The sequence below is a fragment of the Ferruginibacter profundus genome (assembly GCF_054783275.1).
The window spans coordinates 346,029-403,699 of sequence record NZ_BAAGQW010000001.1 but is presented as its reverse complement, the minus strand read 5'-3'; the positions used below and the strand labels follow the sequence as shown (position 1 = coordinate 403,699).

Here is a 57,671-nt window from a genome sequence, read left to right as displayed (position 1 = left end):
TGATATCTGCGCCCTGCGCTGCATGGTTATCGATCATGGCACCAAAATCCATCTGGTATAACTGGTCGCCACTTAAAATAAGCACATATTCAAAATCGTTATTGCCAATATGTTTTAAGGATTGACGCACGGCATCGGCAGTGCCCTGGAACCAGCCTAAACTATCCGGCGTTTGTTCAGCAGCCAGTATATCCACAAAGCCTTTACTAAAAGCACTGAACTGGTAGGTGTTTTTTATATGCTTGTTCAGTGAAGCAGAATTGTATTGCGTTAATACAAACATCCTGTTGATGCTGGAATTAATACAATTGGAAATGGGAATATCCACCAAACGGTATTTACCTGCAATAGGCACAGCAGGTTTACTACGGGTAGAGGTTAAAGGGTAAAGGCGGGAGCCGGCACCACCTCCAAGAATAACTGCGACTACAGATTTAGCGTCCATAATTATTTGTAATTAGTAATTAAATGTATTGATATTTTTTAAACAATCGTTATAAGCAGGCAAAGAAAATTTTAATTTATATAAGCACTAACACTATCACAAAATTGATTGATACAACTGAATATACCGTCCTGCACTAACTTCCCATCCATTATCTATCTGCATCATTTTTTTTCTTAATGCGGTCATTTTCTTTTTATCACCATACAATTCCGTTGCCCTGTAGATAGAGTAAGTAATATCGCCAACAGTTGCATCATTAAATCGTATACCAAATCCACCGGGATCACCAAAATCTATTACGGTATCTTTTAAGCCTCCCGTACTTCTTACCACCGGCATGGTACCATAACGCAATGCATACATCTGGTTAAGTCCGCATGGTTCTACCCTGCTGGGCATTAATAAAAAATCGGCCCCGGCATACATTTGGTGCGCCAGCTTTTCGTTATACCCTATCTGGGAGTTGTAAAAACCCATCAGGCTGCTGCGCATGTTTTCCAAATGGTATTCCACCACCGGATCACCACTGCCCAGTATTAGAAAATTCATCCTGCCATTGATATGATACACCGAATCATTAATGGCTTGCGGCAATAGCTCTGCTGCTTTTTCTCCCACCAATCTTCCAATAAAAATAAACAACGGCTTCTCTATATCCAATCCAAAATCATCGCATAATTTTTTCTTGTTGAGTTTTTTTCCGGCTTCCACATCTTTAACCGAAAAATTATCCAGTATATACGTATCTGTTGCCGGGTCCCAAACGGCATTGTCGATTCCGTTTAATATGCCTATACATTTTCCCTTCTCGTACTCAAACAAACTTTCCAGGCCATTGGCATTAAACTTCAATTCTTCCATATAACTCGGGCTAACCGTTGTTACCCTCATGGCACATTTAATGCCCGATGCCAGCGGGTTGATCGCATCATTCCAATCCAGCTTGCCCCATTGAAAACTATCATAAGCCGGTAAGTAGTTGTACTTGTCCCAACCCATCCAGCCCTGGTATTGTGCATTATGAATGGTAAGCACCGTTGGTATTGTGGCCAGGTGACGGTAAGCAAAACAATTTTGCATCATAAAAGGAATAAGCCCCGTATGATGATCATGTACATGCACCACATCAGGCTTGTGCTGCCACCTGCTCACCCAATCCACTACAGCAATCTGGAAAGCAGTGTATCTTTCGGAATCGTCATCATAACCATAAATTTTTTCCCGGTTAAAAATGCCGAATATATCCACACAATACAGATCAAAGCCCAGTTTGTTTGTTCTTTCTTTAATAATAGTATAATCAAAGTAATACTGCCCCATTACAAAAGATCCTTTATGTACTGTATCCCATTCGTTCTCCAGTAAGAATTTGGTACGGTGCATCGGCATTACCACTTTGGCAATATGTCCCAGGTCGTTCTGATATTTAGGTAATGCACCGGCCACATCTGCAAGGCCGCCGGCTTTGGCGTAAGGGTAACATTCTGCTGTTACGTGAAGTATTTCCATCATTAGCAATTGAATAATCTTATTACAATTTAGGAACTTTTGATTGATTTATCCAAATAATAAAAATAATAATCTACTATTTGATTGCGGCTAATTTATCCAGATAGATTACACAAAATGTAAAGTATGTATTTATAACACAATGAAAATTTTTCTCCGTCACCAAATTATTCTATTTTCAACCACTCAAAACAAAACGATATGCCAACTGAACAAAAAGATTTGATTACACCTGCAGCAATTACAGATACCAGCAAAACAAGATGGAGCCAGTTTGGTACCCTTGTAAGCGTATTTTTCTTCTGGGGATTTGTAGCTGCCAGCAATGACGTACTGATTCCTGTATTTAAAGAAAAATTACACCTTACGCAGGTGCAGGCGCAAATGGTATCTTTTGCCTTTTATGTGGCCTACTCTGTTGGCTCCCTTATTTATTTTGGTATCAGCAAAATGTTAAATCAGGACCTGCTGAATAAGATCGGTTATAAAAATGGTATCAGCATCGGGTTGATCATTTCTGCCATTGGTACACTATTATTCATCCCTGCAGCAAGTGCCGAATCTTTTCCTTTATTTATTTCGGGATTATTTATTATTGGCTTAGGATTTTCTTTACAACAAACTGCGGCCAACCCGTTAGCTATTAATATGGGTAGTGCCAGTACCGGTTCGCAACGCTTAAGCATGGCCGGTGGCGTAAATAATTTTGGTACCACTATTGGCCCGCTGATTGTTAAACTGGCCATTTTTGGAACCGTTTCAACTGTAATGGTAAGTTCTTTAAGTTCTGTAAAAACACCTTATTTAATTTTAGGTGCAGCATTTTTAGTAGTAGCTGCAATATTTTATTTTTCAGCAGTACCCAATCAATTAGTAAGCAATACCGAAGAATTAGCGGAATCAAAATCAACATGGATTGACAGAGGATCACCGTTTAAATATCCTCAATTAGTATTGGGCATGTTAGCCATTTTTGTATATGTAGGTGTGGAAGTAAGTACTGCTGCTAACCTGCCGGAATTCATGAAACAAAAATTAGGCACGCCAACCAGTGGCACGGCACCTTACATTTCTTTGTTTTGGGCAAGTTTAATGATTGGCCGCTGGACCTCATCTGCAGGTGCATTTGGTTTTTCTGAAGGCACAAAAAAAGTATTGCAATTCCTAATGCCTTACCTGGCTTTTGGAGTGTATATATTAGTAAATGCCATTGCTAAAACCGATATGCAACCTTTTTATGTGTATGCATTGGTAATTATTGCATTGATTGCGGCTAACCTGTTAAGCATGGGTAATCCTGCAAGGCAATTATTGATTTTCAGTATTTGCGGTATCCTGGCATTATTGGTAGCTATTTTTTCTCCTGATTACAATATCAGTGTCTGGGCCATTTGCAGTGTAGGTTTATTTTGTTCTACCCTATGGCCTTGTATTTTTACTTTAGCAATTTCAGGTTTGGGAAAACATACCAGTGAAGGTTCTAACTTTTTAATTTTTATGATCTGTGGTGGTGGCGTAATCAGTGTGCTGCAGGGTTATCTGTCGGCAGATCATATTTTGGGAATCAGCTTTTCGTATTTTGTAGGTATAGCCTGCTTTGCATACTTAGCTTACTATGCTATCAAATCTAAAAGCGATCTTAAAGGCCAGGGTATCGACCTTGATGAGCTGAGCAAAGTAAAAGGTGGCGGTCACTAAAATTCTTATAATTATGCACCGTGTATAAAGAAGTCAAGTCTTAAAGACTTGACTTCTTTTGGTAAGCCGGTTTAATTAACACAGACCTCTAAACGATTCTGAAAGTAAGATCATTGATTAATTCATAACTTTACCAGTCCCCGGCTATTGGGGAACTGATTTTTAAATTTGCTATATGGCTACAGCATTAGAACAATTAGTAATAGGCATTGATATTGGTGGTACAGGCACCAAGTTTGGAATTGTTGACCGTGATGGAAATGTTTTATTCAGCAGTGAAATATCTACCAAGAAACATGCAACAGTGGAGAGTTTTATTGATGAATTATATATTGCTCTGTCGGAATTGATTGAACGCTCCGGTGGCAGGGGACGCATTAAAGGCATTGGCGTTGGCGCACCCAATGGCAACTTTTATACCGGTACCATTGAATACGCCCCAAATCTTCCCTGGAAAGGTATTATTCCCCTGGCTGAATTATTAGAAACAAAATTTAAATTACCGGTTACCTTAACCAATGATGCCAATGCGGCCGCAATTGGCGAAATGATGTATGGCGCTGCAAAAGGGATGAAGGATTTTATCATGATCACTTTAGGCACCGGTGTAGGCAGTGGCATTGTTGCCAACGGGCAATTAATTTATGGCCACGATGGCTTTGCCGGGGAATTAGGCCATACTATTGTTATACCCGACGGACGTTATCATAAAGGCACCGGAAAAAAAGGCCCGCTGGAAGCTTATGCATCGGCAACGGGTGTACGATTAACGGCTATTGAATTACTGCAAAAATCAACCGAACCCAGTTTATTAAGAGATGTTCCCGAAGACCAGCTGGATTCTAAAGCAGTATATGAAGCCGCTATACAAGGTGATAAGATAGCACTGGAAATTTTTGAATTTACCGGCAAGATATTAGGGCTTTCCTTAGCTAATGCCATCATGTTCAGCAGCCCCGAAGCCATTGTATTATTTGGTGGCTTAACCAAGGCCGGCGACCTGATTTTAAAACCTACCAAACAACATATGGAAGAGAACCTGATACAGGTGTTCCAGAACAAAGTAAAAATATTGGTGAGCCATTTAAAAGAATCTGATGCGGCAATATTAGGGGCCAGTGCATTGGCCTGGGAGAAGTAGCACATCCGGGTAATTAATTGAATAAAACTATAAAAGCAACCTTACGGGTTGCTTTTATAGTTTTATATAGTGCTTGTTCTCTTATTTTACTTTTAATACCGGCTTCAGCATATAATTGCCGGCACCTGTTCTGAAGATGGAAAGGGCGGCATCAAAATCGATGATCAAACTATCGAGGCCTGCGGCTAATTTTTTGCTCACTTTTATTTTTAATCCTGATTCACCACCACTGGGTATTGTTAAAGGATACACCACACCCAAAGTATCTTTGATACTGTTGTTGGGGCCTAACACAAAACGGATTTCTTTTACGGTATTCTGGGGTACTGTTAATGAAGCCAGTAACGTATCTACCCCATTTTGTAAGCCCAGTAAATTATACACCCCCGCATTGGTTTGCATAGATACCCAGCCATTGGTGCTGCTGGTATCATCATTGAATTTTATATTTACTTCCCTGATATCCACATTTACTTCGGCCAGGTTAGTGGGGCCATCAGTTAAACGTACGTTCAATGTGGAATTGCCACCATCGCTGTTGTCTTTAGAACAAGAACTCATTATAGTTAAGCTGATAACTGCCACCGCTGCCAATGACAAGAAAATGTTTTTTTTCATAGTAATTTATTTTTTCTCTTACCTAAGAATAAAAACCATGCCAAAAGCAGCTATAGTGCTGATTTTTACACACCTGTTACTTAATTATAAACACTGCCGGTACCGGCCGCTCTCCTACTTTGTCGCTGGGTGTTATTGTTTCCTTACCATTAATAAGCATACAACTGCTGCCTCCTCCATCTAAATTTAATGCTTCCACACAGCCCAGGTCTTTTAATAGTTGTGCTTCCTGCGTAAGTGTGGCACCTTCTGCAATACCGGGAAACCTGCCTTGTATCACCATCACAATTAACCGGCCATCGCTGGTATAGCCCATACAGGTCCGGGGATGTTTATCTTCAATGGCTTTGCCGGTGAATTTTAGTTCCTCGTTATTGGTGATTTTTATTTCACCGTTTTGTAACAGCACGGGACCGCCACCAACAGCAGTTTTCATTTTCCATTTTTCTAAATGTAGATTATAATTATCCCCATGCCTGGCCGCTACTTCAGCTGGTACAGCAATCATATTTTTTGAAATATTGTAAGAGGGAAATGATAACGAAGAATCTTTGTAAGACGGCACTACCCATTGCCGTGCATAAGCAACCGGTTTCAGAGAATCGGTGTACAACCACGCCACATCAGCATTTCTTTTTTTATCAATTCCAATAGCACTCCCCAAAGGATGTTTATATTGAAAGGTATCTTTTCCTTTCATTGGAATAGTATGCGTATTAAACGCCACTGTTCTGCCATTTTTAATTACCACATTCAAACTCCGGTTGGTTTCATAACTAAAGAAAGTACAATTAACAACCAATAATGGTTGCCTGTTCTTAAAATAAAATTGCCTTGGCGTAATCCTCCTGTCACGTGTGGTATCTGCGGTAAAATTTAAATCTTTGTCTTTCAGCCTTGCTTCTGCATAATAGGCTATGAACGGCTTGCCGTCTAAACTATCGGTGGAACTGTACACATGAAAATTAGCGGGCAATGGCTGAAATGCACTGTCCGCATTCACCCATTTTCGTTGAGCCAATAAAGTATTTGCATGAATAGATAATAATAATAGTCCAACAAGAACCTTTTTCATTTTATAGATAGATTTAAGAATATTCCAATTCACTCCTCCTTTTCTCCAGCTCACTCCTTTTTGGTATGCCTGCCTCAATTACCACTGTACACTTGCACTATAAAAATACCATTTAACCAACTTATCCAACAATTAAAATTAAAAGTCATGAAACTTAAAACAACTTTTATCATAGCTGCTATTGGCCTTTTTGTTGCCACCGCAACTGCACAAACCAATGCCCCCGAAGGTTTCACCAGGGCAAGTATCACTTTAGCCAATGGTACTGTTCAATCAGGATTTATAAAAGACAATATCAAAAAATCGGCTTCTGTAATTTTTACAGATGAAAGCGGCAACAATAAAAAAGTATACGAAGGCAGTGATATCAATGGCGTAACCATCGCTGCAGTAAATTTTGTTTGCATCAATGGCGATTTTTTTAAGACCATTTGTAGCGGCAAACTTTGTTTTTTACAAAAAGCCAGTAATGCGGCCGGTAAAGCTTCTTATAACGGAACAGAAGCTGTATTTAGTAATGGCACTGAAGGAAAAATTGGCGACTACTTTATTTATGCCGGTAAAAAATTAAAACTGATCAATAAGAAAACAGTTGACACGTTCATCAGCAACGATCTTACCGGCTGTACTGCGGCCATTGAAAAAGCCAAAACCATCAATGGCGATATTTCCAGGCTTCAGGAAGCCGTTGATATCTATAACAGCTATTCTGCAAAGTAATTTTAAACTACACTTATGAAGAAACTATTTTTTTCAGGCATGCTCTTTTTTTCTTTTCTCATCTCCCATGCACAAAATGTAATTTTTACACAAGTGATAAAAGGTGTGGTGCTGGATGAGCAATCGGGCAATGTGTTACAAAACATAACTGTTGCCATTGAATCGCTGCGGGTAAATGTTATTACTGATGCAAATGGAAATTTTAAATTGTACAATGTACCGGTAGGCAGGCAAAATATTAAAGTAAGTGCCGTTGGTTATGAAGAGGCGTTAATACCCAACATAGAAGTAACCTCATCCAAAGAAGTGGTGTTAGAAATAAAGTTGAAAGAGAAAGTAAAAAAATTAGATGAGGTAAAAATACTATCGGGTAAATCAAAATTAAAAGCATTAAATGAAGCAGCAATTGTGAGTGCCCGGCAATTAAGTACAGATGAAGCATTTCGCTATTCCGGCACACGTAATGACCCCAGCCGCATGGCGCAAAACTTTGCCGGTGTAAGTGGCGGCAACGATGCCAGGAACGATATCATCATACGCGGCAACTCCCCTGCCGGTGTGTTGTGGCGAATGGATGGTATTGACATACCCAACCCTAATCACTTCAGTACATTGGGCTCTACAGGAGGGCCTGTAAGTATTTTAAATATCAATACGTTAAAGAACTCCGATTTTTTAACCAGTGCTTTCCCATCGCAATATGGCAATGCATTGGCGGGGGTGTTTGATTTAAAAATGCGAAATGGCAATAATGAAAAAAATGAATTCCTCGGGCAAATGGGGTTTAATGGTTTTGAATTGGGTGCGGAAGGGCCATTAAATAAAAAAACAAAAGCATCTTACTTAGCAGATTACCGTTATTCAATGGTGGCTACATTGCAGGACCTGGGTCTGAATTTCGGCACCGGCTCTGCCACACCTTATTACCAGGATGGCACTTTTAAAATCAACCTGCCTTCAAAAAAAATGGGCACGTTCAGTTTGTTTGGCTTGGGTGGCGAAAGCCATATTCATTTTTCGCCTGAAAGCCAGGGCAAGGATAATTTGTATTCTTCCAATGATGGCAGTATAAGAGACCGGGACTTTAAATCATTAACAGGCGTATTAGGTTTATCCAACACTTACTTTTTTAACAGCACAGCATCTGGCAAAACCACCATTGCGGTATCAGGATTATCATCAAAATATTCCGAAACTATTGTTGATGGCAGCAAACCCAATACACTAGCCTATTACAAAAAGAATGAGCAACTGAAATATGCTGCCGGTTATACTTTCAATAAAAAATTCAATTCCCGTAACCAGTTAACAACAGGTTTTACAGCAGATATTAACCAGCTGCAATTAAGGCAGGATTATATTAAAGACGGCGACTCTGTATTGATCACATTGGTAAAGACCAACGAAACAGCAACGCTGTTAAAAACCTTTATCAACTACGGCCATCGTTTTACAGATAAACTATCCACTAATCTTGGAATGTATTACCAGCAGTTTACTTTTAACAATACACAAAGCATTGAACCAAGATGGAATATCAGATACCAGTTTAAACAAAACCAGTCGGTTTCATTTGGTGCAGGATTGCACAGCCAGACACAGCCGCTGGAAGTATATTTCTATCAATCAAAAAATAACCTGGGGCAAACTGAATTCACGAATAAAAACCTGGATTTTGTTAAGAGCGCACATGGAGTATTGGGCTATGATATCAGTTTTTCAAAACAGTTCCGCTTAAAATCCGAAATATACGGGCAATACATTTATAATGCAGCAGTAGAAAAAACAGCAAGCAGTTTTAGTATGTTAAACTCCGGTGCCGACTTTGCCTTTCCTGATAAAACCAATTTAGTAAATAACGGTAAAGGTTATAATTATGGTATCGAATTAACAATGGAACATTTTTTACATGAAGGTTTTTACTGGTTATTTACTGCCTCTGTTTTTCAATCGCAATATAAAGGCAGTGATAATGTATGGCGCAATACAGCCTTCAATAGTAATTTTGTGATCAATGCTTTGGGTGGAAAGGAATTTAAGCTCAATAGCAAAACCACTTTTGGCATCGATAGTAAAATAACCGTTACCGGCGGGCAACGTTACACACCATTCAATATTGCCGCTTCGCAAAATGCCGGTTACGTTATTTATAAAGAAGATGCAGCCTATAGCGAACAATTGAATACTTATTTTCGCTGGGACCTGAAGTTCTCCTACATCCGCAACCTTAAAAAAGTTACACAAAAATGGTATGTGGATCTGCAAAATTTAACAGGCAGGGAAAATATTTATATCCGTACCTTAAACCCTAAAACGGGGGCAGTAAACCAGATCAACCAGATAGGATTTTTTCCCAACATAAATTACCAGATCACCTTTTGATTTGATTAACTTTACAACATGCGTAAACACAATTGCAGGATTGGATTTAACGACGGCATGCTGATGGCTATCGGCATTCCGTTGTTGAGTTTTATTATCCCCATTGTATTTATGAATTGCCGTTTCTCCCGGCCACCTTACCTCACATGGGATAAATACCTGGCCACATTGCTGATCACGTCTATAATATGGGTTGGCAACAGGTACATTATGATCTACAGCCGCAAAAGGTATGCTTTGTTCCGGGAGGTAAGAAAGCGTTTATATTTTCAATCGGTATTGATGTTTGTTTTTACTGTAACCTTTACTTCAATACTCCACCAGTTTACCAAGGAGATTTTTAAAATAGAAGGCGTATCTGCGTCAGATGCAGATATGCTGATACACTCTAATTCTGCCGCACTTTTCTGCACCATTATGATCATCGCTATTTATGAGAGCATCTATTTTATGCATGAATTGCGCCATTCGGTAGAAGAAACAGAAAATCTCAAAAGAGAAAACCTTGCCGCACAACTGAATGCATTACGTACACAGGTAAATCCACATTTTTTGTTTAATAATCTGAATACCCTTAGCTCTTTAATTCCTGAAAACCCGGATCATGCCGTTGATTTTGTACAACAATTATCAAAAGTGTACCGGCATATACTAGAAGTAAAAGACGAAAAAAGTATTTCACTTAAGGATGAACTGGAAGTATTGAATGCCTACACTTTTTTATTAAAAACAAGATTTGATAAAAACCTGCAGGTAAACATCAGCATACCTACCGAAAAATTGCAAAAGAAAATTGTGCCGCTTTCGCTGCAGATATTAATGGAGAATGCAATCAAGCACAATATTGTTTCATCAGATAAACCGTTGCATATAGATGTGTTTACCGAGAATGGCAGCCTGGTGATCAGCAATAACCTGCAAATGAAAAACCAGGTAAATGAATCTACCGGCATTGGTTTAGATAATATCCGCAACCGCTATAAACTATTAAGTGATGCGCCGGTAAAAGTAACTGAGAACGAAACCAATTTCACCGTTTCCATTCCACTGATCGATAATTAATTTATGAAAGTTGTAATTATTGAAGACGAAATTCCTGCAGCCAACCGGCTGTCAAAATTATTGCTGAATTTCAGTGATCAAGTGGAGATCATGCATAAAGCAGATAGTATCGAATCCAGTGTGCGTTATTTATCTGCCATGCAAAATATCGACCTGATATTTATGGACATTCAATTAGCCGATGGGTTAAGCTTTGATATTTTTGAAAAAGTAAAAGTTACCACCCCTGTTATCTTCACCACTGCATTTGATCAATACACATTAAAGGCATTTAAAGTAAACAGCATCGATTATTTATTAAAACCCATTGATGAAAATGAGTTGTTTCAATCATTAGAAAAATACCGGCAACTCTATCCCAAAGCGGCAACCGATTTTTCGGATAAAATCTTAAAGCTGATGCAGGATATGAATGCTGTAAAATATAAAGAACGCTTACTGATAAAAAGAGGACAACAACTGAGCTATTTAAAAACCGAAAGCACGGCATATTGTTTTGCCGATGGCAAATTATGTTATGCTGTGGATTTTAATGGCACTAAATTTTTATTAGAAAGCAACCTGTCGCAATTGGAAGAACAATTGCAGCCCGATAATTTCTACCGCATCAATCGCCATTTGCTGGTAAATATTGAAGCCGTAAAAAAAGTACATACCTGGTTAGGCGGAAGATTGAAATTAGAGATATGCCCTTCAACAACCGCAGAAACTATTGTAAGCAGGGAAAGAGTGAACGGGTTTAAGGAATGGCTCGGCAGGTAATTAATAATTTTTTAATGGGCAATGGATAATTTTTTCGTTGTATACAGTCCGTTTTTTCCTCAGGTATTTTAAAGTTTAAGACATTATCAATTGTCCTTTATTTTATCATCCATTATTCTTTTCTTCCTCCCATTTATTCCTTCCCCAACCTTTTATCACATGTTTTTCGCTATGGTAAGAAGAACGCACCAACGGGCCGCTTTCTACATAATCAAATCCTAAATTATAGCCTATCTCCCTGTATGCTGCAAATTCATCAGGATGCACAAAACGGGCAACAGGCAGATGTTTTTTTGTAGGTTGTAAATATTGGCCGATCGTTACCACATCAACATGGCTGGCATACAGGTCTTTTAAAGTTTGTATCACTTCTTCTTTCTCCTCTCCTAATCCTAACATGATACCGCTTTTGGTGCGCATGCCTCCTTCCTTAAGTATCTTTAAAGTTTCCATACTCTGCCAGTACTTGGCCTGTATACGAACCTGTTTGGTTAAGCGTTCGGTTGTTTCAATATTATGGCTCACCACTTCCGGTGCTGCATCAATTATGCGTTGTATATTTTCTTTCTCAGCCTTAAAATCGGGTATCAGGGTTTCTAAAGTAGTTTGAGGATTTAAAGCTTTCACTGCTTTAATGGTATTGAACCAGATGATGCTGCCGCCATCTTTTAATTCATCCCTGTCAACCGAAGTAATTACAGCATGTTTTACTTTCATCAGGTTAATGGCCTCTGCCACACGTTGTGGTTCGTCCCAATCCACCTCTAACGGCCTGCCGGTAGCCACATTGCAAAAACCGCAGCTCCTTGTGCAGATATTACCCAATATCATAAATGTAGCCGTTCCTTCGCCCCAGCACTCGCCCATATTAGGGCAATTGCCGCTTTCGCAAATGGTATGCAGTTTATGTTTATCTACTAAATTCCTGACGTGTTTGTATTCTTCTCCAATAGGTAATTTAACCCTTAACCAGTTTGGTTTTTTAGGTTGCTGCTCTACTGTTCCATCTATTACCGGTAATTCAATCATTTGATTTATGATTTATGATGTCAGATCCGGGATCTATCATTTGCCTGCTCCTTTACAGAATGCGGCCAATCCCGTGACCCTGAAAAATTTACTAATGAAGCACAAAGGTAAGAAGTAAAGAATTAAAATAATGCTGTACTGTGGGCTGGTAAATATAGTCAAATGCCATAAGGCAATATATTACCGGTGCTACTTAAATCCCTGCTAAACTTTCCTTCCGGGTGGGGCTGGGAGATTTTATTTCCTCCTGCCAAACATTAATGCAAAATAGGCCGAAAAGAAAAATTGCTTTTCCTTGGTGTATAACATCTGGGGAATCTTCTTGGAATAGAACTCTGCACTTACACCTACTTCAATGGCGCTTACCAGTTCGTTTAATTTGCCGTAGTCAAAACGAACGGCTGGCTTTACATACACACCCGGTGTTAATTTTAAATGATTCCAGCCGGTACCAAAGTTGGGGCCGGAAGCTGAGATATCGTTATAGGCTCCCACAAAAAGTAAACTATCGGGAGAATCATATTTAACAAAAGTTCTTGTGCCATTCTTGTCTACTTCCACTTCATAAGGCCTCAAAAAACCAAGTGTTAATCCCCCGCCGAGATTACCCGTTACACTTACACCATTTTTATTGCTCTTATTTCCTAATAATATTTGTTGTTGAACACCTAGTTTAACGGGATAAAAAAAGTTGAGTTTACCATAAATAAAAGGGGCTGAAAAATTGGCCAGGCTCGTAAGCTTTTCTTCTTTCTGGTGTTTGCGCTCACTTATTTCAAACTGGAACAACAGGGATTTTTTTATTGATTTGGCCCTGCCGATTTCAAAAAAAGCACCATAGCCATCACTGGTTAGCTTTACGCCATAGGCAGTTTGCTTTTTATAAGCAATCACACCTTCTTCTTCCTGTTTGATCAGGGCATCAATACGTTTACGTTTTTCTTCCTTTTTAGCTTTTTTGGTATTTTCTTTTTCCTGTGCAAAAAGGCCGGTTGAAAAGGATAATGCTGCCAGTATGAATAGTAATTTTTTCATGTGCATGGTTTACTTACGTAAATTTATGTAAAAATAGGTTGTAGTTGGTAAAGATGATACTTTTGACAAAATAACCGCTGCATTTAACAAAATTTAAAACACAAAATTATGACGGCCACAGTTTTATATAAAGGAGACCTCCGCTGCGAATGTACCCACCTGCAAAGCGGCACCGTTATTGAAACCGACGCCCCCACAGATAACAGAGGCAAAGGGGAAAGGTTTTCACCCACAGACACCGTTTGCGTTGCGCTTGCCACCTGCATCATTACTACCATGGGCATAAAGGCCAATGATATGCATATCGACCTGGCCGGCACCAACATACATGTAACCAAGCATATGATTGCTGACCCGAGACGGATCGGAAGGATTGACGTGATACTTAATTTTCCGGCAACCTTACAGTTGGACGAAAAGGACAGAACAGTTTTACAAAAAGTGGGTGATAATTGCCCTGTGGCTAAAAGCCTGCATCCTGACCTTGCAGTGAATATTGAATACCACTGGTAGTAATCATTGGTGCCCGGTGGAGGACTTCAATATATTTAAATCGACGCTCCTTTAAATTAATAGTAGTTATGAGGATTTGTTTTTTACCAATAAGCGTACAATTGTATAAAGAATGAATAGTACCTGGATTACCAGGAATACAACAAACATTGCAGCAAACCACAAACTTATTACATTGTATTGCCTGAATGCATCCCAGCTTGTGTAATCATAATACCGTTTTGGTTTCATCGGTGAGGCATTCCATAAGGGCACCAGGAAGTCACAAATAAAGAAAAATACCAGTAATAAAACAGTACTTATTACGTGAGCTCTCAATATTTTTTTGCTCCCGCTTTTTCTTGCCCTTAATGAGAAATGACAGAGATACAATATCCAGCAAAACAACAATATTGCTATCCCGAAATAAAAACCGGCAATTACAAAGTAGGTATCATGTAAGTGAAAATCAACTGTAGCATCAGTAAAATAAATTTTTTGAACCAGCAATAAAATAATGGGCACTATCAGCAACCAGTTCTCTATCTTTAAAAAACTTTTCATACCTGATCATAAATTACTGGTTACTTTTCACCTCCTCCACCTGTAGTTCCTCCCATGGTGTAGTATCATCTTTTTCTCTCTTAAAAATGAGGTCATTGCCCGACAAAATGACAATTTCGGCCGTGGTATAAATTTTGCAATCATCCATCAAATGACCACCAATGGTTTTACCTGTACTGTCGCTGATGCTGATGTGAATATGTGAACCATTAACAGAAACTGTTCCCGTTAAACTTACAATTTCAAAATGGCCGCTATCGCTGCTGCCATTGGGCTGGTTGGCAAAACGGATATTGTAATTGGTCAGGCTGCCAACGCAGGTGCTGATCCATCCGGCTTTAATTTGCTTTTCGGTAACCAGTTTTTGTATTTCCTGTTTAAGGTCCTGCCCGGGTTTTAAGCGAAAGGCATAAGCTTTTACTGATTGCATTGGTGGTTGGTTTTTATGCTGGCATGAAGATACAGCAAAGAGCAAAAAGCTTAAAGCTAAAAGCTGATTAAAAATCCGCTGTTGAGAAGTGCGCCAACGAAGCCTGGTTTTACAAAATAATGCTACCATAAAAGTATAATTTCGGTTTGTTAAACTTATCTAAACTAAAATCGTTTTGCAAACTAACTAAAATACCTTTGCGTATATTAAATAAACAAAAAATGATGTTCAGGTCAATATTTCTTTCGTTCCTCGTTTTTACAGGATTATACTCCTGTGCACAAAAAGATAATAATACAACAACAAAAAAGGAGAATAAAAAAATGACAACAACCAACAACCCGGCTACCATAGACACTGCAACATTTGGTACAGGGTGCTTCTGGTGTACAGAAGCTATTTTTCAGCAACTGGAAGGTGTGGTAAGCGTAACCAGCGGCTACAGTGGCGGTACTGTGGTAAACCCCACTTACGAAGAAGTATGCAGCAAAACCACAGGCCATGCAGAATGCCTGAATGTGGTGTATGATTCTTCAAAAATAACTTATGATGAGTTACTCGAAATTTTCTGGCAGGTACATGACCCTACTACTTTAAACAGGCAGGGCGCCGATGTAGGACCGCAATACCGCAGTGCGATTTTTTATCATAACGAAGAACAAAAAGCTAAAGCAGAAAAATATAAAGCTGCATTAGATAAAAGCGGCGCATGGGATAAGCCAATTGTTACAACATTGGAAAAATTTGAAGTGTTTTATCCTGCAGAAGCTTACCACCAGAATTATTACAACAATAACAGCAACCAGGGCTATTGCCAGTTTGTAATAAGGCCCAAGCTGGAAAAATTTGAGAAAGTGTTTAAGAATAAGCTGAAGAAGCATTAAAGAAAATGCTCAATGTTCAATGTTCAACGCTCGATATTCAGCTTTGAAGATTGAACATTTTTATTTAAATACTTTTTGTTATTCAATAATTCACTCTATCCTGGTTCTCCTTAGTTCCAGTAAATTCAAACTATTGGGCGGAAAATTTTTTATGTTGGTATGCACTAAATGAATCGCCATATCGTACCACAAGGGTACTACCGGCGCATCTTCAATAATTAATCTATCCATTTGCTGATAGAGTGTATACCGCAGGCTGTCGTTTTTTTCTGATAAAGCTTTTTCGTACAACAGATCGTAAGCAGGATTTTTATACCGGGTGTAATTGGGTGGCGCAGGATTTTTACTGTAGAAAACACTTAAATAATTTTCTGCATCAGGATAATCCGCTATCCAGCTGCCACGGAAAAATAAGGCCTGCGATTTTGAAGTTTGTTCCAGCAATAAACTTTTCTGTACCACTTCCACTTCAATATTAATTCCTATCTGCCGTAATTCATTGGCGATATAACTTCCCAGGTCACCATAAATGGGAATGGTAAGTAATTTGATTGCAGGCAGATTTTTACCCTCCGCATAACCGGCCTCTGCTAATAATTGTTTTGCTTTGGCCACATTGTATTGGTAACCTTTTACGTTTACCGAATCAAAAGAAGGTAGACCGCAGGGCACAAAACCACTCTCTGCTGCAATGCCAATGGAATTACGCAAATACAACATCATCTTTCTCCTGTCGAAACCGTAATTGATAGCCTGCCTTATTTTTTGCAAACGCAAAGGAGAATTTTTCACCAATGGATTTTGTTCATCTGTCAAAATACCTAAATACTCTATGTTCAGATAAGGTTGCTTCTGCAATTCAATCTTGCCTTCCCATATTTTTTTCAGGTTGCCGGTTTTAGTCAGCACTTCATCTTTAAAAGAAGGATCGATATCGTCTATAAAATCCAAACGGCCCTGTTGAAATTCTAAAAACTCAGTGGCCTTGCTATCGTAAAAAGAAACTTTAATACCATCGATATGTGGCAACCTTGTTCCGTCAGCGTCTTTTTCAAAATAATCGGGATTTCTCTTCAACACCAATGCCTGGCCTTCTTCCCAGGCAACAAAACTAAATGGCCCGCTGCCCACAGGATGGCGGCGAAAATCGTTACCATATTTTAATACCGCTTCTTTCGGCACAACAGAACAATACTGCATGCTTAAAATACCCAGTATAGATTGAAAAGGCCTGATCAGTTTTAATTGAAACGTAGTATCATCAATGGCTTTAAATCCCTCAACAGAATCAACCCTGTTATTGAATATCCATGCTCCCGGGCTTGCCGTATTCTTATCTACAATTCTTTTAAAACTGTATTCCACATCATGTGCAGTTAATTTTCTGCCTTTGTTATTTGTAAAACAGGCGTCGTCTGTAAAAAACACATCATCCCTTAAATAAAAAGTAAAAATTAAATTATCAGGAGAGATGGTCCAGCTTTTTGCCAGTGATGGGGCCAGCTGCATCGTGCTATCGATCTCCACCAAAGTATTGTACAACTGGTGTACACTCCACATTACCTGTTTGTTTTTTGCAAACGCCGGATCAAGCGAAGCAAGGCCACTGCTTTCGTTATAGTGAAATATTTTTTTACCCGCATGCTCATGTGAATTACAGGAGAATGCAAAAATGGATAAGAAAATAATGAATAAGGAGACAATAGATAATGAATAATTTATTATAGCAGATGCAGTATATTTTTTTAGCAATTGAATTAATGATGAGTGGTGCTGCTTTAAATACATAGTTATACTTATTCTTCATAAATTTATGCAATCAAAAACAAACCCACCAAAAAGATGTTGCACTTAAAAAAAGCCGCTGCAATTTTTACAGCATTATTCATTACCTCATTATCCATTATCCATTTACAGGCACAGCCTTTAAAAAAGATGGCAGCATTTACACATGCTGATACATTACGTGGCACCTACGGCCCTTCGAGGGATTGGTGGGATGTATTGAAATATGATCTGCACGTGAAATTTAATATTGTGGATAGTACGATTAGTGGTCATAACGTGATCGCATTTAAAATTTTAAAACAAGGGAAAGTAATGCAGGTTGATCTGCAGGAACCAATGATCATAGATTTTATTACACTAAGTACAACAACTACTGAAAAATCTCCACTAGCAGGTGGAATGGGAACAACATGGCGTAATTACAAAGTACCATTCACAAAAGATGGAAATGCTTACTTTATCGATTTCAGTAAGCTAAATTTAAAAAAAGGGGGTATCGATTCAGTACACATTTACTACCACGGTAAACCCCGTATTGCCCGCCGCCCGCCATGGGATGGAGGTTTGATCTGGAAGAAAAGCAAGGATGGTAGCCCATGGGTAAGCATTGCCTGCCAGGGTTTAGGCGCCAGTGTATGGTACCCCTGCAAAGATCACCAGACCGATGAACCTGATAGTGCCGAAATGCACATAACATGCCCGGATAGTTTGGTGTGCGTAGGCAATGGCCGCTACCGTGGCAAAATAAATAATGGTGATGGTACAGCCACATACGACTGGGCTGTTACAGAACCGATCAACAATTATAATATCATTCCCTACATAGGAAAATACACTCATTTTAGTGAAGTATACAAAGGCGAAAAAGGTGACCTGGATATGGATTACTGGGTATTAGAAGAGAATTTAGAAAAAGCCAAAGTACATTTTGCCGATGCGCCAAGAATGATAAAGGCATTTGAGCATTGGTTTGGCCCCTACCCTTTTTATGCCGATGGATACAAATTGGTAGATGCGCCGCATTTGGGAATGGAACACCAGAGCGCCACCGCTTATGGTAATGGTTACCAGAATGGTTACCTGGGCAGGGACCAGAGCGGTACCGGCTGGGGATTGAAATGGGATTTTATTATTGTGCATGAAAGCGGCCACGAATGGTTTGCCAACAATATCACCAGTAAAGATATTGCCGATATGTGGGTGCATGAAGGCTTTACCAATTACAGCGAAACCTTGTTCACCGATTTCTGGTATGGAAAAGAAGCAGGCAATGCCTATTGTATTGGTACAAGAAGGGGCATAAGAAATGACATCCCCATCATTGGCCCGTACAATGTAAACCAGGAAGGCAGTGGCGATATGTATCCCAAGAGTGGTAATATGCTGCACAGCATCCGCCAGGTAATTAATGATGATGAAAAATTCAGGATGATATTAAGAGGATTGAATAAAACATTTTATCATCAAACAGTTACTACCAAACAAATTGAAGATTATGTAAGCAAACAAAGCAAGATCGATTTCAGTAAAGTATTTGACCAGTATTTACGCACTACAATGATTCCTGTGCTGCAATATAAAATTGACGGCAATAAAGTTTCTTATCGTTATGACAGTGTGGTAGCCGGTTTTAATTTACCACTTAAAGTATCTTTCGGCAAGCAAGATAAAAGCGAACAATGGATAAAGCCAACCGCAACATGGCAAACATTGAATTTAGCCGATTGGTATGATAAGAAAACCTTTGTGGTGAATCCGAATTTTTATGTGAAAGCAAGAAAGATAGAATGACATTGATAGTTTGCTGAATTAGCACTGCAAGTGCTAATTTTTGGAACGCAGATTTTTAAGATGATGATTGATCAGTGCAAATCTTAACCATCATAATAATCAGTGTTCTGGTTTACCCGCCGAAGGCGGTATTACAACATAAATCAAATTCAACGCAATAAAAAAAGGGAGCCCTGCGGCTCCCTTCTAATTTTCATAGCAAATAACTTACTGCTGCGTCACCCTGCCCCCGCTAATATATTTTCTGTTATAATAATCTTCATCAAGGCTGCTGATGGTTACACCGCCATGCACACTGCTGTGTACAAAATAACCATTTGCCAGGTAAACTCCTACATGACTGATGCCGCCTCTTGTATTAAAAAACACCAGGTCGCCTTCAGCAAGATTTTCTCTTTCCACTTTATCACAAATGGCATATTGATCTTTTGCAGTCCTGGGCATATTCAATCCATAAGTTTCATTCAGTAATGCCCCGGTAAAAGCACTGCAGTCAATTCCCTTTTTACTGGTACCGCCATAACGGTAACGTGTAGCCCACCAGTCTTCAATTACAGTATACAATTTGGTATTGGTGATCAGTTCCACATCCACATCCATCAACTGGGCATATTTAAATTGTAATGAGGTACAGCTTTCAATAAAAGTACCGGAATTAGCAGTGGCATTTTTATAAGTAAGTTTGGTGACTGTAGCAGGTACAGGTTTCACTACAGGCTTAGTTGCCCAAACATCAGGTTCGGCGGTAGACTGAGCGTCACGCTTTATCTCAATGCCTTCAATAAATTGTACGGATTTTTTTTGTGGCCCCACAAACTTCACCGAATTAACAGCAGTCTGGGCTTTAACGGATATTGATGTTCCTGAAAATATGCCAGCGGCAACAGAAACAAAAAATAAGTGTTTCATACGTAAACTTTTGGTTTAAGCGTATGTACGACTTAATCTTGTGTTCTTTGGTCGTCTGATTCTTCTTTAATTACGCTGTTTATCTAATCCGATCTTTAAACCTTGTCCTACAAACTAATTAATAAATAAATTTTTTCTCTAATGCTTTGCAAAGGTACATCCCATTACCGGGATATACAAGCTTTTCAGGCATTTTTATCGATTTTAATTAGTTAACGTATTGACAGTAAAATAATTGTAGTGCTTCTCCTTTTTAACAAATCGGGCTGTAACTATGCTGTATACTGCAATTGCAGCCGCCAATAATGTACTTGCTGTTACGCTACCTGCCTCTGCAAGGGTGTTACTTATTGCCTTTATCAACGCCAATGCTCATCTTTTGCAAAATCGTTTCCGCATCATTATACTTAAAATAAATATAAATACCCTTATAGGCCAGGCGGAAATTATGTGGCATATAGCTTTCTGAAGGCGTATAATCTTTTAGTTTTTCCCTAAGTGTCTTCCAATCGAGATTGCTTGTTATTTTCACTTTTTCAACCTGTATTTTTCCTGCATAGAAGCCCCGGGGTGTTACGGCATTGGTATCGCCGGCAGATATGTAAAACTGCACTTCCGACAATGTTCCCGATGGCAGTTTATCATCATTTTTTTCAAACAGCACGATGCCGAAATTATCATAAGTGTAAGTGGTATTATAGCCCGGTCTTTTGCGTTCCGGAATACCCAGTACAACACTTGCCACATCTTTACGCCAGCCATCACTTATTACCGCTTTATCAATGGTGAATTTGCCGTCTTTTATTATTACCGATATCTTATCTGCCGCAGGTTGCTGGGCAAATAAAGTAGTAGTGGTAAAAAGAAAAAGTATAGCACTAAGTAATTGTTTCATAATATGTTTATTTGAAATCAAAAATAATCTTTACAACAACCCCTGAAATACCCACCAGTTGGTATATTCTCAAAACAAGTACCTGCTGTGGAAAAAAACAACATTCGTCAGCAGCTATAATGAACGATATTTGCAATACCCCCTGAAGGGTCCTTAGTCTGTGAATTACAATATCAATAGTCGTATTTCAAAGACCGGGTGTATAAAAAACAAAAAGCTTTTACATCATCTTAATTTAAAAGTCCTTTTAGGGATTTAGGGCATGAAATTTTCTCACTTACACGTACACACACAATTTTCTTTACTGGATGGCGCTGCCTCTATTAAGAACCTGTATAAAAAAGCCATTGCAGATGGTATGCCTGCATTGGCCATCAGCGATCATGGTAATATGTTTGGCGCTTTTGAATTTGTAAAAGAAGCACATAACCATAAAAATGCGGATGGCTCACTTAAAGTAAAGCCGGTTGTAGGTTGTGAATTTTACATTACCACCGACAGGCACCGCAAAACATTCAGCAAAGAAGAAAAAGATCCGCGGCACCACCAGATACTGTTGGCCAAAAATGAACAGGGGTATAAAAATTTAGTCAAGCTTACCTCTCTGGGATATATTGAAGGCATGTATTCCAAATATCCGCGTATTGATAAGGAACTCATTCATAAATACCACGAAGGATTAATTGCTACTACCTGTTGCCTGGGAGCATTGGTACCGCAAACCATTTTAAAACATGGCGAAGAGGAAGGCGAGAACGAATTTAAATGGTGGCTGAATATTTTTCAGCAGGATTATTATATTGAGTTGCAACGCCACGGCATTCCCGACCAGGAAAAAGTAAATGCCATTTTATTAAAGTTTGCAAAAAAATACAACGTAAAAGTTATTGCCAGTAACGATAGCCATTATGTTGACCAGAGCGATTTTAATGCCCATGATATTTTATTGTGCATCAACACCGGCGAAAAGCAGGCCACTCCTGCCAACCGTGAATTCAGTGATGATGATGTATCCATAAAAAATAAACGTTTTGGTTTTCCTAACGACCAGTTTTATTTGAAGAACACTGCAGAGATGATAAAAGTGTTTGAAGATCTGCCGGAAGCGATTGACAACACCAATGAAGTAGTTGATAAAATTGATGTACTTAATTTAAAGAAAGAAATATTACTGCCTTTTTTTGAAGTGCCGGCCAACTACAAATCGCAGGATGATTATTTAGAACATTTAACCTGGAGCGGCGCAAAAGAACGCTACAAAATTCTTACTCCAGAAAGTGAAGAGCGTTTGCAGTTTGAATTGGGTGTTATCAGGAAGATGGGCTTTGCCGGTTACTTTTTAATTGTAAGTGATTTTATTAAACACGGCCGGGATATTGGCGTGTTCATTGGCCCGGGCCGTGGCTCTGCAGCAGGCAGTGCAGTGGCGTATTGCATTGGCATCACTAATATTGATCCGATAAAATACAATTTACTGTTCGAAAGGTTTTTGAACCCGGAGCGTAAGAGCATGCCCGATATTGACACGGATTTTGATGATGACGGAAGGCAAAAAGTAATTGATTATGTAGTGCAGAAATATGGTAAGAACCAGGTAGCCCAGATCATCACTTATGGTACCATGGCAGCAAAAAGTAGTATTGCCGATGTGTCCAGGGTAATGGATCTTCCTTTGCCGGAAAGCCGCATTCTTACCAAATTAATTCCGGAACGGCCGGGTATTAATTTAAAAAGATTATTGCATGCGCCATTCACCATCAAGGAAGCAAAAGCAGGAGAAAAATCTTTGGAAGAAAAAGAAGCCCTGCAACCTGATGACCTGGATAATGTAAAACAATTAAGGGCAATTTATGCCGGCAACGATCTGCGGAGCACCATTCTTCACGAAGCAGAAATTTTAGAAGGCTCTGTTCGCAATACAGGTATTCATGCATCAGCCATCATCATTGCACCTAAGGACCTTACTGAATTATTACCTGTTGCCACTTCAAAAGAATCTGAATTATGGTTAACACAGATTGAGGGTAACTCTATTGAAGAAGCCGGTGTAATTAAGATGGACTTTTTGGGATTAAGAACCCTGAGTATTCTTAAAACAGCACTGTCGCTGATCAAACAGAACCACGGCGTTGCTATCGATATTGATTATATTCCCCTGGATGATGAAAAAGCTTATGCTCTTTATCAAAGAGGCGATACCAACGGTACCTTCCAGTTTGAAAGTGCCGGTATGCAGAAATACCTGCGTGAACTGAAACCGGATAAATTTGATGACCTGATTGCGATGAACGCATTGTACCGTCCCGGCCCGATGAGTTATATTCCTGATTACATCGATCGTAAGCATGGCAAAAAGCAGGTGGAGTATGATCTGCCTGATATGGAAGAACACCTGAAAGAAACCTATGGTATTACGGTGTACCAGGAACAGGTAATGTTATTATCGCAAAAACTAGCCGGCTTTAGTAAAGGGGATGCGGACGTATTGCGTAAAGCGATGGGTAAAAAACAGATTGCGGTGCTGGATAAAATGAAAGCGCAGTTTATTGCCGGGGCTACCGCCAAGGGACACCCTGAAGATAAATTAAATAAAATATGGACGGATTGGGAAGCCTTTGCCCAGTACGCTTTCAATAAATCGCATAGTACCTGTTATGCATTTGTGGCTTATCAAACGGCTTATTTAAAAGCCCACTACCCCAGTGAATATATGGCGGCAGTACTGAATCATGCAGGCAGTATTGAAAAGATCACTTTCTTTATGGAAGAATGCAAGCGCATGGGGTTAACGGTTCTGGGGCCTGATATTAATGAAAGCCAGAATGGTTTTGCAGTAAATAAAAAAGGCGAGATACGCTTTGGTTTCAGCGGCTTAAAAGGTGTGGGCGAAAAAGCAATTGAAGATATTATTATTGAAAGAGATAAGCATGGTGCTTTCAAAAGTATTTTTGACCTGGCCAAAAGATGTAACAGTAAATCGGTAAACAAAAAATCAATGGAAAGCTTAGCTTACAGCGGCGCTTTTGATTGCTTTACAGATGTGATACGTGCACAATATTTTTATGCCGCACCAGGTGATGTTAGTGGCCTGGAAAAGATAGTTAAGTTTGGTAACGTTTTTCAATCGCAGGCAGCCAGCACCAGCAATACTTTGTTTGGTGATTTGGCAATGCCGGAAATTATGCCGCCCAAATTATCCGTTTGCGAACCCTGGCCATTGGTACAGCAACTGGATTATGAAAAAGAAGTTACCGGAATGTACATCAGCGGACATCCTTTGGATAATTACAAATTTGAATTAAAACATTATAATATCACTTCGCTGGCTGATTACGTAGAATTTAAAAATTCAGTAAACAGTAATCCTAATCCTGCAAAACAATTTCGTGTGGCAGGTTTGGTAATTGATGCGGCACACCGGCTTACCAAAACCGGTAAAAATTTTGGTATCCTGACTATTGAAGACTTTAGTGGTAAAGCAGAGTTTATGCTGTGGAGCGAAGATTATGTAAAGTACCAGAACTATTTAGAAAAAGGAATGATCGTTTTGGTAGAAGGCGGTTTTAAACAACGCTACAACAGCAACGAATATCAATTTGCATTAAGTAAGATTCATTTGCTGGAAACGGTAAAAACAGCCCTTACCAAACAGGTGATCATTGACGTACAGCCGCAATTTGTAAATGCCGATTTTATCAATTTTATCGATCAGAATATTAAGGCTAACCCGGGTAAAACTTCTATCAAATTCAATGTAAAGGATTTACGTAATAATCATAAAGTGGGTATGTACAGTTTAGAAAAAGGCTTTACCATGAACGACGAGATGGCGGTATTCCTGAATGATAATATAGATGTGGAAGTGAGCGTGGTGACGGCCTAAATGGCCTACAGCAATTACGATGGCCTGAAGCCGTCATGACATCTGTAATTGCCGCAGTGGCATAATTTCCCCTTCAAATTGGCACATTAACACTATGTGGATATGTCATAACAGCACATTAACAGGATTGGACTTAAATTTGTCCTCTCTCTATAAAATTTAAACAAAAATATATTATGGCACACGAATTCACAGATGCAAACTTTAAGACAGACGTTTTAGACAGCGATAAATTAACCGTTATTGATTTTTGGGCAGAATGGTGCGGTCCTTGCCGTGCAATAGGCCCGGTAATTGAAGAATTATCAAAAGAATACGAAGGCAAGGTTAATATTGGTAAAGTAAATGTGGACCACAATCCCCAGGTTTCTATGAACTACGGTATCACCAGCATTCCTGCAATACTTTTTGTAAAAGGCGGACAGGTGGTTGATAAATTAGTTGGCGCACAACCAAAAGCAAACTTTGTAAAAAAGATAGAAGCGTTGAAGTAATTTACTACAGCTTTAAAATTAAAGCCCTCGCATTTTTGTGAGGGCTTTGTTATACATTGAAACTATAGTTTCGATTATTGTGCCGAAATAAAATTTCAGCGTACTAATACCACTAAAATTAAATTCTGTAAAAAATCAGAACCTATAAAATAATTGCTCAGCATTGTTGTAATAAAAATCCCTTCAAAAGTTGAAGGGATTTTATTTTAATGCGTTACGTTTTGTATTTCCTGCGGATTGTGTTTGTGTTTAAATAAAACTAAAAACAAAACACCGACTATTAATGCATAAGCACCGAAAGCTAACCATATGTGATACCAGTCTTTGGTACTGTCAGCAGCTGTAAAATATTTTTGAATGATGAACCCACTTACAGAACTTCCCAATACTGCACCTACCCCATTCGTCATCATCATAAAAAGCCCCTGTGCACTGGCTCTTATTTTGGGGTCGCTCTGTGTTTCTACAAAAAGAGAACCGGAGATATTGAAAAAATCAAACGCCATACCATATACGATGCATGATAAAACGATCATCCAGAGTCCATTGCCCGGATTACCATAGGCAAAAAGCCCAAACCTGAGTACCCAGGCAAACATACTAAACAACATTACCTGCTTAATACCAAATCTTCTTAAGAAAAACGGTATAGCAAGAATGAATAACGTTTCTGATATCTGAGAGATGGACATGATAATAGCAGGGTACTTAACAGCTATTGCATCTTTGTAAGCAGGCACATTGGCAAAGTCGTGTAAAAAAGTATCCCCGTATGCATTAGTTAATTGTAATGCGGCTCCTAATAACATCGAAAAAATAAAAAACATCGCCATTTTTTTATTTTTAAACAGGGTGAAAGAAGTGAGGCCCATCGCATCAACAAAAGATTGATTTTGCTTGCCGGTAAGTTGCGGCGGACATTTAGGAAGGGTAAAAGAATATATTCCTAAAAACAACGATGCTGCTGAAGCCACATAAAACTGGCTGGCAGAGGTTTCAAACCCCAGCAGGCTTACCACCCAGAGTGCTGCAATAAAACCAATTGTACCCCACACCCTGATCGGTGGATAATCTTTCACTACATCTTTTTCATTATTTTTAAGCGAAGTATAGGCTACTGCAATTGCCAATGCAATGGTAGGCATATAAAAAATCATGTTGAGTAATATTACCCAAAAGAAAGTGGTGGGATCAGCTACCATTGGCAATGTAAAAAGAACCACCGCACCACAAATATGGCAGATACCATATAATTTCTCTGCATTAATAAATTTGTCTGCAATGATGCCCATTATTGATGGCATAAAAAGAGAAGCAATACCCATTGTAGAAAAGATAACTCCAAATTTATCTCCTGCCCAATGCTTATTCTGGAACCAGTAAGCCCCAATTGTTATTAGCCAGGAACCCCAGACAAAGAATTGCAAAAAATTCATCACCGTAAGACGAAACTTAATACTCATGCCTATTTTAGTTTAGACTTGGAAGATATACATTTATTCAGTAAAAAATGGCAGAAAATTATCTTCCGTTGTCCACTAAAAAAGTGAGCGGTTGTCTCCGGTAGGCATTCACAAACCGGCCATATTGTTTTGCAGGAATCCATTTGGGTGATTTTTTCATGATCCTGATAGCTTCATTTTCGATACCATAACCGGGACTGGTTTCAGTTACAATATCAGCAAGTGTTCCGTCTTTTGTAACCCTGAATTTTACAACTACAGTATACATTCCGTTTGGTGCCCCGTGGTCTGATGGCACATCTCCATGAAGATTCTTTTTTAGAAACTCATTCCATGCCTGTGGCCCGCCGGGAAAAGAAGCTTCTATCTCTTCCCTGCTGAAAACAGAATCTGATTTTATAAACGTGCCTGTGTTATCATACTTTTTCAATACCCCTTTTTGTCCTGTAAATACAACTTCGCTGGAAGGATTGCCATTATTAAAAAAATATAATTGCGTATAGGTATTGGCAAGGCTGTCTGTAAATGTATACAACGTTCTTGCTTTTTCTTTACCGTAATATTCAAATTTCGCAAACCTGATCCTTATGTCCTTGTCATAAATAATTGAATCCGTCTTTAATCCTTTATCGTTCCATTGCTGCCAAAGCCCTTGCCAAAGCCCGTTATCATAATTGCCCTCTTTTTCTAAAACGGCATTACTATAATAAGACCGGAATAAACCCTGCGGTACATTTAAAGTGGAATCGGTATAATGTACCGTCATTAGTAAAAGACCTGTTTGATTAACAAAATAATCTAATTTAAAAAGTCCTTCATCCTTATAGCCTTTTCCGGTAATTATGGCTTCGGCCAGCTTACAGGAATTTAAATCTTTATCGAAATAATAAATGTACTTGTACTGTGCAAAACCTGTTGAGCTAAAAAAGAAACTAATAAAGCAAAAAATAAACAGTTTATGTGTCACACGAAAAAATCAGGTTAATAATGGGTAGAATATCTTTCCGGGTGAAGATAAAAAATAATGTTACAACTTCTATTATCGTCGTAAATTTGCAAAAACATTCCAATGAGTACTTCAATAGATATTTTAATCAATTCCACTACAGATAAAGCTTTACAAAGCATTGCACAAAAAGTAAAAGACGGCGTGCGGATCACCGATGCGGAATGCCTGGTGCTTTTTGAAAAAGGCAGCCTTGCTTTTGTGGGAGCCCTGGCCAATTTCATCAGGGAAAAACTGCACGGCGATAAAACCTATTTCAACCGCAACTTTCACATTGAACCTACCAATGTATGTGTATTCAGTTGCAAATTCTGCAGCTATAGCCGCTTGTACGCACACAAGGAAGAGGGCTGGGAACTCAGCATCGACCAGATGCTGGACATCGTGAAAACCTACGATGGCAAACCTATTACCGAAGTGCATATTGTAGGTGGCGTACACCCTAAAATGAATATGGATTATTTTATTGAGCTGATGCAAAAGATAAAAGCCCATCGTCCGGAACTGCATGTAAAAGCATTTACCGCCGTTGAACTGGATTACATGTTCCGCAAAGCCAAACTTTCCACCGCCGAGGGCATGAAGAAATTGCATGACGCAGGACTGGATAGCTTACCTGGTGGCGGTGCAGAAATCTTTCATCCCGAAATAAGAGAACAGATATGTGCTGATAAAGTGAATGCTGATGGCTGGCTGGCTATTCATGAAGAAGCGCATAAATTAGGTATGCATAGTAACGCCACTATGCTATATGGCCATATTGAAAAATACGAACACCGCATTGACCACATGAGGAGACTGCGTGAATTGCAGGATAAAACCAAAGGTTTTAATACTTTTATTCCTTTAAAGTTCCGTAACCACGATAATGATATGAGCCACGTACCGGAAAGTACTATTACAGAAGATATGAGGCTATATGCAATTGCCAGGATCTATTTAGACAATTTTCCTCACCTTAAAGCTTACTGGCCAATGCTGGGCAGGCAGAATGCACAATTGAGTTTAAGCTTTGGGGTAAATGATATTGATGGTACCATCGACGACAGCACAAAAATTTACAGCATGGCCGGCAGTGAAGAACAAACACCCAGGATGAGTACAGCCGAATTGGTTACACTGATAAAACAGGTTAAAAGACAACCTGTGGAAAGAGATACGCTGTATAATGTGGTGAAAGATTTCAGCAATGTAGTTTTTACTGAAACTGAAAGTATAGCGCATTTAAATTAATGCACCGATCATTTCCATTAAAGGAAGATGATCACAACATGAGTGTGAACATGTTTAAAATTTGATAAATAAAATGGTGATCAGTGTAAAAATTACAATAAATAAAACAACACAGGCAATCACTAAAAATGAAATGGTTCTCATATAGTTGGATTTTCCTTTTATTAGCCAAAAACCATACCAACAGCGGGTTTTGTTGATAACAATACTTTGTATTTGTCAACAATTTTCACAAAAAAATGGCGTTAATTCCGGCTATTAATAATCTCGCCAGGCAATTAGCTTACCCGGCAATTGTTATGCTTATGAACGATGAATCTTATGGCTGCTTAGTTTTTTTATATTTAAAAAAACAAAGGGCACTTTACTTTATTGGCTGAAGTATTATACTTATTGTTAAACGCTTTGTAAGAGAGCGTAACTTCAAATGCCCCCCTGTATTGTGATGCTGACTTTAATTTACTGGAGTTTACATCATAAGACATTCCTAAACTGTAATCATAATAATCCAGTTTTACTACCGGCATAAATGCATCTTTCCAGCGATAAAACAAACCGCCCGAAACGCTTATTTTCTGTTCTTCGTCATACTGAACCAGGTCGTGGTTAAGCATAAGACCACCCTGCCCCTGCCTTGCACCACCCTGCATAAAATAATCCAGGTACATGATCAACCGGTTCTCATCACTTAAAGGTGCTGCAAAGCCACCATTAACCACCCATTTTTTATTCAGTATAATATCATTTTGTTTTTGAAAAGCCACTTTAGGTTCTGTAAAATGAAAGAGGCCAACACCAATATAATACCTTGTATTCTCCCCTGCCACACTGCTGAAACAAAGCCCTGCAGTTCCATCCCAATAAGTAAGCTTGGTATTGCTGAAGGTTTGTTTGGTTGGATTGGCAGTGCTGTAAGAACCGTTCACATACTGGTCATCAAAAGTTAACCGGGAAGGATCGAAACGTTGCATTACCGGCCCGCCCATTATACCGGCAGACAGGTAGGTATTTTTATCCCCCAATGATTTGTGATAGTTAAATACAGGAAAAACCTGTGTGCGGCTTAATTTTGAATCACCTGCAATATCGTTGGATAATTGTAATCCGTAAGTAAAAAAGTCGTTTGAGTTTTCTCCGATGGGTTTCTTGAATTCAGCCCCAAGGCCAAACGTTCTGTAAGGCACGGTTACACTCTGCCATTGATTTCTGTATGCCGATGTTATCCTGATATCTCCCGAAAAAATTCCGGCCAATGACGGATTTCTAAGCAGGGGCAGATCGTAAAACTGTGAAAAATTTATATCCTGTGCGCCGGCAAACTTAGCCAGCAGCGTAACTACCAACAGCAGGAATATTTTTTTAGCGGGCTTCATAGGTTATATAATTATTTTAGTATGGTAATATTTCCTTTATACGTGTAAGGTATACCGTTATCACAGAATATTTCTGCGGTATATACAAACACATCTGGTGTTGCCGGCACTCCCCTCACCTTTCCATCCCACCCGTATTTTGGATCATTAGGATAGAAATTTGCTTTTTCAAATACCAGTTCGCCCCAGCGGTTAAATATCCTGAACGATTTTACGGTAATACCACTTCCTCTTACCATCAGGATATCATTCAATCCATCATTATCCGGGGTAAAGGCATTAGGAATATACACCTGTGCACTTTTACAAATAGAATTGATAAAGATGGTATCAGCAGCAATACAACCGAAAGTATTGGTGACCTGAACGGTATAGAAAGAATTGTTCCTCACTATGGTAGAAGGCGAAGGACAATCACTGCAACTTAACTCTGATGCCGGTGTCCATTCCCATTTAATGATAGGCCCGTTTTGCGTAACACCGTTAAGCGTTAAATGTGTACCGGTTGCTAAAGTTCTGTCTGGGCCAATATTTACTTTTGGCTTAGGCCCCACCGTTATTAAAACATAACCAGTATCGGCAAAGCAATTATGACCGTCAAAACCTATCACCTGGTAACGTATGGTGGCAGAAGGTTTGGCAGATGGATTAGCTGTATTCAGTCCGCTTAAATTAGTTGGCGGCGACCAGATGTAGCTGTTGGCATTTGACGCCAGCATGCTGGTACTTTCACCGATACATAAAGTATCATCGGGTGAAACTTTCATCTTAAATGGTTTGATCACATTTAATACTACCGAATCATAGGCAACGCAACCAAAAGAACTGGTTCCTTTTACCTTGTACACGATGGAATCAACCGGTTTGGCAACCGGGTTAGCACAGGTGGAACAAGTAAGATGATCTACCGGGGTCCAGGTGTATTGAGCAGCGCCGGTAGCATTTAACTGCACTGTTTTGCCCAGGCAAACAACAGCGTCTGTAGTGGCATCAACCGCTGGTGTTGGATTAATGGTAATAGTAAATGTTTTTGCTGTACCCGGGCAATTTGAAGATGCCGGCACTACGGTAATGGTTGCGGTAATGGGCAGAGCCGTATTATTAACTGCGGTAAAAGAAGCAATGTTTCCGGCACCAGTAGCTGGTATACCGATCAAAGGATTATTATTTGTCCAGTTATACACTGCACCTGCAACGTTACCGGTAAAGTTGATAGCATTTATTGTGGCACCGTTACATACCGCCTGGTTAGCTGGTTGTGCAACATTTGGTGTAGGGTTAGCCGTTATGGTAAATGTTTTTACCGGTGCAGCACAACCATTGGCATTCCCTTTTACTGTAATAGTAGCTGTGGCAACCGAAGCTCCGTTACTTGAAGCCTGGAATGAAGGAATGTTTCCTGTTCCGCTTGCTGCAAGGCCAATTAAAGGATAAGTATTAGTCCAGGTATAAACTGTTCCGGCAACAGATCCTGTAAAGTTCACAGGTGTTGTAAAATTGCCGTTACATAAATCCTGGTCGGCAGGTTTTACAATATCAGGCATCGGATTAACAACAATAGTAAATGTTTTTGGAGCACCCGGGCAACCATTAAATGTTGGTATTACAGTAATGGTAGCTGTATTTACAGTTGCGCCATTGCTGCTTGCCGCAAATGAAGGAATATTCCCTGTACCACTTGCTGCCAAACCTATAGAAGGATTATTATTGGTCCAGTTATAAACTGCACCGCTCACTGCTCCCGTAAAGTTTATGGCCGCAGTAGTACTGTTATCACACAATGCCTGGTTTGCCGGTTGCACAACATCAGGTGTAGGGTTAACTGTTATATTGAATGTTTTTGACGGTGCTGCGCAGCCATTGCCGGATGCTGTTACTGTGATAGTGGCAGTAGCTGTGGTACTACCATTACTTAAAGCCTGGAACGAGGCTATATTTCCTGTACCGTTTGCAGCAAGACCAATTATTGTATTGTTATTGGTCCAGCTGTACAAGGTACCTGCCACCGGGCCGGTAAAGTTTATGGGTGTGGTAAAGTTGCCGCTGCATAATGCCTGGTCTGCCGGTTGCACTACGTCTGGCATTGGGTTCACGGTGATGGTAAATGTTTTTGGTGTACCGGCACATCCGTTGAACATTGGTGTTACTGTAATAGTTGCAGTATTGATTGTTGCGCCATTACTGCTTGCAGTAAACGAAGGAATATTACCTGTACCACTTGCCGCCAAACCTATTGAAGTATTACTATTGGTCCAGCTATAAGTAGCGCCTGTTACTGCACCGGTAAAATTAATTGCTGCAGTGTTGCTGTTATCACACAAAGACTGATCTGTTGGCTGTACAACATCCGGTGTGGGATTAACAGTTATGCTGAATGTTTTTGATGGAGCAGCACAACCATTGGCTGAAGCTGTTACAGTAATAGTAGCTGTAGCAGCGGATGCACCATTACTTAAAGCCTGGAACGATGCTATATTTCCTGTACCACTTGCGGCTAAACCAATTACGGTATTCGTATTTGTCCATGCATATACTGTTCCTGCAACAGGCCCGGTAAAGTTTATGGGTGCGGTAAAGTTGCCACTACACAATGCCTGGTCTGCAGGTTGTACCACATCCGGCATTGGCTTAACAATAATAGTAAATGTTTTAGGTGTGCCGGGGCAGCCATTAAACATCGGTGTTACTGTAATAGTTGCTGTATTGATTGTTGCTCCGTTACTGCTTGCAGTAAAGGATGGAATATTACCGATACCGCTTGCAGCTAAGCCAATTGAAGTATTGTTATTCGTCCAGCTGTAGGTAGCTCCCGTTACTGCACCGGCAAAATTAATTGCCGTGGTATTGCTGTTATCGCATAGTGTTTGATCGGCGGGTTGAACAACATCCGGTGTTGGATTAACTGTAATTACAAATGATTTAGGAGGTGCCGAACACCCCCCCGTTGATGGCGTTACTGTAATGGTAGCTACAGCAACATTAGCTCCATTGCTTGAAGCAGCAAAGGATGCAATATTACCTGTACCGTTGGCAGCTAAACCAATGATGGTGTTGGTATTTGTCCATGAATATAAAGTTCCGGCAACCGGCCCGCTAAAGTTAATTGCTGATGTAAAATTACCACTGCACAATTGCTGATTGGCAGGTTGTACCACATCAGGCATTGGGTTAACAGTTATTGTAAACGTTTTTGGCGTACCCGGACAACCATTGAACGTGGGTGTTACAGTGATAGTTGCCATATTAGTTGCAGCGCCATTACTGCTTGCAGTAAACGATGGAATATTTCCTGTGCCGCTTGCTACCAGGCCAATTGAAGGGTTATTATTCGTCCAGTTATATACTGTGCCATTTACAACACCACTGAAAGTAATAGGAGTTGTATTGCTGTTATCACATAAAGCCTGGTCTGCCGGTTGAACTACGTTTGGTGTTGGTTCTACAGTAATAACGAATGTTTTAGATGGTGCTGCGCAACCATTGATGGATGCAGTTACGGTAATAGTGGCGTTGGCTACGGCATTACCATTAGCTGCTGCCTGGAATGAAGCAATATTACCCGTACCATTTGCTGCCAGGCCTATTATGGGGGCAGTATTGGTCCAGCTATAGAGTGTTCCGGCAACAGGGCCGGTAAAGTTGATTGCAGATGTAAAATTACCGCTGCACAATTGCTGATCTGCAGGTTGTGCTACATCGGGCATTGGATTAACAGTGATCGTAAATATTTTAGCCGCACCCGGGCAACCATTAACCATTGGTGTAACGGTAATAGTAGCGGTGTTTACAGTTGCCCCATTACTGTTTCCAATAAACGAAGGTATATTTCCAGCCCCGCTTGCAGCCAGGCCAATGGTTGTGTTGTTATTCGTCCACTGATAAGTTGTGCCGGCAACAGTGCCGCTGAAAGTTATTGCTGCGGTAGCGCTGTTATTACAAAGTGTCTGATCGGCAGGTTGTGCCACATTTGGCGTTGGGTGAACTGTGATTAGAAATGTTTTAAACGGTCCAGGGCAGCCATTGGCTGTTGGTGTTACCCTGATAGTAGCATTGGCTACAGAGTTTCCATTGCTTGAAGCCATGAATGATGCAATATTACCTGTGCCGCTTGCTGCAAGGCCAATTAAAGGATAGGTATTGGTCCAGTTATAAATTGTACCCGGAACAGCTCCGGAAAAATTAATTGCCGCAGCAAAATCACCATTACACAACACCTGGTTAGGTGGTTGCACCACATCAGGTGTGGGATGAATAGTGATAGTGTGCACAGCCGTATCAGCACAGCCATTTACTGTTGCGGTAATTAGTTGCAAAGTATACGTACCTGCTGTGGTAAAATTAATAGTGATATTGGCAGATGATCCGGTTACACCATTAGAACATGTCCAATGATAAAAACTGATGGCATCAACTGATTGCACCGCACTGGTAAAAGTAACCGGTACCGATTGGCATTCAGCAGTATCACCAACAATAGATACAACCGGCATATCATTTACCTTTACGTAAATTGGTTTTACAACATTGTCATTACAACCACTTGCCCCTGCAATAGATAAACTTACGTTATAGGTGCCGGTAGTAGTATAGGTATGACTTACATTAACCCCACTACCTGTAGTACCATCACCAAAATCCCATATACGTGATGTTATACCAAAATAAGAATGGGAGGTATCGCTGAAATTAAGTGTCGTACTGCCACAGACTTTTACCTGGTTACTGATAAAGCCAGGATCAAGTATTTCTATCCTGATAGTATCGGTAATAGGAACCGGTGTCTGGCAGCCACCTGTGGAATGTATAATAAGAGATGGAATATAGATACCTGCAGTAAGGTAAGTATGTGATACCGTATCCTGTGTGGTATGCAAAATTGTACCATCACCAAAATTCCAGAATAAACTATCTGCATTACTGGTGATAGCATTAAACTGCACTGTTTGACTGCCGCAAAGATTGCCCCCGTTAAAAGAAAAACTTCCGGCTGGTTGTACTACAGATACCAGTTTCATCACACTGCCAATGCATCCGCCCGGCAATACCACATTTAGTTTTACAATATAACTTCCCGGCAATGCATAAGTATGGGTTACCGTGTCTCCGGTACCGGTAGTACCATCGCCAAAATCCCATATTGCCGAAGTTGACGGCACATCACGATTGTAAAAAGTAAACGTATGTGGGGCACAAAGTCCTAATGTATCCGACAGATCAAAATGTGCTTTAAACTCCCCCGTAATTTTTACAGGTATGGTATCCAGGCAACCAAAATTGTTGAAAGGAACCATCTCCAGCCAGATAGTGGTGTTGATGGTTGGCCCCGGGTTCAATACCGCATTCTGGCCGGTTGCCAGTAAGGTAGTGAAAGCAGAATCCCACCAATTATAAAACTGAAAACCGGGAGGAGCAGTTAAATGAGTGATATGAGGCGGCGCACAATCGTAGTCCATTTCAATTGATTGTCCGCATGGTTTTTCCACATCAATATAAGAATAGCCCCAATGGCCCCTTCTTACACAATCCGCATTTTTAAACTCCAGGTACATAGTTTTACCGGCGTAACCACGAAGGCTTAAAAAAACGGTTGACCATGGTTTATAAATAACACCCGTATCTACCGTAGAACGTGTAAAACCAGGAAGATTTGCTGTAGACACATATTCAAAGGAAGCACAGTCTACATAGGAATTGGCAGCAGAGTCAAATACATTTACCTGGAACCTTGGTTGAGACCACAGCGTATGGCCGGGATCTTCAAACACTACCGCATAATCGTATTTAATAGAAAAATTAGAATCGTTAGCCGGAACCCTTATCACATAAGTAGCTCCTTCTGCTTCTGCTCCAATTTGCGTATTGCCCAGCCTTAACGCAAAATTGCTCCCGTCGGGAGGATTAGTGGGAAACAAACCGTAAGGGTCAATGGCTGATGGCGTAACCCTGTTATAAAGCGTATGCCGGTTAGGTGTTGGCGGCGACGGATTCAGTGTGATCACATTAGTATTACCAACAGAATCCACATGGCCTAAATAACATTGCCAGTTAAAAAATGAGCCATATTCAAAATCGATATTTTCAGGACAGACAGTGATAGCACTGGTTAAAGAATTTAAAGAAGGGTGATAAGGCACTGCGTTAGTAATAGCAGTATTACTTTGCTCTTTATTGAATGTAATTTCTCCATTAACATTTATTGTACCATACCTTCCGTTCTTTTCAATTTTTGCAATACCATTTTTGTAACCGTAAAAAACCGTGATATCAAGTGCTTTCATCACCTGTGCTTTGGTATTGATAAGCCACCATCTTTTATTGCCGAATACGCCGGTTATATTCTCTGTAAAATCATACACAATATCATACATAAAAGGTATGATCACTTTTCCCGATTCATCAATGAATCCCCATTTATTATTTTTTTGCACTGCTGCAAGATGGTTATTGAAATTTCTTGCTCCATCAAATTCAAGTGGATTGATAAGACTGCCTGCTTTATTAATAAAAGAGAATTTATTGTTTTTTAACACCCGGGCAAAACCATTTACAAATGGTTCCTGCTCGTCCCATGTGAGTTTTTGGGATGCCTGTACTTTAACGGAAGACGACTCCTGTGCGGAGATGTTTAAATTTAAAGCAATCAGTAAGACGGATAAAAGTACATATTTACTCATAGGCTTTGGCTTCTAATTAAAATTAATTTTGATGCCGGTTAAGAGGATTTTAAAAGGTAAGTTGATAACGTAGCAGCGGTTTTTTTATTTTAAAACAGGGAATATTTTTGTAAAAACTCCGTGAAATTGTGTTGTATGCGCCTGAATCAGCGTAAAATTACCTGCTCTTATATTGCTGAACTGGTGGGAATAAGATGACCGCTATTTTAAGAAAAGCAATATAAAACCTGCTAAACTGGATGAGTACGTTTAATGGTATACTACAGCTTTTACTCCCCGATTTACTGAAATTGCACCTGGTTGCACCTTGTATTGCAAGGTAAAAATTCAGGTAGAAATACGGTTGCCGGCCTTTAACGCAACCGGTATATTTGTTTTAAACGTTCCGGCTTTTGTACTAATTGTGCTGTGTTGGCTGCGACTACATTTCATTGTATTTTTTGTGGGCGGTATAGCAGGTTTGCACTTGCCGTAGCTAGATTAAAATATGTAGCCTGGATAGTGTTGTTAAGTAAGGACAATGCATGTAAAAGCTTCGGCAAAATATTCCCCAACAGGTACTCATCAATTTATTCATCATTTTAAAACCATACGCATGTACGATAATAATCTTTCTAAACTATTAGCTCAAATGAGCGAATTAACCTATGTACAATATAGCAACGGGGTACCTCCTGCAAACAATGGTAGTATTACCCTGCCTGCCGGTTTTACACAAACGGCATCCTTTACGGCACCTGAAATTGACGTTCAAAAATTATGGCCGCATTATACAAATATTGACTGGCAGAATATTACCGGTGGACAATCCGTTGCAGCGGTTGCAGCGATGAACCTGCAGCTACAGGACGTGTATTTTGGTTTTGCTGCCACTTCTGCCCAATATAATATTATTGCCATCAGGGGCACCCAATCAGCATATGAGTGGTTACTGGATGCCAGCATTCCACAGGTGCCGGTACCTTTAGTATGGTTTAATAACGGGCAATTTCAATGGGCAAAGGTTCATCTCGGCTTCGCTATTTTTTATGCTTTACTGATTGAGCAGGTCCTGGATGCCTTCAATAAATTTAATAACTCATTGCCCTGCCTGGTTACAGGCCACAGCCTGGGTGCGGCATTAGCTACACTAGTAGCCCCTACGCTAAAGATCGCCAATCTTGGCTGTAATGTGGAGATGTACAATTATGCCAGCCCAAGGGTTGGAAATGCCGCCTTTGCAGGAGCCTATAGTACACTAATACCCGATAGTTACCGCGTGGTTAACCTTTGCGACCTTGTGCCCATGTTACCGCCTACTAATGTTATCGGCCTTACTTATGCCGACGTTCCGGAAGAATGGTCATTCCTCAATCAAACAGGTAATATAGCCGGTAACCATGCGCTGATAGGTACAGATAATTATACGGATGCTGTAAATGCAGGAGTACCTACCAATGCACCACGTACCTATCCTGTAACTGGTTTAGGATAAACAAAACCTTTACAAGCCGGAGACGGCACGCTTTAGTCCACGGTAAGTATTAACTGTAACGAATATACTATTTTACCTTTTTGCCCGGCGAAGAAAACGACAAGGCAATAAAAAACCTGTTAAGCACTTATCACGCTTAACAGGTTACAAATAATTATTCAGGCTTAAAACAATTCCGGCTGCTGGTCATCTTTCCCCTGCGGCTTCTCCCATTCCATTTCCACCGATTTAGAATATTCTGTAAGCTTTGCCCCTACTGCTTTCCAGCCCATCACTTCCACCAGCTTTACTACCTTAAACTTGGCTTTGCGTACCATCTGGCCGCGGCCACTCTGCACTACTAAAATGGGTTCCGGATCGGTACTTACCATTTCTAAGCGGTTATCTTTTCCTTCCTTAATAAAGAAGAATTTGCTATGCAGTGTGGTGGTCTCAATTTTAAAACGTTTGATATTGTACTGCAATTTTTCGTTATCCAGATACACTGCAGTTACAATTTTTTCCGGGTTGAATTTTTCTATCATCAATACTTTCTCCGGATCAAAACGCTGGGTCAATTCCTGGTCGGTTATTTCGTAATTGCCATCGTTGTACACCACCAGCAACCTGTCTTCAGCATCAAATTTACCCAGGTAATCGCCTTTTTCTTCGGTACTTAAACGGCCGAATTTATTATCGAACCATAATTTTTTAGCATCTAAAGTTGATTTACCCGCCTCCTTGAACTTTACAGATTTAATCGGATATTTTGTAACAATATTTCCAATACTGCCACGGCCTTTTATTTCCTGTTCTTCAAAATAAAAATCAAATTCTTTAATTCTTGCACTACAGTTAGGGCTTAACACTATTTTCACCACTTCGGCTTCGCCGTTGGCATTGGCAGTAAAATAATGTACCCTGCTTTTTTCGGAGCCTTTGGTAAGATCGTATTCTTTATCTCTTGTAATACCAGACACATTAAAACGTTTAGCATAACTCACTCCCGTTTTGGCATCCACGTAAATCATGTTGTAAGTAGTGCGTTCGTCATTCTTTTGAAAAACGGCCACATGCAAAATATCCTTCCCAATGAATACTTTATCAGAAACCTTTACCACTTTCATGATACCGCCTTTTGTAAAGGCAATGATATCGTCAAGATCGCTTACTTCTGCTATTAACTCATCTTTCTTTAAACCTGTACCAATAAAACCGTCAGCACGGTTCACATATATTTTTGTGTTGGCAATAGCTACTGATTTTATTTGAATGGTATCAAATTCTTTTATTTCCGTTTTTCTCTCCCTGCCTTTGCCATATTTTTTAAGCAGGTTTTCGTAGTAAGCCACTGCATAATCGGTAAGGTTGGCTATATCATGTTTTACCTGCTTAATATCCGCTTCTAATCCTTTTATCTGTGCATTCAATTCATCAATATCCAATCGGTAAATACGGCGTACAGGCTTTTCAGTCAGCTTTACAATATCTTCCCTTGTAATCTCTCTCTTCAGTTGCTTCTTAAATGGCCCGAAAGCTGTATCTATGGCAGTCAGTACTTTTTCCCAGGTTTCGTGTTTCTTCTCTAACTCCTTATAAATTTTTTCTTCAAAGAATATTTTTTCCAATGAAGTATAATGCCATTTTTCCTGTAACTCTCCCAGTTTTATCTGCAACTCTTTCAGCAAAAGGTCTTTAGTGTTATCAGTTGCTATCTGCAATAATTCTTTTACACCTAAAAACTGGGGCTTGTCTTTTACAATTACACAGCAATTGGGTGAGATACTTACTTCACAATCGGTAAATGCATACAATGCATCAATGGTAATATCAGGTGAAATGCCCGGGGCTAATTCAATGATAATTTCAACTGCCGCTGCGGTATGATCAGTTACTTTTTTAATTTTTATTTTACCGGCATCATTGGCCTTTACAATACTTTCCATCAGTTGTGTGGTGGTAACGCCAAAGGGTACACTCCTGATCACTAAAGTTTTCTTATCCTGTTCTTCAATAATTGCCCTGACCCTTATTTTTCCGCCACGCTTACCCTCATTGTAACCACTGGCATCCATGGTGCCACCGGTTTGAAAGTCGGGTAATATCTCAAATCTTTTACCCCTTAAATATTTTATAGATGCTTCAATTAATTCACAAAAATTATGCGGTAAAATTTTTGTTGCCAATCCCACCGCAATACCTTCTGCACCTTGCGCCAGTAACAGTGGAAATTTCATTGGTAAGGTTACCGGTTCATTTTTTCTTCCGTCGTAACTTAATGCCCACTCAGTGGTTTTGGCATTAAAGGCCACTTCTAATGCAAACTTGCTCAGTCTTGCTTCTATATAACGTGGCGCTGCGGCATCATCACCGGTTCTTACATCGCCCCAGTTTCCCTGTGTTTCAATCAGCAGATCTTTTTGCCCCAGGTTTACCAATGCATCACCAATACTGGCATCACCATGCGGATGGTATTGCATACTTTGCCCGATGATATTGGCCACTTTATTAAAACGGCCATCATCCATTTCTTTCATCGAGTGCAATATGCGTCGCTGTACCGGTTTCAATCCATCTTCTATTGCAGGCACCGCCCTTTCCAGTATTACATAACTGGCATAATCTAAAAACCAGGTTTTGTACTGGCCACCAATGCCAGAGTCTGTGTGGATGTAGTCTTCTTTAGTTGCTTTAGCCATATCTTTTAATACAAATGTTCAACAATCAATTTTCAACATTCAATGCTCAAGTTTTAGCAGTCTTATTCTTTTGACTGTATCAATACTTTTAGCAATGATGGCAATTAATTCTTCTGTGCCTTTATAAATATCAATTAATTTTGAAACAGGTTTAATTAATTCTTTTCTTCTTATAACTTTTAAAGCAGTTTGGCATTCTTTCAATTCCTTTAAAACAACACCTGATTTATGAATACAATCATTCCGGTTTTCTGCAGCCTGAGTTTCGCCATAATTAAATGAGGGAGAGCGACAGGATTTTATTAATTTTCCCGCAATATAATTTCCACTCCTGGTATTTGGCAACGCTTCTACCACATCAATCATTCTACATGTAAACTCAACAAACCGATCTTCTAAATCATATTTTTTATTATCCATTTTAAAGTTGGCAATTCACTTTTAAAATAATGTTGGTTATTACCAAAGTGTATTTACAATTGAAAATTGATTATTGAGCATTTAGCTTCGCCTTCACTTCAAAGTCTTTCATATTCGCCACTTTTCCCTGCACATCAAACATTTCCTGTGCAATCATCACTTTTAAACGCCACAATAAATAAGCGTCACCTGTAGTGTGTTTCGCTTTACTTAAAAAATGATGGATCACTTTTGCAGCTTTCTGCCAGTCACCGGTTACCTGCTTTTTTAATTCTGCGTCATAAAAATCATAATCCACCTGCGTTAATTTTTTGCCCCCTTCCAGTAAACGCACCCCTTTGTTTTCATTGCAGAGTCTTGTCCATTCATCAGGGTCTACTTCAAATTCACTCAAGGTAATTTCACGTGCCAGTTTTTTAGCCTTTAAAAATTCTTTAGCAGGTATTTCACTGATCCAGTTAGGATAAAAAATATGCCCTTTCTCATTGATAAAAGGCAGGTTGTTGAGGTACAGAATAAAAACCCTGCCCTGGAATTCCTGCATATATTTCAGTAACCAGTAATAACCGCTTACATCATGTTTATTCTGCGCTGCCCATATCCAGATGATCTCATTTTCATTTCTACGCATGGTACCCACTAATTCGGCAGCAGTTTTATAATCATCTATTTCGCCGTCTGTAATTTTACTTTCATAATCACCACCGGCAAGTACCTGCTGCCACCATTGTTTACGTTCTTCAATTCCTTCTCCAACGTAAATGTTATTCAGCGGACCAACTGCGTAATCATCTTTTATTTGTACAATTTCCCCCTGCAAACTTTCGTCTAATTCAATTGCCTGCTGCAATACTTTTACATCGGGCTCATTAAAAACAATATGTATCATTATAGCTTTTCTTTTAATAAATTTTATTGTGGTGTGATCAGATAATACACACAGGTGGTAAAATAATTGCGGATGTATTTTATTTTACTCATCAATTTACTTTGTACTTTGGGCTTCCAGCCAAATTTATATTCGTAAATAGGGTTAATTAAATAGTGAGTTTTATTAACTACTTTATATCCTGTTTGCCGTACAATTTTCTCAAACCGCTCAATGGAAATCCCGGTTTCCTTTATTTCCACCATTTCCTGTACATTTTCTTTGCCGGCCTTCAATATAATTCTATACAATCCCATCGGCAGCAAATGAAAGTAGGGCAGCTTACTTAAAAAACGGCCACGCATTATTTGCTGGTGTCCGCCAAAAGGCATCTGCCATGGCGGAAAGCCAAAAAATATTACACCTTCTGCATTTAAAAATGTTTTCATCCAGGCAATCAGCTTTGATTGATCATGAATATGCTCTATAACATCTTTTAAAATAATGATATCGAATTTGCCCTTAAATTCTTCTGCCACATTTACTTTATAAACATCTTTTGATAAAAAAGATATTTTGTTACCGGCCAATTCGTCCTGCATCCATTCTCTTGCCATTACTAAACGGGGTTCGTCTAACTCCACTCCTACGCCCACACAACCTTTGTCGGTAAATGCTTTCAGAACCCCTGCTTCTCCGCAACCAATTTCCAATACCCTTGTTCCCGGTGCAACAGTTTTATATTGTTCAATAAAAGGGATAACATATTTACGGGTGTTTTCCACCTGTATGTCAAAATACCTTTTTCTGTCGCCGTGAAATTCAAACATCGCCTGTTATATTTGTTCTTCTACAAGATCTAATTCAACCTGTAAATTATCAATGATAAACTCCTGCCTTGAGGGGGTGTTTTTTCCCATATAATATTCCAGCAACTGTTGAATATGTGTTTCGGGTAATAACATTACAGGTTGCAGGCGCATATCGTTACTGATAAATTTCGCAAATTCTTCGGGGCTGATTTCGCCTAGTCCTTTAAATCGTGTTATCTCCGGCTTACTGCCTAATTTTTTTACTGCAGCCTGCTTTTCCGTTTCATCATAGCAATAAATAGTCTCCTGTTTGTTTCTTACACGAAACAAAGGTGTTTCTAAAATATACACATGTCCGTTCTTCACCAGGTCAGGAAAAAATTGCAGGAAGAAGGTCATCAGCAGTAAACGGATGTGCAAACCATCCACATCGGCATCCGTTGCAAAGACAATATTATTAAAGCGTAAATTTTCATACCCTTCTTCAATATTTAAAGCATGTTGCAATAAATTGAACTCCTCATTTTCATACACCACTTTTTTAGTAAGCCCGAAACAGTTCAAGGGCTTACCCCGCAAACTGAATACCGCTTGTGTGTTTACATTTCTTGCCTTGGTAATGCTTCCGCTGGCACTATCACCTTCGGTAATAAAAATGGTACTCTCCTTTTGCTTTTCTAAAATATTGTCTTTGTCTTTTCCGGTAGCCTCATCATTGTAATGAAACTTGCAGTCTCTTAATTTTTTATTGTGCAGGTTAGCTTTCTTTGCTCTTTCATTGGCTAATTTTCTAATACCGGATAATTCTTTTCTCTCCCTTTCATTTTGTTCAATGCGTTTTTTCAACGCTTCGGCAGTAGCAGGATTGCGGTGTAAAAAATTATCAAGTTCTTTAATTAAAAAATCGCCGACAAAATTTCTCATGCTTGGCCCGTTCTCATACACATTTAGTGAACCGAGTTTGGTTTTGGTCTGGCTTTCAAAAACAGGCTCCTGCACACGTACACTTATGGCTGCACAAATGCTGCCGCGTATATCAGCCGCATCATAATCTTTTTTATAAAATTCCCTGATGGTTTTTATATAACCTTCCCTGAATGCCGCCAGGTGCGTTCCGCCCTGGGTAGTAAATTGTCCGTTTACAAAACTGTAATACTCCTCACCATAAGTACCTTCATGTGTAATGGCTACTTCAATATCTTCTCCTTTTAAATGAATGATGGGATAACGTATTTCGTCAACATTGGTCTTGCGTTGCAACAGATCCAGTAAACCATTTTTACTTACATAACGTTTGCCATTCAAATTCATCACCAAGCCTGCATTCAGGTAACAGTAATTCCAGAATTGATTATCTAGATATTCCTGTACAAAATGAAAGTTCTTAAAAATGGTTTCGTCAGGCACAAAAGTTACAAAAGTGCCGTTATCTTCTTTGCTGGTTGTTTCCTTATGTTCTTTTACTAATACGCCTCTTTCAAATTCAGCCGTTTTTTCTTTACCCTCACGGTAAGCGGTTACTTTAAAATAATGGCTCAATGCATTCACCGCTTTTGTACCCACACCATTTAAGCCCACGCTTTTCTGAAAGGCTTTGCTATCGTATTTGGCACCCGTATTTATTTTGCTTACCACATCCACTACTTTACCCAACGGAATGCCGCGGCCATAATCTCTTACAGTAATTGTTTTGCCATCAATATTCACATCCACATGTTTACCATAGCCCATGGTATGTTCATCAATACAGTTATCGATCACCTCCTTCAGTAAAACGTAAATACCATCGTCGGGGCTGCTGCCGTCACCCAGTTTACCAATGTACATACCGGGACGAAGGCGGATATGCTCTTTCCAGTCGAGGCTTTTAATGGAATCCTCCGTATAATCAAATAAGTCTTTTTCTGCCATTTCTATGCTATTTCAGCCTGCGAATATAGCGGAATGGATGCATTTTACAGGGCATAGAATTATCCACATGCAACAAATAAATGTGAGAAAAAATAAAATTATCTAGCTTTATCATAAATAGATAAAATGAATCTTGACCTTTCGGGAAAAACAGCCCTGGTATGTGGCAGCACACAGGGCCTGGGATATGCCACCGCAGCAGAATTGGCCTTATTGGGCTGCAATGTTGTATTGTTTGCAAGAAATAAGGAAAAGCTGGAAGAAGCCGTCGCTTCCTTATCCAGAAAAGATAATCAAAAGCACAGCTACCTTGTGGCCGATTTTACAGATACGGTATCGGTTAAAAATGTTATTACTGAGTTTGTGAAGAACAGTACGGTTCACATCCTGATCAACAATACCGGCGGGCCGGCAGGCGGGCCGGCGCTGAATGCCACTACAGATGAATTTATACAGGCATTTAATAACCACCTTATCAATAACCATAATTTAGCGCAGGCTGTAGTACCGGGTATGAAAGCGGCAGGCTTTGGCAGAATTGTAAATATTATTTCTACCTCGGTAAAAATTCCGCTGGCGGGCCTCGGCGTAAGCAATACCATTCGTGGTGCTGTAGCCAGCTGGGCAAAAACCCTGGCTACCGAACTGGGGCCTTTTGGTATTACTGTAAATAATGTGCTGCCCGGTTTTACCAAAACCAGCAGGGCCGATTATGTGATTGGCAAAAAAGCCATCGATACCGGTAAAACTGAAGAACAGGTACTGGCCGAACTGGTGGCAGAAATACCTGCCGGAAGAATAGGGCAGCCGGAAGAATTTGGTGCGGCAGTTGCCTTTTTATGTTCGCCTGCTGCAGCTTATATCAACGGAATAAATGTACCGGTTGATGGGGGCAGGTTAGGCTGTTTATAAATTTATTAACAATGCAACCGGTTACTAAAAAAAGAAGTCTGTATTAACCTGCAGGAAATGTTGAAATCAATTTAAAAAAAGCAATTCAAATTTTCCTTTCTTTGAACAAATATTAAAAACAAAAAAATCATTTACAATGAAACTGACTAAAGTAGTGATGGGGGTTGTAGTAGCAGCCACCTTATCCTTTGCAAGCTGCAAACCAAAAGATGGAGACATTAAAGAAAAAGTTGAAGCTGCAATTAAAGCAGATCCAATGTTAACAGGTGCTGTTGCCGACGTAAAAGATGGCGTGGTAACAATTACCGGCGAAATGAAAGACAGTGCCTGTAAAGCACTATGCGAAAAAACAATCGGTGCCATTAAAGATGTAAAGCAGGTGGTTAACAACTGTACTTTTACACCTCCTCCACCGCCACCAGCTCCACCAGTTTCTTTAACTACAGTTTTAGATGCTGCCACCCAGCAAAAAGTAAAAGATGGTTTAAAAGATATTAAAGGCGTTACTGTAACATTTGATGGCGAAAAAGCGCTACTTGCTGGTGATGTGAGCAAAGCAGACAGGATGAAAATTATGCAAATGTTAGCTTCTGCAAGAGTAAAATCTGACGTTAGCAAATTAATGGACAAGAAATAATTTCATTCACAAACTAAAAAACAAACACAATGGCATTACAAGATAAATATGCTGAATTGATACAAGCTGCAACTACAGCTGGTGTTGAAAATCTGGCAACAGCAGAAAAAGATGGGGTACTGCATATAAGCGGTACAGCAAAAAGCACCGCTGATTATGATGCACTTTGGGCATTATATGCTAAAATTGACCCCAACATGGCCAGTGGCGACCTGATGATGAACATAGACATTAAAGCTGATGCAGGTGCTCAATTAAAAGTAACTACCGACTCTACCAATTTAAACATCAGAAGTACACCCAGTACCGATGGTGAAATTGTAGGCAAAGCAGCGCACGACGAAGTGGTGACCCTGGTTGAAAAAACTGACGACAGCTGGTGGAAAATTAAAACTGCCGATGGCGAAGAAGGTTATGCATATGCACAATACCTTTCACCAATGTGATATATTACAACTTTAATTACAAAAGCCGTTCCCGAAAAAGGAATGGCTTTTTGTTTGTACTTTAAGTAAATTTGCAGTATGAAAACTATGCAACGATTTTTATACAGTTTTTCCCTGAGTTTATTCATTTGTTCCTGCGCAGCACAAACAAAAACTGATTTAACTGCAGATGAATTTGAAAAAGGGATTACAAAAGACTCCATACAAATCCTTGATGTGAGAACACCGGGAGAATATGCTTCGGGGCATATTAAAAATACACTCTTAGCCAACTGGAATGACCCGAAAGAATTTGAACGCAGGGTGGCATTTATTGATAAAACAAAACCTGTTTATGTGTATTGCCTTGCCGGTGGCAGAAGTGCTGCCGCAGCACAAAAAATGAGGTCGATGGGTTTTACTGCCGTATACGAATTAAAAGGTGGTATTAATGCGTGGAAAGCCGCAGATAAAAAACTGGAAGGAGCTTCTGCTGCAAAACAAATGAGTATTGAAGACTTTAATACTGCAATCCATTCGTCAAAAACAGTGCTGGTTGATTTTGGTGCCACCTGGTGCCCGCCCTGCAAACAAATGGAACCGGTTTTACAAAGCCTTCAAAAAAACAATGCCGGCAAATTTACATTGGTAAAAGTAGATGGCGGAAATGACGAAACCATTTTGAAGCAATACCATGTAACCGCATTGCCCGTATTCATTGTATTTAAAGACGGTAAAGAAATCTGGAGAAAAGATGGTGTGGCTGAAGAGAAAGAAATAGCAGCACATCTTTAGCTGCAAAAATGGTGGTAACTTTCACACTGGTTAATCCTGTGTATGCGCTTTTACAAAATCGCTTACTAAATAAGCAATCAGTTTTCCTGTACTGTCATCCTTTCTGCCATCTGCTAATTGTGTAGCGCCTTCACAAATATGCAGGTAAGCTACCTTGGCATCCGTTGCAGCAAAATTAATATATTGCCTGGCCTGCAAAGCACTGATGCCGCTGGGTGTTGCAGCACTGCTTAATACATTTTCAATACAATCCATATCCAGTTCTATACCCGTAGGATTATCTTCTGTAAAGCCGGTAGCATGGGCTACAGCCTGTATAAAATTTTTTCTTTCGTGAATAAAGATCTCTTCAAAAGTGATGTAATCGATAAATGGATTATTATGAATATCCATCAAAACACTTTGCGAAATATTATTTTCATGCACCCCAATCATACAATACTTGCCCAGGTACCCATCTTCCTCTGCATATTTAAAACCATTGCCGCTATGCCGACCTTCTGTAGGGGCATAATCTGTGTGGGCATCTAAATTCACACAATTAATTTGTGCCAGCGGAATACTTCCTGCTTTCAGTAAGCCCTTTGCCACGCCTTTAATAATAGGATATGCATTATTATGGCCGCCGCCGATAACGATGGGTATTTTTTTACTGGCTGCAATTACTTTCAGCATGTTTTCCACTTCTTCATCAATAATATTTACGGCATGGCGATAAGCCTCTATCAATTCATCAGGGTTATAGGCATAACTGTCAATTAAAAATTTAATATCGCCAAAATCAAAATGCCCCAGCAGTAAAATATTATCTCCCGGTAAAAAATCATTACTCTTATTATTTAAGAAGGAAGCCAAAAAAGATAGCCATGCAGTAGTAGTGCCCCCGGTTCCATAATTGGCTCTTACACCAATATCTTCCGGAATACCAATCAGTACATATTTAGCAGTTGATTGCTGTAATACATCAGGCCACTCGCCCTCAGTTTTCAGATACTGTAACCGCTCTCCCACTTTGGTTTCAAAGCGCCGTACTTTAGTGAGCGACAAAATATCTTCTTTGGTGTAAAACTTAAAATGTTTCATTAAGGGAAGTTAAAGAAATTCCCTATAATTAATCGCAAAGATTTTTCACTGAAAAATAGCCGGAAAGCAGGCATTGGAAGCATAATTTCCTTTTCAACAAAAAAATGTAGCTTCATAAAAAATTACATATGCGCTGGTTAAAAATATTGCTGTATATAATCGGGATTCTAATTATAGTGTACTTATTTGGGCCCCGCCCGGAAACACCTAAATACACTACCTGGCTGCCTTTAACGCCCGCTATTACCGAACTGGATAAATTTGTTGCCGCCAATGAAGCCAGGCACAAATTAAAACCCGATAACGAAGCAAGAATTGTGTGGGCCAATGACAGCCTGAAACAAAAAACAGAATACGCCATTGTGTACCTGCATGGTTTTTCTGCTTCGCAGGAAGAAGGCGACCCAGTGCACCGCAATATTGCCAAAACATTTGGTTGTAATTTATATCTGTCAAGATTGGCTGAACATGGTATTGATACCTCCGAACAATTAATGAACCTGACTGCAGATAATTACTGGGAAAGTGTAAAAGAAGCTTTTGCAATTGGCAAAAAACTGGGCAGCAAAGTGATACTGATGGGTACCAGCACGGGTGCTACACAAGCTATACAACTGGCAGCCACCTATCCCAATGAAATTGCAGGATTGATTTTATACTCCCCAAACATTGCCATAAATGATAATAATGCATGGTTACTGAATGACCATTGGGGCTTACAGATCGCAAGATTGGTTAAAGGCAGCAATTACAACGATCCCGATGATAAACGTTCCATTTACAAACAATACTGGAACAAACCCTACCGGCTTGAGGCTGTGGTTACTTTAGAAGAAATGCTGGAAACTACCATGAATAAAGACAATTACAGTAAAGTAAAACAACCGGTGCTGATGCTCTATTATTATAAAGACGAGCAGAACCAGGACAAAGTGGTAAAAGTAAGTGCCATGAAAGAAATGTTTGCTGCATTAGCTACCGATACACTACATAAAAGAGCGTTGGCTTTACCCAATACGGGAAATCATGTTATTGCATCCCCTATAAAATCAGGCGATGTGATAAGTGTTGAAAATGAAACCAAAAAATTTTTAGAAGAAGTGATGCAGCTGAAGCCGGTAAAATAATAGAAAGCACTTTAAAAAACATTATTTCAGTCCTGTAATTCTTTGCTTACTTTGTAAGCGGCGCTATGTTGACTCCACTAAAAAATACTTTAAAAAAGCTGGGCATATTTAATACCCTTAAATATTCTGCCATCGGCAATTTATATTATGTTGTTTTCAACAGGCCGCAACATAAAGCAACCGTAAAAGAATTTTCGTTTTACCGATCTTTTTTACCGTCTTGCAAGCTAATATTTGATATTGGCGCCAATGACGGACACAAGACCATTGTTTTTAAAAAACTTGCCGCCAGGGTGGTTGCCTGCGACCCAGACCCACACAATATCAAAATACTTGGTATGCGCTTTGGCAATAGCCAAAACGTTACTATAGAACCATTTGCCATAACGGATTATATTGGAGAATGCAGCTTTTACATACAACAACCCGGTTCGCCTTTAAACAGCATTAACCCGCAATGGAAAACAATACTGGAAGAACATAATAACAACAGGTGGGTTGAACCGATAGCATTTTCAAAGGTCACGCTGATAGCAAAAACCACTACGCTTGATGCATTAATAGCCAAACATGGTGTGCCTGATTTTATTAAGATTGATGTGGAAGGAAATGAGCAAAATGTTTTAAAAGGTTTATCACATCCGGTTAACTATATTTCTTTTGAAGTGCTGTTACCTGAATTTTTACATGAAGCTATAGAATGCATTCGATCATTATTAAGTATACATAAAAATTACCGCTTTAATTATTCAGTGGATGAAACTATTATGTTGCCGGAGTTTTTAAGCGGCGATAATTTTATAAGTTTGCTGAACACACTCAATATTCCACATTTAGAAATTATTGCAGCAATTAAATAAGGCTACTACTTGTTGCTATCAGATCCTGAAAATAAAATACTGCTGTATTTGCTATAGAATTGTAGTCTTTTATGTACAAAAAACGAAAGTAAGAGGTTATATAAAAAAATACTTGCCCAGGAAACTGCTATTGCGGCTTTAAGTCCGTACAAGGGAATTAATATAGCATTTGCAATTGCTTCCGCTACTAAAATTATCAGCAAAGCATAAAAAGAATACCGTTCATTACCCGATGCTTTTAAAACAAGATTGGATGAGCCAAAAAGGGAATTGAATATTGGTGCGCTGCAAAGAATAAGTAACAGGATATACATTTCAGGTGAGGCTACGCCAAAACTCTGCAGGTAAAAATAACCAATTGCAGATACGCCTAAAAAGCAAAGTATAGCCAACAGCAGAATCGTTTTTGCAGAATTTTTAAACAGGTTTTTAGCGGCTTCTATATTTCTTTCGCCAAAGTGATGTGCGAATTTTTGCGGCAGGAAATAATTGAATAAAACATCCGGCACAAAAACAAGATCGGAAATACGCAACAGTATCTGGTAGCGGGCTGCATCTTCATTTTTAGTAAAGAAACCCAGGAATAATAATTCCATACGGGTAAAAATATTATAGCCCAGGAATATGCACATAAAATAAAAACATTTATTCACCCACTTTTCTGTTACAACTGCTGCAGCTGGTTCGATGTGAAAATTTTTCCTGTACACTTTAATAGCAAAGAACAACAGGCAGAAAGTAACGCCGGCAAATACCAACAGGTTAATATCATACAAAGCAGATAAAGACAATTGTATTTTATATTTATAATACCAGAGTATTACAATAAAAAGCACCAGCGGTTTTAAAAGATCTTCCAGCCATTGTACCCTGGTAACCCAGTGGAATATTTTTAAAAAAGACCTTAACAATGCCAGTCCAGTAAATAAAAAAATGAGCGATAAAAATGCCGGTACCTGGTCTGCTTCCAAAAAATCCAATGCGCTCTTGTTATAGTTGGCGAGCCATAAAATCAATAAGGTAAAAACAGCGTATAAGCCCAGGAAAGTTGCAATTGCTTTTTTTAATATATATGCGCTTGTAATTTTACCCGACTTATTTTTAGGCAGTTGGGGTATTTTTTGAATCAGGTAACCATCCCATCCAAAAGCCAGCAAAGTACTGATCAGGGATATCCAACTGACAAAAACCGTATACTTTCCATATTGAGTAAGGCCAATCAACCTGGTGAGGTAGATATTAGAAACATATACTAAAATCAGCCCGATGGCCCATACAAAAAATGTTTTACTTAGCTTTGACAACTCAACCGTGTTATCAAAGTAATTTTTACGTATGGCTGTAAATAATTTTATCATTCTTTGCAATTGCAGCAATTAAAATTAATGAAACTACTACCAGTAAAAAAAAGAAAGATCGCAATACTTTTTACAGCAGGCCTGGGAGATACTTTGCTCTACATTCCTTTATTGAAAGAATTAAAGAAAAAGCAGTTTCATGTTACCGGCATTTTTTATTCCAGGTACAAAAATGATTGCTTATTTGATGCTACCCTGCTAGATGTTAAAGTACATATCAATACAAAATCATCCTTGCTTCTCTATGCGCTGATGAAGTTGAAACATTTTGCCAATATTTATATAAACCATACCGGTGGCGGAAAAATGATCACGGCTGCTGCTGCAATCTGCAGCAAACGCACCAGCAAAACAAAAGCTTTTTTAAAAAAGCAGCCATTGGGTAAAAGAACCAGGAAGGTAATTTTAAATTTTACTGATGCAGAACAAAACCTGCATTTGTTATATACAGAACAAAATGCAGCCATAAAAGATATCAGCGATTATTACCTGCCCCACGCTGCATTACAGCCGGGGATAATAAAAAAGTATACCGGGGATCAGGCATCGCCATACTTTGTAGTTCAGATTTCTGCAGGTAACAACGCCACACCCTATAAAAACTGGCCGCATAAACATTGGCTTATATTAATAAGCATGTTATGCAAATCGTACCCAACAATCAGTTTTATCATTTTAGGCGATGCTACAGAAACGGAATATACCAAGGCCTTTAACGACTCCGGATTTACTAATTGCAAAGTATTGATAGGAAAAACTTCTGTGGAGGAAGTATTTAATATAGTAGCGCAAAGCAATGGCTATATTGGTTTAGATAGTGGTATTATGCACATGGCAGTAACATTGCAAAAAAAAACCGTATCAATTTTTGGTGCCAGCAGTGAAACATTATATGGTTATTCTTTTTTAGATAAAGCCAACCATAAAGTGATCATCAGCGATATTAGTTGCAGGCCCTGCTCCAGCTGGATAAACGCCAACACAACAAGGGTGTCAGATCCGATGCAATGTCCCGATTTTGCCTGTCTCAGTTCAATTGACCCGCTTTTTGTTTACGACCAGGTGATATCGCATTTCCATATTTAGGTTTTAGCTTGCAGTTTCTCTGCCAGGTTCTTTGTATTTTGAAAACCACAGGCAGCCTAAAAAAGCACTCCACGCAAAATAATTGATCCGCATTAACGCAAAATCAAGCAGAACAAAAAGTACAAATGCAACTATCAATATTTTATCAAACCGTTTTGTAAAAAAACCTGCAATAAAAATCAGCTCTGCAACTGTAGCACTTAAATAAAGCGTGTAGGAAAGTGTATTATGGTTTGAAAGGTAATAAACACAGCGGGTAAACCAATCGCCGGGTGCCGCAATTATATAAGGTGCATGCTGCCTTACCAGGATGGCACTCATTTCCTCAGCATTAAAAATTCCCCCTCCCCTGATTTTCCAAAGTCCGGCGGAAAAAAATATCAGTAAAAAAACATAACGCAGGCAGTGCATGGCATAATAAAATCCTTTGTCTGATCGTAGCGCAAAGATCAATGGAATTATTATCCAGCCAGTAAAACCCTCAACGCTTAGCATACCCAGCGAAGTGATCAATAATGCATATACAAGATTAAACAAGCCTGTAATAATTGCTAAAGGATATTGCCATTTATTTTTAGTACTGCTTAAAACCAATAATAACAGGGGCAGTACATAGTAAACAACATCAAATAACAATTGCAGCCAACTGCTTTTGATCATTACATTTTGAATACCTGTAACAAATAAAATATTCTGGGTAAAATCTAACCGGTTAATAAAAAAAACAGGCTTCAGCTGGTGTAATAATAAGCCATGAAAAAGCAACCAGCAATAGCTTATAGTAAAACAAAAAAAGTAAAAGAGAATAAATCTTTTTCTATGGGATTGATTAAGGAACAATACAGGTTAGTTTAAAAGGTGTATCAATAGCAGCTAATGCCCCGTTGTGCCATACATAATGCTGTTCGTATACATTAAGGGAGGTTACAGCCTCTTTTGTAATGCTCTCAATTTTTGTTTTGTACCATTTGGTAAATGTAGTATCTGTAATTACCGGGTTAAATTTATCATACGGCATAAACGACGCAAGCCCTGTGTACCCCACATACTTTTTCATAGTTGCATACACCTGGGCATTAACGGATTTATAGTTCTGATACCGTTCAATATATATCTGGATAACATCTCTTTCAGTAAATGAAACGGCAGCGTTGTTTATCATTTTATCATTGGCAGTTACTGTATAAACAGTCTGCGTATCTCTCAGGTGAAAGCTGCCTGCAAACATGCCGTATTCAAAAACCGGCGTTGCCACCAAACCCCACTTATAATTGATAAAAAGAAATGAAATTATAAAAGCAATAAAAACAAAAAACATGCTCCTGCTATGCCGGTATAATTTTTTAATGAACATAAAAGTTCAACTGAGTTAAGTAAGCACAAAGTTAAGGCTATTTGAAGTGCCCTGCTTTTTTATCCAATTAAAATTATCCTTAAATTACAGTGTTTAAAACTAAGAATATGGCCCTCCTTCGCAAACTTAACGCCAAAGCCAAAACAGCCATCAATACCGGCTTTGGGGCAAATGCATCCGATTATGGCGGCCGTTTTGTAAATAAAAACGGGCAGCCTAATATCCAGAAAAAAGGTATTGGTTTACTGGAACGGATAAGCTGGTATCATTCGTTGCTTTCACTTCCCAGGTGGAAGTTTTTACTTACACTTTTTACCTTCTTCATTGTTGCCAATTTTATTTTTGCCTGTATTTATTATTTTGTTGGAGTTGATCATTTAGTGGGGTTGAATACCGGCTCTGAACTGGAAAAATTTGGCGAAGCATTTTTCTTCAGTGCGCAAACATTCACTACTGTAGGTTATGGAAGAATAAGCCCGTCGGGATATTTAGCAAGCACCATTGCTGCATTTGAAGCGTTAATAGGTTTGCTGAGTTTTGCCATTGCCACCGGTTTATTTTATGGAAGATTCAGCAAACCTACTGCCTATCTTAAATTTTCAGGCAATGCCATTATCGCACCATTTAAAGATGGCACTGCATTAATGTTACGTATTGCCCCTTTTAAAAATACTACGCTAACCGATGCGGACGCAAAAGTAACATTAGGTATGCCGGTAGAAGAAAACGGAAAAATGGCGAATAAATTTTTCCCGCTGCAGCTGGAATATGATCGTGTAAATACACTCACGCTAAGCTGGACGATCGTTCACCCCATTACAGAAGACAGCCCCCTCTATGGATATAGTAAAGAAGATTTTGAAAACAGCCGGGGCGAATTGATGATCTTGATAAAAGCTTTTGACGATATGTTCAGCAATACAGTTGTTGCAAGAAGTTCCTATACTTTTAAAGAAATTGTATACGGCGCCAGGTTCAATCCCATGTATTACCGCAACGAAGAAGCCAATACCACTGTGCTGGATATTGAAAAATTAAACAGCTTTACCGAAGCTGACATTGTTGAAAAAAGCCAGGTATCCGGTAAAGCTGTTAGCTGATTGCAGCTATAGGTGTCAGTACGGAGCTAACCATCAGGCTCCTCTCTGCGGCTTTAGCTTAAAGGGGGCTGACGGCGTGAAGCTATACTGCCCCTGTTATTTTAAACCATTAATGATGGCAGCAAATTCGGTAGCAATTAAAGAAGCCCCGCCTACTAATCCGCCATCAACATCCGGCTTGCCAAAAATTTCTTTTGCATTACTGGCTTTTACACTTCCGCCGTATAAAATAGAAATGCTATTGGCAACAGTAGCGCCGTATGTAGCAGCCAGTACGCTGCGTATATGCGCATGCATTTCCTGCGCCTGCTCGCTGGTAGCAGTTTTTCCGGTACCAATTGCCCAGATGGGTTCATAAGCAATGATAAACCCGGTTAATTGTTCGGCTGTTAAATGAAATAAACTTTCTTTAAGCTGAGTTTCTACATAACTGTTCTGTGTACCGGCTTCTCTTATAGCTAAAGGTTCGCCGCAACAAAAAATTGGTGCCAGTGCGTTTTCAAAACAAATATTTACTTTTTCAGCAAGCATGGCATTGCTTTCGTTAAAATATTCACGGCGTTCGCTATGGCCCAATACCACATATTGTATACCAATACTTTTCAGCATCTCTGCACTTACTTCACCGGTATAGGCGCCGCTTTTTTTATTATTACAGTTTTGTGCTGCCACAAAAACGTTTTTCTTTCCTGCTAACTTATTTTTTATTGAAATTAAATAAGGAAAAGGCACAGCAAAAATTGCAAGTTGGTTTTCTGTTAGCTCGTGTGGGGTATTTAATAATTCGTCAATAAGTGTTTCGCCCTGCTGAAGAGTCAGGTTCATTTTCCAGTTGGCTGCTGCAATTTGTTTACGCATTGATGTTGGTTTAATTTTTTTTGTAAATATCCGTCAAAATTTTTGTTTCTTTTTCAGTAATTGAAAAGCCTTTCAATTGTTTCCATTTATTAATGTCTACTAAAGCATTGCTTAATTTATATTTTGTTATACCATCGCAGCCCCAGCTAAAATGCTCAATGTATTTTGGTGTAAGCCCTTGTGCAAACACATTACAGCAAATGCCCACTACAGTTCCGGTATTAAAAGATGTATTGATAGCCGCTTTAGAATAATCACCCATTAATAAACCACCTTTATTACCTGCACTCATCTCCTTTTTATCGGCATGTACCCAGTATTTTACTTCACCGCAATTATTTTTAATGTTGCTGTTACTGGTTCCTGCACCAAGGTTACACCACTCTCCAATTACACTATCGCCCAAATATCCATCGTGTGCTTTATTGCTATAAGCCATTAAAACAGAATTTTTAATTTCCCCCCCCACCAGGCAATAAGGACCGATAGTGGTAGCACCGTAAAATTTACTTCCCATTTTCGCAAGGCTTCCTTCACACATCGCAAACGGCCCTC

General features: G+C 39.3%; 47 protein-coding genes (2 of these 47 cut by a window edge). 21 read left to right on the top strand and 26 right to left on the bottom strand.

Features of this window, described 5'->3' with window-relative positions:
• A protein-coding gene (locus tag ACYVM0_RS01555; protein WP_460551432.1) for a glucose-1-phosphate adenylyltransferase crosses the window boundary here: on the bottom strand, window positions 1-445 show its 5' portion. It extends 833 nt beyond the left edge of the window; only the first 445 of its 1,278 coding nucleotides appear in the window; its start codon is at window positions 443-445; its stop codon lies off the left edge, out of view.
• Window positions 446-541: 96 nt separating this feature from the next.
• Complete coding sequence (locus ACYVM0_RS01550) at window positions 542-1,960, bottom strand: glycogen synthase (protein ID WP_460551428.1); 1,419 nt, start codon at window positions 1,958-1,960, stop codon at window positions 542-544.
• A 198-nt stretch (window positions 1,961-2,158) separates the two neighbouring features.
• Here ACYVM0_RS01550 and ACYVM0_RS01545 point away from each other — a divergent pair, with 198 nt between their 5' ends.
• Both ACYVM0_RS01545 and ACYVM0_RS01540 read left to right on the top strand, forming a co-directional pair.
• The gene (locus tag ACYVM0_RS01545; RefSeq protein WP_460551425.1) at window positions 2,159-3,655 is read left to right on the top strand and encodes an MFS transporter; all 1,497 of its coding nucleotides are present in this window, start codon (window positions 2,159-2,161) and stop codon (window positions 3,653-3,655) included.
• A 175-nt stretch (window positions 3,656-3,830) separates the two neighbouring features.
• Window positions 3,831-4,796: an ROK family protein gene (locus ACYVM0_RS01540; RefSeq protein WP_460551422.1), complete on the top strand. Its 966-nt coding sequence runs from the start codon at window positions 3,831-3,833 to the stop codon at window positions 4,794-4,796.
• An 81-nt stretch (window positions 4,797-4,877) separates the two neighbouring features.
• On the opposite strand, the gene ACYVM0_RS01535 is transcribed toward ACYVM0_RS01540, so the two are convergent.
• Window positions 4,878-5,414: a DUF4382 domain-containing protein gene (locus tag ACYVM0_RS01535; protein ID WP_460551419.1), complete on the bottom strand. Its 537-nt coding sequence runs from the start codon at window positions 5,412-5,414 to the stop codon at window positions 4,878-4,880.
• Window positions 5,415-5,490: 76 nt separating this feature from the next.
• Window positions 5,491-6,489 carry a phosphodiester glycosidase family protein gene (locus ACYVM0_RS01530; protein ID WP_460551416.1) on the bottom strand — a complete coding sequence of 333 codons (999 nt, stop codon included), beginning with the start codon at window positions 6,487-6,489 and terminating at the stop codon, window positions 5,491-5,493.
• Window positions 6,490-6,636: 147 nt separating this feature from the next.
• Between ACYVM0_RS01530 and ACYVM0_RS01525 the strand changes: the two genes are divergently transcribed.
• The 4 genes from ACYVM0_RS01525 to ACYVM0_RS01510 are packed head-to-tail and all read left to right on the top strand — an operon-like array spanning window position 6,637 to window position 11,415.
• A complete protein-coding gene (locus ACYVM0_RS01525) occupies window positions 6,637-7,209 on the top strand; it encodes a hypothetical protein (protein WP_460551413.1) in 573 nt (190 codons plus the stop codon).
• 15 nt (window positions 7,210-7,224) lie between these two features.
• A complete protein-coding gene (locus ACYVM0_RS01520; protein ID WP_460551410.1) occupies window positions 7,225-9,591 on the top strand; it encodes a TonB-dependent receptor in 2,367 nt (788 codons plus the stop codon).
• 18 nt (window positions 9,592-9,609) lie between these two features.
• Window positions 9,610-10,653: a sensor histidine kinase gene (locus ACYVM0_RS01515; RefSeq protein WP_460551407.1), complete on the top strand. Its 1,044-nt coding sequence runs from the start codon at window positions 9,610-9,612 to the stop codon at window positions 10,651-10,653.
• Window positions 10,654-10,656: 3 nt separating this feature from the next.
• Window positions 10,657-11,415 carry a LytR/AlgR family response regulator transcription factor gene (locus tag ACYVM0_RS01510; protein WP_460551404.1) on the top strand — a complete coding sequence of 253 codons (759 nt, stop codon included), beginning with the start codon at window positions 10,657-10,659 and terminating at the stop codon, window positions 11,413-11,415.
• 105 nt (window positions 11,416-11,520) lie between these two features.
• Here ACYVM0_RS01510 and lipA read toward each other — a convergent pair whose 3' ends face one another.
• Both lipA and ACYVM0_RS01500 read right to left on the bottom strand, forming a co-directional pair.
• The gene (gene lipA, locus ACYVM0_RS01505; protein ID WP_460551401.1) at window positions 11,521-12,444 is read right to left on the bottom strand and encodes a lipoyl synthase; all 924 of its coding nucleotides are present in this window, start codon (window positions 12,442-12,444) and stop codon (window positions 11,521-11,523) included.
• A gap of 237 nt (window positions 12,445-12,681) precedes the next feature.
• On the bottom strand, window positions 12,682-13,479 hold the full coding sequence (locus ACYVM0_RS01500) for a hypothetical protein (RefSeq protein ID WP_460551398.1): 798 nt from the start codon (window positions 13,477-13,479) through the stop codon (window positions 12,682-12,684).
• Between the two features lie 108 nt (window positions 13,480-13,587).
• Here ACYVM0_RS01500 and ACYVM0_RS01495 point away from each other — a divergent pair, with 108 nt between their 5' ends.
• Window positions 13,588-13,992: an OsmC family protein gene (locus ACYVM0_RS01495; RefSeq protein WP_460551395.1), complete on the top strand. Its 405-nt coding sequence runs from the start codon at window positions 13,588-13,590 to the stop codon at window positions 13,990-13,992.
• Between the two features lie 66 nt (window positions 13,993-14,058).
• On the opposite strand, the gene ACYVM0_RS01490 is transcribed toward ACYVM0_RS01495, so the two are convergent.
• Window positions 14,059-14,535 carry a hypothetical protein gene (locus ACYVM0_RS01490; protein WP_460551392.1) on the bottom strand — a complete coding sequence of 159 codons (477 nt, stop codon included), beginning with the start codon at window positions 14,533-14,535 and terminating at the stop codon, window positions 14,059-14,061.
• Window positions 14,536-14,548: 13 nt separating this feature from the next.
• Window positions 14,549-14,965 carry a PPC domain-containing DNA-binding protein gene (locus ACYVM0_RS01485; RefSeq protein WP_460551389.1) on the bottom strand — a complete coding sequence of 139 codons (417 nt, stop codon included), beginning with the start codon at window positions 14,963-14,965 and terminating at the stop codon, window positions 14,549-14,551.
• A gap of 221 nt (window positions 14,966-15,186) precedes the next feature.
• Between ACYVM0_RS01485 and msrA the strand changes: the two genes are divergently transcribed.
• Window positions 15,187-15,849, top strand: a complete 663-nt coding sequence (gene msrA, locus ACYVM0_RS01480) for a peptide-methionine (S)-S-oxide reductase MsrA (RefSeq protein ID WP_460551386.1) — start codon at window positions 15,187-15,189, stop codon at window positions 15,847-15,849.
• A 90-nt stretch (window positions 15,850-15,939) separates the two neighbouring features.
• Here msrA and ACYVM0_RS01475 read toward each other — a convergent pair whose 3' ends face one another.
• A complete protein-coding gene (locus ACYVM0_RS01475) occupies window positions 15,940-17,637 on the bottom strand; it encodes an ABC transporter substrate-binding protein (RefSeq protein ID WP_460551383.1) in 1,698 nt (565 codons plus the stop codon).
• 54 nt (window positions 17,638-17,691) lie between these two features.
• On the opposite strand from ACYVM0_RS01475, the gene ACYVM0_RS01470 reads away from it, so the two are divergent.
• A complete protein-coding gene (locus tag ACYVM0_RS01470; RefSeq protein WP_460551380.1) occupies window positions 17,692-19,428 on the top strand; it encodes a M1 family metallopeptidase in 1,737 nt (578 codons plus the stop codon).
• Between the two features lie 207 nt (window positions 19,429-19,635).
• Here ACYVM0_RS01470 and ACYVM0_RS01465 read toward each other — a convergent pair whose 3' ends face one another.
• Window positions 19,636-20,337 (bottom strand): C40 family peptidase, encoded by a 702-nt coding sequence (locus ACYVM0_RS01465; RefSeq protein WP_460551377.1) that lies wholly within the window; start codon window positions 20,335-20,337, stop codon window positions 19,636-19,638.
• Window positions 20,338-20,680: 343 nt separating this feature from the next.
• Complete coding sequence (locus ACYVM0_RS01460; RefSeq protein ID WP_460551374.1) at window positions 20,681-21,232, bottom strand: DUF7738 domain-containing protein; 552 nt, start codon at window positions 21,230-21,232, stop codon at window positions 20,681-20,683.
• 262 nt (window positions 21,233-21,494) lie between these two features.
• Here ACYVM0_RS01460 and dnaE point away from each other — a divergent pair, with 262 nt between their 5' ends.
• Entirely contained in the window at window positions 21,495-25,115 is a 3,621-nt protein-coding gene (gene dnaE / locus ACYVM0_RS01455) for a DNA polymerase III subunit alpha (RefSeq protein ID WP_460551371.1), read from the top strand.
• A 176-nt stretch (window positions 25,116-25,291) separates the two neighbouring features.
• A complete protein-coding gene (trxA, locus tag ACYVM0_RS01450) occupies window positions 25,292-25,609 on the top strand; it encodes a thioredoxin (RefSeq protein WP_430989065.1) in 318 nt (105 codons plus the stop codon).
• Window positions 25,610-25,815: 206 nt separating this feature from the next.
• On the opposite strand, the gene ACYVM0_RS01445 is transcribed toward trxA, so the two are convergent.
• Both ACYVM0_RS01445 and ACYVM0_RS01440 read right to left on the bottom strand, forming a co-directional pair.
• The gene (locus tag ACYVM0_RS01445; RefSeq protein WP_460551367.1) at window positions 25,816-27,072 is read right to left on the bottom strand and encodes a nucleoside permease; all 1,257 of its coding nucleotides are present in this window, start codon (window positions 27,070-27,072) and stop codon (window positions 25,816-25,818) included.
• Between the two features lie 58 nt (window positions 27,073-27,130).
• A complete protein-coding gene (locus tag ACYVM0_RS01440) occupies window positions 27,131-28,039 on the bottom strand; it encodes an energy transducer TonB (protein ID WP_460551364.1) in 909 nt (302 codons plus the stop codon).
• A gap of 102 nt (window positions 28,040-28,141) precedes the next feature.
• Here ACYVM0_RS01440 and mqnE point away from each other — a divergent pair, with 102 nt between their 5' ends.
• Window positions 28,142-29,311 (top strand): aminofutalosine synthase MqnE, encoded by a 1,170-nt coding sequence (gene mqnE / locus ACYVM0_RS01435; protein ID WP_460551361.1) that lies wholly within the window; start codon window positions 28,142-28,144, stop codon window positions 29,309-29,311.
• Between the two features lie 344 nt (window positions 29,312-29,655).
• On the opposite strand, the gene ACYVM0_RS01430 is transcribed toward mqnE, so the two are convergent.
• Entirely contained in the window at window positions 29,656-30,684 is a 1,029-nt protein-coding gene (locus tag ACYVM0_RS01430) for a PorP/SprF family type IX secretion system membrane protein (protein WP_460551358.1), read from the bottom strand.
• An 11-nt stretch (window positions 30,685-30,695) separates the two neighbouring features.
• Window positions 30,696-37,358: a PKD domain-containing protein gene (locus tag ACYVM0_RS01425; RefSeq protein ID WP_460551355.1), complete on the bottom strand. Its 6,663-nt coding sequence runs from the start codon at window positions 37,356-37,358 to the stop codon at window positions 30,696-30,698.
• Between the two features lie 520 nt (window positions 37,359-37,878).
• Between ACYVM0_RS01425 and ACYVM0_RS01420 the strand changes: the two genes are divergently transcribed.
• The gene (locus ACYVM0_RS01420; RefSeq protein ID WP_460551352.1) at window positions 37,879-38,832 is read left to right on the top strand and encodes a lipase family protein; all 954 of its coding nucleotides are present in this window, start codon (window positions 37,879-37,881) and stop codon (window positions 38,830-38,832) included.
• 164 nt (window positions 38,833-38,996) lie between these two features.
• On the opposite strand, the gene ACYVM0_RS01415 is transcribed toward ACYVM0_RS01420, so the two are convergent.
• The 5 genes from ACYVM0_RS01415 to ACYVM0_RS01395 form a co-directional block, all read right to left on the bottom strand.
• Window positions 38,997-41,510 (bottom strand): DNA gyrase/topoisomerase IV subunit A, encoded by a 2,514-nt coding sequence (locus ACYVM0_RS01415; protein WP_460551349.1) that lies wholly within the window; start codon window positions 41,508-41,510, stop codon window positions 38,997-38,999.
• Between the two features lie 39 nt (window positions 41,511-41,549).
• Window positions 41,550-41,930: a four helix bundle protein gene (locus ACYVM0_RS01410; protein WP_460551346.1), complete on the bottom strand. Its 381-nt coding sequence runs from the start codon at window positions 41,928-41,930 to the stop codon at window positions 41,550-41,552.
• 70 nt (window positions 41,931-42,000) lie between these two features.
• On the bottom strand, window positions 42,001-42,819 hold the full coding sequence (locus ACYVM0_RS01405) for a DUF1835 domain-containing protein (RefSeq protein WP_460551343.1): 819 nt from the start codon (window positions 42,817-42,819) through the stop codon (window positions 42,001-42,003).
• Between the two features lie 23 nt (window positions 42,820-42,842).
• Window positions 42,843-43,628 carry a class I SAM-dependent methyltransferase gene (locus ACYVM0_RS01400; RefSeq protein ID WP_460551340.1) on the bottom strand — a complete coding sequence of 262 codons (786 nt, stop codon included), beginning with the start codon at window positions 43,626-43,628 and terminating at the stop codon, window positions 42,843-42,845.
• 6 nt (window positions 43,629-43,634) lie between these two features.
• Window positions 43,635-45,521 carry a DNA topoisomerase IV subunit B gene (locus ACYVM0_RS01395; protein WP_460551338.1) on the bottom strand — a complete coding sequence of 629 codons (1,887 nt, stop codon included), beginning with the start codon at window positions 45,519-45,521 and terminating at the stop codon, window positions 43,635-43,637.
• 126 nt (window positions 45,522-45,647) lie between these two features.
• Between ACYVM0_RS01395 and ACYVM0_RS01390 the strand changes: the two genes are divergently transcribed.
• The 4 genes from ACYVM0_RS01390 (at window position 45,648) to ACYVM0_RS01375 (ending at window position 48,290) form a co-directional block, all read left to right on the top strand.
• Entirely contained in the window at window positions 45,648-46,433 is a 786-nt protein-coding gene (locus tag ACYVM0_RS01390) for a Rossmann-fold NAD(P)-binding domain-containing protein (protein ID WP_460551335.1), read from the top strand.
• A gap of 136 nt (window positions 46,434-46,569) precedes the next feature.
• Window positions 46,570-47,070: a BON domain-containing protein gene (locus ACYVM0_RS01385; protein ID WP_460551332.1), complete on the top strand. Its 501-nt coding sequence runs from the start codon at window positions 46,570-46,572 to the stop codon at window positions 47,068-47,070.
• A 29-nt stretch (window positions 47,071-47,099) separates the two neighbouring features.
• Window positions 47,100-47,516 (top strand): SH3 domain-containing protein, encoded by a 417-nt coding sequence (locus tag ACYVM0_RS01380; protein WP_460551328.1) that lies wholly within the window; start codon window positions 47,100-47,102, stop codon window positions 47,514-47,516.
• Between the two features lie 78 nt (window positions 47,517-47,594).
• Window positions 47,595-48,290, top strand: a complete 696-nt coding sequence (locus tag ACYVM0_RS01375; RefSeq protein ID WP_460551325.1) for a thioredoxin domain-containing protein — start codon at window positions 47,595-47,597, stop codon at window positions 48,288-48,290.
• Window positions 48,291-48,320: 30 nt separating this feature from the next.
• Here ACYVM0_RS01375 and ACYVM0_RS01370 read toward each other — a convergent pair whose 3' ends face one another.
• Entirely contained in the window at window positions 48,321-49,373 is a 1,053-nt protein-coding gene (locus ACYVM0_RS01370) for a formimidoylglutamase (RefSeq protein WP_460551322.1), read from the bottom strand.
• Between the two features lie 128 nt (window positions 49,374-49,501).
• On the opposite strand from ACYVM0_RS01370, the gene ACYVM0_RS01365 reads away from it, so the two are divergent.
• Entirely contained in the window at window positions 49,502-50,500 is a 999-nt protein-coding gene (locus tag ACYVM0_RS01365; RefSeq protein WP_460551319.1) for an alpha/beta hydrolase, read from the top strand.
• Between the two features lie 65 nt (window positions 50,501-50,565).
• Window positions 50,566-51,360: a class I SAM-dependent methyltransferase gene (locus ACYVM0_RS01360; protein WP_460551316.1), complete on the top strand. Its 795-nt coding sequence runs from the start codon at window positions 50,566-50,568 to the stop codon at window positions 51,358-51,360.
• Between the two features lie 5 nt (window positions 51,361-51,365).
• Here ACYVM0_RS01360 and ACYVM0_RS01355 read toward each other — a convergent pair whose 3' ends face one another.
• Window positions 51,366-52,718, bottom strand: a complete 1,353-nt coding sequence (locus ACYVM0_RS01355) for a lipopolysaccharide biosynthesis protein (protein WP_460551313.1) — start codon at window positions 52,716-52,718, stop codon at window positions 51,366-51,368.
• 27 nt (window positions 52,719-52,745) lie between these two features.
• On the opposite strand from ACYVM0_RS01355, the gene ACYVM0_RS01350 reads away from it, so the two are divergent.
• Window positions 52,746-53,804 carry a glycosyltransferase family 9 protein gene (locus ACYVM0_RS01350; protein ID WP_460551310.1) on the top strand — a complete coding sequence of 353 codons (1,059 nt, stop codon included), beginning with the start codon at window positions 52,746-52,748 and terminating at the stop codon, window positions 53,802-53,804.
• A 3-nt stretch (window positions 53,805-53,807) separates the two neighbouring features.
• On the opposite strand, the gene ACYVM0_RS01345 is transcribed toward ACYVM0_RS01350, so the two are convergent.
• Together ACYVM0_RS01345 and ACYVM0_RS01340 are read right to left on the bottom strand one after the other, a co-directional pair.
• The gene (locus ACYVM0_RS01345) at window positions 53,808-54,464 is read right to left on the bottom strand and encodes a hypothetical protein (RefSeq protein WP_460551307.1); all 657 of its coding nucleotides are present in this window, start codon (window positions 54,462-54,464) and stop codon (window positions 53,808-53,810) included.
• A gap of 169 nt (window positions 54,465-54,633) precedes the next feature.
• On the bottom strand, window positions 54,634-55,158 hold the full coding sequence (locus tag ACYVM0_RS01340; protein WP_460551304.1) for a hypothetical protein: 525 nt from the start codon (window positions 55,156-55,158) through the stop codon (window positions 54,634-54,636).
• Window positions 55,159-55,265: 107 nt separating this feature from the next.
• Here ACYVM0_RS01340 and ACYVM0_RS01335 point away from each other — a divergent pair, with 107 nt between their 5' ends.
• Window positions 55,266-56,258: an ion channel gene (locus ACYVM0_RS01335; RefSeq protein ID WP_460551302.1), complete on the top strand. Its 993-nt coding sequence runs from the start codon at window positions 55,266-55,268 to the stop codon at window positions 56,256-56,258.
• A 96-nt stretch (window positions 56,259-56,354) separates the two neighbouring features.
• Here the strand turns inward: ACYVM0_RS01335 and tpiA are convergent, their stop codons facing one another.
• The gene (gene tpiA, locus ACYVM0_RS01330) at window positions 56,355-57,116 is read right to left on the bottom strand and encodes a triose-phosphate isomerase family protein (RefSeq protein ID WP_460551299.1); all 762 of its coding nucleotides are present in this window, start codon (window positions 57,114-57,116) and stop codon (window positions 56,355-56,357) included.
• A 10-nt stretch (window positions 57,117-57,126) separates the two neighbouring features.
• On the bottom strand, window positions 57,127-57,671 hold the 3' portion of the coding sequence (locus tag ACYVM0_RS01325; protein ID WP_460551296.1) for a putative sugar nucleotidyl transferase. The gene runs 640 nt beyond the window's last position; 545 of the gene's 1,185 nt are visible here — the last part of the coding sequence; its start codon lies off the right edge, out of view; the stop codon is at window positions 57,127-57,129.

Bases quoted from the DNA above. Each gene is read 5' to 3' on its own strand.
- ACYVM0_RS01430 (WP_460551358.1), bottom strand. From the start codon at position 30,684: ATGAAGCCCGCTAAAAAAATATTCCTGCTGTTGGTAGTTACGCTGCTG.
- trxA (WP_430989065.1), top strand. From the start codon at position 25,292: ATGGCACACGAATTCACAGATGCAAACTTTAAGACAGACGTTTTAGAC.
- ACYVM0_RS01550 (WP_460551428.1), bottom strand. From the start codon at position 1,960: ATGATGGAAATACTTCACGTAACAGCAGAATGTTACCCTTACGCCAAA.
- ACYVM0_RS01400 (WP_460551340.1), bottom strand. From the start codon at position 43,628: ATGTTTGAATTTCACGGCGACAGAAAAAGGTATTTTGACATACAGGTG.
- ACYVM0_RS01530 (WP_460551416.1), bottom strand. From the start codon at position 6,489: ATGAAAAAGGTTCTTGTTGGACTATTATTATTATCTATTCATGCAAAT.
- ACYVM0_RS01470 (WP_460551380.1), top strand. From the start codon at position 17,692: ATGTTGCACTTAAAAAAAGCCGCTGCAATTTTTACAGCATTATTCATT.
- ACYVM0_RS01460 (WP_460551374.1), bottom strand. From the start codon at position 21,232: ATGAAACAATTACTTAGTGCTATACTTTTTCTTTTTACCACTACTACT.
- ACYVM0_RS01520 (WP_460551410.1), top strand. From the start codon at position 7,225: ATGAAGAAACTATTTTTTTCAGGCATGCTCTTTTTTTCTTTTCTCATC.
- ACYVM0_RS01365 (WP_460551319.1), top strand. From the start codon at position 49,502: ATGCGCTGGTTAAAAATATTGCTGTATATAATCGGGATTCTAATTATA.
- ACYVM0_RS01350 (WP_460551310.1), top strand. From the start codon at position 52,746: ATGAAACTACTACCAGTAAAAAAAAGAAAGATCGCAATACTTTTTACA.
- ACYVM0_RS01445 (WP_460551367.1), bottom strand. From the start codon at position 27,072: ATGAGTATTAAGTTTCGTCTTACGGTGATGAATTTTTTGCAATTCTTT.
- ACYVM0_RS01500 (WP_460551398.1), bottom strand. From the start codon at position 13,479: ATGAAAAAATTACTATTCATACTGGCAGCATTATCCTTTTCAACCGGC.
- ACYVM0_RS01380 (WP_460551328.1), top strand. From the start codon at position 47,100: ATGGCATTACAAGATAAATATGCTGAATTGATACAAGCTGCAACTACA.
- ACYVM0_RS01375 (WP_460551325.1), top strand. From the start codon at position 47,595: ATGAAAACTATGCAACGATTTTTATACAGTTTTTCCCTGAGTTTATTC.
- ACYVM0_RS01485 (WP_460551389.1), bottom strand. From the start codon at position 14,965: ATGCAATCAGTAAAAGCTTATGCCTTTCGCTTAAAACCCGGGCAGGAC.
- ACYVM0_RS01340 (WP_460551304.1), bottom strand. From the start codon at position 55,158: ATGTTCATTAAAAAATTATACCGGCATAGCAGGAGCATGTTTTTTGTT.
- ACYVM0_RS01420 (WP_460551352.1), top strand. From the start codon at position 37,879: ATGCATGTAAAAGCTTCGGCAAAATATTCCCCAACAGGTACTCATCAA.
- ACYVM0_RS01405 (WP_460551343.1), bottom strand. From the start codon at position 42,819: ATGATACATATTGTTTTTAATGAGCCCGATGTAAAAGTATTGCAGCAG.
- ACYVM0_RS01335 (WP_460551302.1), top strand. From the start codon at position 55,266: ATGGCCCTCCTTCGCAAACTTAACGCCAAAGCCAAAACAGCCATCAAT.
- dnaE (WP_460551371.1), top strand. From the start codon at position 21,495: ATGAAATTTTCTCACTTACACGTACACACACAATTTTCTTTACTGGAT.
- ACYVM0_RS01465 (WP_460551377.1), bottom strand. From the start codon at position 20,337: ATGAAACACTTATTTTTTGTTTCTGTTGCCGCTGGCATATTTTCAGGA.
- ACYVM0_RS01425 (WP_460551355.1), bottom strand. From the start codon at position 37,358: ATGAGTAAATATGTACTTTTATCCGTCTTACTGATTGCTTTAAATTTA.
- tpiA (WP_460551299.1), bottom strand. From the start codon at position 57,116: ATGCGTAAACAAATTGCAGCAGCCAACTGGAAAATGAACCTGACTCTT.
- ACYVM0_RS01475 (WP_460551383.1), bottom strand. From the start codon at position 17,637: ATGTATTTAAAGCAGCACCACTCATCATTAATTCAATTGCTAAAAAAA.
- mqnE (WP_460551361.1), top strand. From the start codon at position 28,142: ATGAGTACTTCAATAGATATTTTAATCAATTCCACTACAGATAAAGCT.
- ACYVM0_RS01515 (WP_460551407.1), top strand. From the start codon at position 9,610: ATGCGTAAACACAATTGCAGGATTGGATTTAACGACGGCATGCTGATG.
- ACYVM0_RS01525 (WP_460551413.1), top strand. From the start codon at position 6,637: ATGAAACTTAAAACAACTTTTATCATAGCTGCTATTGGCCTTTTTGTT.
- ACYVM0_RS01390 (WP_460551335.1), top strand. From the start codon at position 45,648: ATGAATCTTGACCTTTCGGGAAAAACAGCCCTGGTATGTGGCAGCACA.
- ACYVM0_RS01345 (WP_460551307.1), bottom strand. From the start codon at position 54,464: ATGATCAAAAGCAGTTGGCTGCAATTGTTATTTGATGTTGTTTACTAT.
- ACYVM0_RS01510 (WP_460551404.1), top strand. From the start codon at position 10,657: ATGAAAGTTGTAATTATTGAAGACGAAATTCCTGCAGCCAACCGGCTG.
- ACYVM0_RS01495 (WP_460551395.1), top strand. From the start codon at position 13,588: ATGACGGCCACAGTTTTATATAAAGGAGACCTCCGCTGCGAATGTACC.
- ACYVM0_RS01540 (WP_460551422.1), top strand. From the start codon at position 3,831: ATGGCTACAGCATTAGAACAATTAGTAATAGGCATTGATATTGGTGGT.
- ACYVM0_RS01370 (WP_460551322.1), bottom strand. From the start codon at position 49,373: ATGAAACATTTTAAGTTTTACACCAAAGAAGATATTTTGTCGCTCACT.
- ACYVM0_RS01415 (WP_460551349.1), bottom strand. From the start codon at position 41,510: ATGGCTAAAGCAACTAAAGAAGACTACATCCACACAGACTCTGGCATT.
- ACYVM0_RS01490 (WP_460551392.1), bottom strand. From the start codon at position 14,535: ATGAAAAGTTTTTTAAAGATAGAGAACTGGTTGCTGATAGTGCCCATT.
- ACYVM0_RS01385 (WP_460551332.1), top strand. From the start codon at position 46,570: ATGAAACTGACTAAAGTAGTGATGGGGGTTGTAGTAGCAGCCACCTTA.
- ACYVM0_RS01360 (WP_460551316.1), top strand. From the start codon at position 50,566: ATGTTGACTCCACTAAAAAATACTTTAAAAAAGCTGGGCATATTTAAT.
- ACYVM0_RS01410 (WP_460551346.1), bottom strand. From the start codon at position 41,930: ATGGATAATAAAAAATATGATTTAGAAGATCGGTTTGTTGAGTTTACA.
- ACYVM0_RS01355 (WP_460551313.1), bottom strand. From the start codon at position 52,718: ATGATAAAATTATTTACAGCCATACGTAAAAATTACTTTGATAACACG.
- ACYVM0_RS01535 (WP_460551419.1), bottom strand. From the start codon at position 5,414: ATGAAAAAAAACATTTTCTTGTCATTGGCAGCGGTGGCAGTTATCAGC.
- ACYVM0_RS01395 (WP_460551338.1), bottom strand. From the start codon at position 45,521: ATGGCAGAAAAAGACTTATTTGATTATACGGAGGATTCCATTAAAAGC.
- msrA (WP_460551386.1), top strand. From the start codon at position 15,187: ATGATGTTCAGGTCAATATTTCTTTCGTTCCTCGTTTTTACAGGATTA.
- lipA (WP_460551401.1), bottom strand. From the start codon at position 12,444: ATGATTGAATTACCGGTAATAGATGGAACAGTAGAGCAGCAACCTAAA.
- ACYVM0_RS01545 (WP_460551425.1), top strand. From the start codon at position 2,159: ATGCCAACTGAACAAAAAGATTTGATTACACCTGCAGCAATTACAGAT.